55 protein-coding genes and 1 tRNA gene (2 of these 56 running past the window's edge) are annotated in these 57,671 nt (G+C 37.0%); 32 read left to right on the top strand and 24 right to left on the bottom strand.

The features are described 5' to 3' along the window. Together DK865_RS03725 and DK865_RS03720 are read left to right on the top strand one after the other, a co-directional pair. A protein-coding gene (locus DK865_RS03725) for a hypothetical protein (RefSeq protein WP_109391226.1) crosses the window boundary here: on the top strand, positions 1-274 show its 3' portion. It extends 542 nt beyond the left edge of the window; the window shows 274 of its 816 coding nt (coding positions 543-816); its start codon lies beyond the left edge, outside the window; the stop codon is at positions 272-274. 235 nt (positions 275-509) lie between these two features. Next, entirely contained in the window at positions 510-2,084 is a 1,575-nt protein-coding gene (locus tag DK865_RS03720; protein ID WP_109391225.1) for an ATP-binding cassette domain-containing protein, read from the top strand. Between the two features lie 49 nt (positions 2,085-2,133). Here DK865_RS03720 and cutC read toward each other — a convergent pair whose 3' ends face one another. Then, complete coding sequence (gene cutC, locus DK865_RS03715; protein ID WP_036912933.1) at positions 2,134-2,886, bottom strand: copper homeostasis protein CutC; 753 nt, start codon at positions 2,884-2,886, stop codon at positions 2,134-2,136. 154 nt (positions 2,887-3,040) lie between these two features. Further along, the gene (locus tag DK865_RS03710) at positions 3,041-3,595 is read right to left on the bottom strand and encodes a VOC family protein (RefSeq protein WP_109391224.1); all 555 of its coding nucleotides are present in this window, start codon (positions 3,593-3,595) and stop codon (positions 3,041-3,043) included. A gap of 172 nt (positions 3,596-3,767) precedes the next feature. Between DK865_RS03710 and argS the strand changes: the two genes are divergently transcribed. Further along, positions 3,768-5,498: an arginine--tRNA ligase gene (gene argS / locus DK865_RS03705; protein WP_036912930.1), complete on the top strand. Its 1,731-nt coding sequence runs from the start codon at positions 3,768-3,770 to the stop codon at positions 5,496-5,498. Positions 5,499-5,642: 144 nt separating this feature from the next. Here the strand turns inward: argS and DK865_RS03700 are convergent, their stop codons facing one another. The 3 genes from DK865_RS03700 to DK865_RS03690 form a co-directional block, all read right to left on the bottom strand. Then, positions 5,643-5,915 (bottom strand): hypothetical protein, encoded by a 273-nt coding sequence (locus tag DK865_RS03700; protein ID WP_023582064.1) that lies wholly within the window; start codon positions 5,913-5,915, stop codon positions 5,643-5,645. 1,025 nt (positions 5,916-6,940) lie between these two features. After that, complete coding sequence (murJ, locus tag DK865_RS03695; protein WP_109391223.1) at positions 6,941-8,476, bottom strand: murein biosynthesis integral membrane protein MurJ; 1,536 nt, start codon at positions 8,474-8,476, stop codon at positions 6,941-6,943. Positions 8,477-8,618: 142 nt separating this feature from the next. Continuing rightward, positions 8,619-9,215, bottom strand: a complete 597-nt coding sequence (locus DK865_RS03690; protein WP_109391222.1) for a TetR/AcrR family transcriptional regulator — start codon at positions 9,213-9,215, stop codon at positions 8,619-8,621. Positions 9,216-9,319: 104 nt separating this feature from the next. Here DK865_RS03690 and DK865_RS03685 point away from each other — a divergent pair, with 104 nt between their 5' ends. Next, positions 9,320-9,967, top strand: a complete 648-nt coding sequence (locus DK865_RS03685; RefSeq protein ID WP_109391221.1) for a GNAT family N-acetyltransferase — start codon at positions 9,320-9,322, stop codon at positions 9,965-9,967. 91 nt (positions 9,968-10,058) lie between these two features. Here the strand turns inward: DK865_RS03685 and rimJ are convergent, their stop codons facing one another. Further along, positions 10,059-10,640, bottom strand: a complete 582-nt coding sequence (gene rimJ / locus DK865_RS03680) for a ribosomal protein S5-alanine N-acetyltransferase (RefSeq protein ID WP_109391220.1) — start codon at positions 10,638-10,640, stop codon at positions 10,059-10,061. Between the two features lie 197 nt (positions 10,641-10,837). On the opposite strand from rimJ, the gene mdtH reads away from it, so the two are divergent. Both mdtH and DK865_RS03670 read left to right on the top strand, forming a co-directional pair. After that, positions 10,838-12,040, top strand: coding sequence for a multidrug efflux MFS transporter MdtH (gene mdtH / locus DK865_RS03675; protein WP_109391219.1), 1,203 nt, complete (start codon positions 10,838-10,840; stop codon positions 12,038-12,040). A 42-nt stretch (positions 12,041-12,082) separates the two neighbouring features. Beyond that, positions 12,083-12,637 carry a lipoprotein gene (locus DK865_RS03670; protein ID WP_109391218.1) on the top strand — a complete coding sequence of 185 codons (555 nt, stop codon included), beginning with the start codon at positions 12,083-12,085 and terminating at the stop codon, positions 12,635-12,637. A 109-nt stretch (positions 12,638-12,746) separates the two neighbouring features. Here the strand turns inward: DK865_RS03670 and DK865_RS03665 are convergent, their stop codons facing one another. From DK865_RS03665 to ghrA, 4 genes are all read right to left on the bottom strand, one after another. Then, on the bottom strand, positions 12,747-13,319 hold the full coding sequence (locus DK865_RS03665) for a TorD/DmsD family molecular chaperone (protein WP_023582057.1): 573 nt from the start codon (positions 13,317-13,319) through the stop codon (positions 12,747-12,749). A gap of 256 nt (positions 13,320-13,575) precedes the next feature. Next, on the bottom strand, positions 13,576-14,184 hold the full coding sequence (locus tag DK865_RS03660; RefSeq protein WP_023582056.1) for a 2OG-Fe(II) oxygenase: 609 nt from the start codon (positions 14,182-14,184) through the stop codon (positions 13,576-13,578). A 238-nt stretch (positions 14,185-14,422) separates the two neighbouring features. Next, on the bottom strand, positions 14,423-17,332 hold the full coding sequence (locus tag DK865_RS18715; RefSeq protein ID WP_194295175.1) for a hypothetical protein: 2,910 nt from the start codon (positions 17,330-17,332) through the stop codon (positions 14,423-14,425). 197 nt (positions 17,333-17,529) lie between these two features. After that, on the bottom strand, positions 17,530-18,471 hold the full coding sequence (ghrA, locus tag DK865_RS03650) for a glyoxylate/hydroxypyruvate reductase GhrA (protein ID WP_109391217.1): 942 nt from the start codon (positions 18,469-18,471) through the stop codon (positions 17,530-17,532). Positions 18,472-18,787: 316 nt separating this feature from the next. Here ghrA and DK865_RS03645 point away from each other — a divergent pair. Together DK865_RS03645 and dauA are read left to right on the top strand one after the other, a co-directional pair. Continuing rightward, positions 18,788-18,875 (top strand) — tRNA-Ser (locus tag DK865_RS03645). Positions 18,876-19,453: 578 nt separating this feature from the next. After that, entirely contained in the window at positions 19,454-21,154 is a 1,701-nt protein-coding gene (gene dauA, locus DK865_RS03640; protein WP_023582053.1) for a C4-dicarboxylic acid transporter DauA, read from the top strand. 122 nt (positions 21,155-21,276) lie between these two features. Here dauA and DK865_RS03635 read toward each other — a convergent pair whose 3' ends face one another. Genes DK865_RS03635 through hemA form a run of 6 tightly spaced genes read right to left on the bottom strand, consistent with a single transcriptional unit; the run spans position 21,277 to position 27,135 of the window. Further along, entirely contained in the window at positions 21,277-22,200 is a 924-nt protein-coding gene (locus tag DK865_RS03635) for a TIGR01212 family radical SAM protein (protein WP_109391216.1), read from the bottom strand. An 8-nt stretch (positions 22,201-22,208) separates the two neighbouring features. Continuing rightward, the gene (kdsA, locus tag DK865_RS03630) at positions 22,209-23,063 is read right to left on the bottom strand and encodes a 3-deoxy-8-phosphooctulonate synthase (RefSeq protein WP_109391215.1); all 855 of its coding nucleotides are present in this window, start codon (positions 23,061-23,063) and stop codon (positions 22,209-22,211) included. A 57-nt stretch (positions 23,064-23,120) separates the two neighbouring features. After that, the gene (gene sirB1, locus DK865_RS03625) at positions 23,121-23,930 is read right to left on the bottom strand and encodes an invasion regulator SirB1 (RefSeq protein WP_036913468.1); all 810 of its coding nucleotides are present in this window, start codon (positions 23,928-23,930) and stop codon (positions 23,121-23,123) included. Then, complete coding sequence (gene prmC / locus DK865_RS03620) at positions 23,914-24,762, bottom strand: peptide chain release factor N(5)-glutamine methyltransferase (protein ID WP_109391214.1); 849 nt, start codon at positions 24,760-24,762, stop codon at positions 23,914-23,916. The genes sirB1 and prmC overlap by 17 nt, the downstream gene beginning before the upstream one ends. Further along, complete coding sequence (gene prfA, locus DK865_RS03615; protein ID WP_109391213.1) at positions 24,762-25,844, bottom strand: peptide chain release factor 1; 1,083 nt, start codon at positions 25,842-25,844, stop codon at positions 24,762-24,764. The genes prmC and prfA overlap by 1 nt, the downstream gene beginning before the upstream one ends. Before the next feature lie 28 nt (positions 25,845-25,872). After that, positions 25,873-27,135 (bottom strand): glutamyl-tRNA reductase, encoded by a 1,263-nt coding sequence (gene hemA, locus DK865_RS03610; RefSeq protein ID WP_023582047.1) that lies wholly within the window; start codon positions 27,133-27,135, stop codon positions 25,873-25,875. Positions 27,136-27,375: 240 nt separating this feature from the next. On the opposite strand from hemA, the gene lolB reads away from it, so the two are divergent. The 3 genes from lolB (at position 27,376) to prs (ending at position 29,921) form a co-directional block, all read left to right on the top strand. Then, the gene (gene lolB, locus DK865_RS03605) at positions 27,376-28,014 is read left to right on the top strand and encodes a lipoprotein insertase outer membrane protein LolB (RefSeq protein ID WP_023582046.1); all 639 of its coding nucleotides are present in this window, start codon (positions 27,376-27,378) and stop codon (positions 28,012-28,014) included. After that, positions 28,011-28,886, top strand: a complete 876-nt coding sequence (gene ispE / locus DK865_RS03600) for a 4-(cytidine 5'-diphospho)-2-C-methyl-D-erythritol kinase (protein ID WP_109391212.1) — start codon at positions 28,011-28,013, stop codon at positions 28,884-28,886. The genes lolB and ispE overlap by 4 nt, the downstream gene beginning before the upstream one ends. Positions 28,887-28,973: 87 nt before the next feature. After that, the gene (gene prs, locus DK865_RS03595; RefSeq protein WP_036912921.1) at positions 28,974-29,921 is read left to right on the top strand and encodes a ribose-phosphate diphosphokinase; all 948 of its coding nucleotides are present in this window, start codon (positions 28,974-28,976) and stop codon (positions 29,919-29,921) included. A gap of 236 nt (positions 29,922-30,157) precedes the next feature. On the opposite strand, the gene ychH is transcribed toward prs, so the two are convergent. Continuing rightward, the gene (ychH, locus tag DK865_RS03590) at positions 30,158-30,436 is read right to left on the bottom strand and encodes a stress-induced protein YchH (RefSeq protein ID WP_023582044.1); all 279 of its coding nucleotides are present in this window, start codon (positions 30,434-30,436) and stop codon (positions 30,158-30,160) included. Positions 30,437-30,782: 346 nt separating this feature from the next. Between ychH and pth the strand changes: the two genes are divergently transcribed. From pth to DK865_RS03575, 3 genes are all read left to right on the top strand, one after another. Further along, positions 30,783-31,367, top strand: coding sequence for an aminoacyl-tRNA hydrolase (pth, locus tag DK865_RS03585; RefSeq protein WP_036912918.1), 585 nt, complete (start codon positions 30,783-30,785; stop codon positions 31,365-31,367). Positions 31,368-31,555: 188 nt separating this feature from the next. After that, complete coding sequence (ychF, locus tag DK865_RS03580; protein ID WP_023582042.1) at positions 31,556-32,647, top strand: redox-regulated ATPase YchF; 1,092 nt, start codon at positions 31,556-31,558, stop codon at positions 32,645-32,647. Between the two features lie 311 nt (positions 32,648-32,958). Then, a complete protein-coding gene (locus DK865_RS03575) occupies positions 32,959-33,576 on the top strand; it encodes a Fic/DOC family protein (RefSeq protein WP_109391211.1) in 618 nt (205 codons plus the stop codon). Here DK865_RS03575 and DK865_RS18710 read toward each other — a convergent pair. Then, on the bottom strand, positions 33,573-33,737 hold the full coding sequence (locus DK865_RS18710) for a hypothetical protein (protein ID WP_194295174.1): 165 nt from the start codon (positions 33,735-33,737) through the stop codon (positions 33,573-33,575). The two genes, DK865_RS03575 and DK865_RS18710, sit on opposite strands and share 4 nt — an antisense overlap. 221 nt (positions 33,738-33,958) lie before the next feature. Here DK865_RS18710 and DK865_RS03570 point away from each other — a divergent pair, with 221 nt between their 5' ends. Then, positions 33,959-34,732: a nucleotidyltransferase domain-containing protein gene (locus DK865_RS03570; RefSeq protein WP_109391210.1), complete on the top strand. Its 774-nt coding sequence runs from the start codon at positions 33,959-33,961 to the stop codon at positions 34,730-34,732. 394 nt (positions 34,733-35,126) lie between these two features. Here DK865_RS03570 and DK865_RS03565 read toward each other — a convergent pair whose 3' ends face one another. Beyond that, positions 35,127-37,103, bottom strand: a complete 1,977-nt coding sequence (locus tag DK865_RS03565) for a pentapeptide repeat-containing protein (protein ID WP_109391209.1) — start codon at positions 37,101-37,103, stop codon at positions 35,127-35,129. A 393-nt stretch (positions 37,104-37,496) separates the two neighbouring features. Here DK865_RS03565 and DK865_RS03560 point away from each other — a divergent pair, with 393 nt between their 5' ends. The 10 genes from DK865_RS03560 (at position 37,497) to lhgO (ending at position 46,838) form a co-directional block, all read left to right on the top strand. Then, positions 37,497-37,925 (top strand): PPC domain-containing DNA-binding protein, encoded by a 429-nt coding sequence (locus tag DK865_RS03560; RefSeq protein ID WP_023582039.1) that lies wholly within the window; start codon positions 37,497-37,499, stop codon positions 37,923-37,925. Between the two features lie 77 nt (positions 37,926-38,002). Next, complete coding sequence (locus tag DK865_RS03555; RefSeq protein ID WP_023582038.1) at positions 38,003-38,584, top strand: hypothetical protein; 582 nt, start codon at positions 38,003-38,005, stop codon at positions 38,582-38,584. Between the two features lie 2 nt (positions 38,585-38,586). Then, entirely contained in the window at positions 38,587-39,291 is a 705-nt protein-coding gene (locus DK865_RS03550; protein WP_194295173.1) for an energy-coupling factor transporter transmembrane component T, read from the top strand. After that, positions 39,282-40,124: an energy-coupling factor ABC transporter ATP-binding protein gene (locus DK865_RS03545; protein WP_109391208.1), complete on the top strand. Its 843-nt coding sequence runs from the start codon at positions 39,282-39,284 to the stop codon at positions 40,122-40,124. Before DK865_RS03550 ends, DK865_RS03545 begins: the two co-directional genes overlap by 10 nt. Then, positions 40,111-40,932 (top strand): energy-coupling factor ABC transporter ATP-binding protein, encoded by an 822-nt coding sequence (locus DK865_RS03540; RefSeq protein WP_109391207.1) that lies wholly within the window; start codon positions 40,111-40,113, stop codon positions 40,930-40,932. The genes DK865_RS03545 and DK865_RS03540 overlap by 14 nt, the downstream gene beginning before the upstream one ends. Before the next feature lie 57 nt (positions 40,933-40,989). Next, positions 40,990-41,502, top strand: a complete 513-nt coding sequence (locus DK865_RS03535) for a DedA family protein (RefSeq protein WP_109391206.1) — start codon at positions 40,990-40,992, stop codon at positions 41,500-41,502. A gap of 389 nt (positions 41,503-41,891) precedes the next feature. Then, positions 41,892-42,926, top strand: coding sequence for a TAXI family TRAP transporter solute-binding subunit (locus DK865_RS03530; RefSeq protein WP_023582033.1), 1,035 nt, complete (start codon positions 41,892-41,894; stop codon positions 42,924-42,926). 12 nt (positions 42,927-42,938) lie between these two features. Further along, positions 42,939-44,906 carry a TRAP transporter permease gene (locus tag DK865_RS03525; protein WP_023582032.1) on the top strand — a complete coding sequence of 656 codons (1,968 nt, stop codon included), beginning with the start codon at positions 42,939-42,941 and terminating at the stop codon, positions 44,904-44,906. Beyond that, a complete protein-coding gene (locus DK865_RS03520) occupies positions 44,907-45,620 on the top strand; it encodes a FadR/GntR family transcriptional regulator (RefSeq protein WP_023582031.1) in 714 nt (237 codons plus the stop codon). A 15-nt stretch (positions 45,621-45,635) separates the two neighbouring features. Continuing rightward, positions 45,636-46,838: an L-2-hydroxyglutarate oxidase gene (lhgO, locus tag DK865_RS03515; protein WP_109391205.1), complete on the top strand. Its 1,203-nt coding sequence runs from the start codon at positions 45,636-45,638 to the stop codon at positions 46,836-46,838. 63 nt (positions 46,839-46,901) lie between these two features. Here the strand turns inward: lhgO and DK865_RS03510 are convergent, their stop codons facing one another. Next, positions 46,902-47,780 carry a LysR substrate-binding domain-containing protein gene (locus DK865_RS03510; RefSeq protein ID WP_109391236.1) on the bottom strand — a complete coding sequence of 293 codons (879 nt, stop codon included), beginning with the start codon at positions 47,778-47,780 and terminating at the stop codon, positions 46,902-46,904. A gap of 171 nt (positions 47,781-47,951) precedes the next feature. Here DK865_RS03510 and bla point away from each other — a divergent pair, with 171 nt between their 5' ends. Beyond that, the gene (bla, locus tag DK865_RS03505) at positions 47,952-48,851 is read left to right on the top strand and encodes a class A beta-lactamase (RefSeq protein ID WP_109391204.1); all 900 of its coding nucleotides are present in this window, start codon (positions 47,952-47,954) and stop codon (positions 48,849-48,851) included. 148 nt (positions 48,852-48,999) lie between these two features. Here the strand turns inward: bla and DK865_RS03500 are convergent, their stop codons facing one another. Further along, a complete protein-coding gene (locus DK865_RS03500) occupies positions 49,000-49,464 on the bottom strand; it encodes an Lrp/AsnC family transcriptional regulator (RefSeq protein ID WP_023582027.1) in 465 nt (154 codons plus the stop codon). A 161-nt stretch (positions 49,465-49,625) separates the two neighbouring features. Here DK865_RS03500 and DK865_RS03495 point away from each other — a divergent pair, with 161 nt between their 5' ends. Further along, positions 49,626-50,237, top strand: a complete 612-nt coding sequence (locus DK865_RS03495; RefSeq protein WP_023582026.1) for a LysE family translocator — start codon at positions 49,626-49,628, stop codon at positions 50,235-50,237. A 56-nt stretch (positions 50,238-50,293) separates the two neighbouring features. Here DK865_RS03495 and DK865_RS03490 read toward each other — a convergent pair whose 3' ends face one another. After that, the gene (locus DK865_RS03490; RefSeq protein WP_109391203.1) at positions 50,294-50,863 is read right to left on the bottom strand and encodes a HutD/Ves family protein; all 570 of its coding nucleotides are present in this window, start codon (positions 50,861-50,863) and stop codon (positions 50,294-50,296) included. Between the two features lie 114 nt (positions 50,864-50,977). Then, entirely contained in the window at positions 50,978-52,393 is a 1,416-nt protein-coding gene (locus DK865_RS03485) for an aminotransferase-like domain-containing protein (protein WP_023582024.1), read from the bottom strand. A 137-nt stretch (positions 52,394-52,530) separates the two neighbouring features. Here DK865_RS03485 and DK865_RS03480 point away from each other — a divergent pair, with 137 nt between their 5' ends. The 5 genes from DK865_RS03480 (at position 52,531) to DK865_RS03460 (ending at position 57,182) form a co-directional block, all read left to right on the top strand. Beyond that, positions 52,531-53,865, top strand: a complete 1,335-nt coding sequence (locus tag DK865_RS03480) for a cytochrome ubiquinol oxidase subunit I (protein ID WP_023582023.1) — start codon at positions 52,531-52,533, stop codon at positions 53,863-53,865. Then, positions 53,855-54,862, top strand: coding sequence for a cytochrome d ubiquinol oxidase subunit II (gene cydB / locus DK865_RS03475; RefSeq protein ID WP_023582022.1), 1,008 nt, complete (start codon positions 53,855-53,857; stop codon positions 54,860-54,862). Before DK865_RS03480 ends, cydB begins: the two co-directional genes overlap by 11 nt. Continuing rightward, complete coding sequence (locus tag DK865_RS03470; RefSeq protein WP_109391202.1) at positions 54,843-55,004, top strand: DUF2474 domain-containing protein; 162 nt, start codon at positions 54,843-54,845, stop codon at positions 55,002-55,004. Before cydB ends, DK865_RS03470 begins: the two co-directional genes overlap by 20 nt. A 670-nt stretch (positions 55,005-55,674) precedes the next feature. Beyond that, positions 55,675-56,058: a DUF805 domain-containing protein gene (locus DK865_RS03465; protein WP_023582020.1), complete on the top strand. Its 384-nt coding sequence runs from the start codon at positions 55,675-55,677 to the stop codon at positions 56,056-56,058. Positions 56,059-56,330: 272 nt separating this feature from the next. Next, entirely contained in the window at positions 56,331-57,182 is an 852-nt protein-coding gene (locus DK865_RS03460) for a siderophore-interacting protein (protein WP_023582019.1), read from the top strand. Between the two features lie 87 nt (positions 57,183-57,269). Here DK865_RS03460 and DK865_RS03455 read toward each other — a convergent pair whose 3' ends face one another. Next, positions 57,270-57,671, bottom strand: partial view of a fimbrial biogenesis chaperone gene (locus DK865_RS03455; protein WP_036912898.1) — the 3' portion only. The gene runs 291 nt beyond the window's last position; only the last 402 of its 693 coding nucleotides appear in the window; the start codon falls outside the window, past its right edge — the gene reads right to left on this strand; the stop codon is at positions 57,270-57,272.

Raw genomic sequence — 57,671 nt, 5'->3', positions numbered from 1 at the left:
TTTAAATTTTATGCTATGCCTTTTTTCGGTCATGATGTTTAAATTCTTAGTCCCTTATGGTGGATTAACGCCCCAATATTTAAATGAAATTAACTATCTTTATTTAATTCCACAGCACAGCGATTATTTTAATGTTCCACATGTTGGAATGGCTTACGGCACATTATTCTACGGCATTCCTTTAGCTTGCATGACCTATATTAATATATCATCGGTGTATAAACGCATAATATTCAAAATAAAAGCACATAAAATAAGAACCTCATATAAATAACCTTATGCGGTGCTTGTCGTTCATCTTTATTCATGCTTAAATACGCGCGTTATTTCTCCAATTATTTCTCTTTTTAAGAAGGCACGTCTCTACGATGAATTAAATTCTGCCAGAAAATTTTTCAAATACCTTTTGAGGTATTCATTTTCTGTTACTGGCAGACAATAATTTATTTCGTCGCATCTAGAAAAAGATCTCGGCTGTCTGCCACCTATTTCGTTTAGGAGGTATTACTATGACAATAGCCTGTCACTTTTCACAATTGACTATCGAATTTAATCAGCAAAACCTTTTCCCACCATTAACGCGTTCACTGTCTTGTCAGCAAAATGCATTAATTGGTCATAACGGTAAAGGCAAATCGGTACTATTAAGATTATTAGCACAAAAGATATTACCGACCTCAGGTCAAGTTAATTGGAATATGCCTTTCATTCACGTTGATCAGTTAACGCGATTACAAGGAAAAACACTGGCTCAAGCGTTAGATATTCATGAAGTTTATCAAGCATTCCAACGCGTTGATGCGGGTATTGCTTCAATAGAGGATATCGAGCTACTTGATGGCAAATGGCAACTTCCTGTTATGTGGCAAAATATATTAGATTCAGCACAACTTCCTGTCGCATTAGATACTCCGATTGCACATCTCAGCGGTGGAGAGCAAACACGCTTAGCACTTTGCCGTGCTTTTTTATGTGAAAATAGTTTTTTACTCTTAGATGAACCAGATAACCATCTTGATTATCAGGGACAACAATGGCTAATACAACAATTAGCTCAGCACAAAGCTGGCTCTCTTATTGTTAGTCATAATCGAAACTTGCTCTCGTATGCTGATACTATTTTTGAATTAAGTGAGAAAGGTTTATCTGAATATGGTGGAAATTATACTTTATATGAGGCACAAAAAAGTGCAGAAATCGCATCATTGGAGGCCGTAAGTACTCGACTAAATAGCCAAATTAAAAATGAGAAACGCCAGCAACAAGCAACATTACAAAAAGCCGCGAAACGGAAACAACAAGGCGAATCAATTAGACAAAGTGGTTCACAGTGCTTACTTTTGTTAGATATGCAAACAAATCGGGCGGAACAACGACAATCAGCCGTTGCCAAACGGCATCAGCGCGTAATCGATGATATGCAATCTCAAAAACAAGGCATTGATGAGGAAAAAACACATGTTCATCAGCAGAAAATGGTATTGGATTATCAAAGTGATGGTCATCGTTTAAATGTATTTGTTCATGACCTTCAGCTTCCGTATGGCTATCAGCACCCTATTTCATTTTCAGCTTATGGTAATGAGCACTGGCATATTAAAGGTAAAAATGGATGTGGCAAATCAACGTTATTAAAATGTTTAATCGAACAAAGCACCCCACTTGCTGGTGAATTTCGTCTCAACAAAGATTATTGTTATCTTGATCAACATCTTGCTTTACTTGATAAAACATTACCGGTTGCACAAGCACTACACCAATATCAACCCGCGATTTCTGTCGAGCAATGGCGAACGCGTCTCGGAATGTTGAGAATGAGAGGTGATAAATCATTATTACCGCTTGAAAAGCTAAGTGGTGGTGAACAATTAAAAGCAACGTTATTGGCTTTAACACATAGCCCAAAACCACCTGCGGTATTATTGCTTGATGAGCCAGATAATCACCTTGATATCGAATCTAAACAACTATTGGAAAATCTACTCGTTGAATATCAAGGCACATTATTACTGGTTTCGCATGATGAAGCCTTTGTTAAACGCTGTGGCATTACACATACACTGCTATTAGACGAGATGAGATAAAAAACTGCGCCATAAAAGGCGCAGTGCTTAAATAATTTATCCCTATCAATCAGGATGCCAATGGCGCATGAATACTTATAATATCTTTCATTGCTTCAACCGTATCTTCATCCACACAGTAATGCGTAAATTCATCAACCTCACTGTCAGAGCTCATCGTTACACCGGCTTTACGATAAATCATGGTAGAAGGTGCCACTTTTCCAGCTGAACTGTGTATTTCTTTTAGTCCTGCATCTAAGAATTTTTGCATATTACTGAGCCTTACACCTGCTCCCGCCATAATGATAGGACCTTGTGTTTTTTCATTTAACGTTCGTAATAATGGTAAACCTAATTCTGCATTCGCCTGCTGTCCTGACGTTAAAATACGAGAAACACCGACTTGAGTCAGTTGTTCTAGCGCTAATAATGGATTAATACACATATCAAAAGCCCGATGGAAAGTAATGGCTAATGGTCCTGCAAGCGCCATTAAAATTTCCATTTTAGGCAAATCAATATGCCCTTCTTCATTTAAAAGACCAACAACTGCCCCTGAAAATCCCATATCACGGATCAAGCTAATATCATTTTTCATTGCTGAAAAATCAGCTTGTGTATAACAAAAATCACCACCACGCGGGCGAACGATAGGATGAACGGGAATACGAACTAGATCTCTGACTTGTCGTAGCATTCCAAAACTTGGCGTAATACCACCTTCTGTCGGACTCGTGCACAGCTCTATTCTGTCTGCGCCTGCTCGTTCTGCTACCAACGCACATTCAGCGCCAAAACAACAAATCTCCAATGTAGCCATATCATCCCTCTCCATCCTTAATAAAGAAAGTAATCAGAAAATAAATATCATTTCTTAGCGATTACTAACAATAGTTGTCGAATATCGTTATTCATTCAATTCCACCATCAGAATTTTGTGCTGACACAAGCAAACTATTTTCTGAAAGTGTCGTTCAACACTCACTTTCAACGATTTCAAGTAACGAATAAGGATGATACTTCACCGTGACTTTTCCATTAGAAATAGCCACGGTTGGATTAGGTAAACGTTCTTTCTCACCTTTAGGTTCGCTGATTTTTAGGCTGACACCCTCAGGTAATGTTTTGGGCAAAAAAGACATGACTTTATTCACTAGATCAGCGGGTTCTACGGAGATCACTTGCTCAATATGCTCCCAACCTTGATATTCATATCTTTTATTCGTGGGAAAAGGCAATTCAACAATCGAGACAGATTGATTTAAAAGAGTTAATGGTGAGTCTAATTGAAATAGATATATTGGGCGCCCATTGATCACATTATCAGAAATACACTTTCCACATTGACTTAACCCTGTTCGCCACTGCTCCGCCAAGGTTAAATCGTGACAACGTAACGATACATGATCAGTGAGATAAGCGGATAAATCTATCCCTAAACTATTGGCAAATAGCGCCATATTTTCTTCAAACAAAGAAAGCTCGTGAGTTAAATCATTTAATTGAGAAATTGAAGAAAATAACGCCATTTTGAATAACCTTAATGAAAAAACAGAGAAAAAACCTTAAAGATAAGGCCGAGATGGTAGCATGTTCTAGCCGGAATATGTTATAAATTCAAGGTTAATCCTAATTCTTTATAAGAAACCTGTCAGACTTTTGTCGTCAGGTTTTATTTTCTCAATAATTTAAGGTAACCCGGTGAATATTCAGGCTTTTCTTTCAGAAAAAATCAGTGTGGCAATGTGTGCTGCTGGCGCACCCGCTGATAGCGAACCTCTTGTCCGTCAGTCAGCCAAAGTACAATTTGGTGACTATCAGGCAAATGGTGTCATGGGAGCTGCAAAAAAAATGGGGATCCCACCCCGACAACTCGCAGAAAAGATCTTAGAAAAGCTCGATATTACGGATGTTGCAGATAAAGTTGAAATCGCAGGTCCGGGTTTTATCAATATCTTTTTATCTCCACAATGGGTTGCAAAACAAGCTGAAGACGCATTGGCAGATGAACATCTCAACGTAACCCCCGTTGAACCTCAAACTATTGTTATCGACTATTCATCTCCAAACGTTGCAAAACAGATGCACGTCGGTCACTTACGCTCAACCATTATTGGTGATGCCAGTGCACGGACTTTATCTTTCTTAGGTCATAATGTTGTTCGTGCCAATCACCTTGGTGATTGGGGTACGCAATTTGGTATGTTGATTGCGTATTTAGAAAAAAAACAGAATGAAAATGCCGCTGATATGGCGTTATCTGATCTCGAAGAGTTCTATCGTGAAGCGAAAAAACATTATGATGAAGATGAAGTATTCGCAGAGCGTGCCCGTAATTATGTTGTAAAATTACAAAGTGGTGATGAATACTGCCGTACAATGTGGCGTAAATTAGTTGATATCACCATGCAACAAAACCAAGTGACTTATCAACGTCTTAACGTCACATTAACCGAAGATGACATTATGGGTGAAAGTCTTTATAACCCAATGTTGGCAGGTATTGTTGCCGATTTAAAAGCAAAAGGTCTTGCAGTAGAAAGTGAAGGCGCAACCGTTGTTTTCCTTGATGAATATAAAAACAAGGAAGGCGAACCTATGGGTGTTATCGTTCAGAAAAAAGACGGTGGCTACCTATATACAACAACTGATATTGCTTGTGCAAAATACCGTCACGAAACATTACATGCTGATCGTGTGCTTTATTATATCGACTCTCGTCAGCACCAGCATTTAATGCAAGCTTGGACGATTGTTCGTAAAGCAGGCTACATTCCTGATTCAATGTCACTTGAACACCACATGTTCGGTATGATGTTAGGTAAAGATGGTCGTCCGTTTAAAACCCGTTCTGGCGGCACTATTCGTTTAACTGACTTACTTGATGAAGCACAAGAAAGAGCCCGTGCCTTAATCGCTGAAAAAAATCCAGATATGGATAAAGACGAATTAAATAATGTTGCTCGCGTCGTGGGTATTGGTGCTGTTAAATACGCTGACTTATCTAAAAACCGTACAACAGATTACATTTTTGATTGGGATCTGATGTTAAGTTTCGAAGGCAACACAGCGCCTTATATGCAATATGCTTATACTCGTGTTGCTTCAATTTTCAAACGTGCAGACATTGATGAAAATGCGTTAACGCAACCTATCGCATTAACACAATCTCATGAAAGACAGCTCGCATTACGTTTAGTCCAATTTGATGAGACGATTATGCAAGTTTCTCGTGAAGGAACGCCTCATGTCATGTGTGCTTATCTTTACGATCTGGCACAAACTTTCTCAGGCTTTTATGAAAACTGCCCTATCTTATCTGCGGAAGATGAAAACACTCGCCAAAGTCGTTTAAAACTGGCGCGTTTAACCGCGAGAACCTTAAAACAAGGTTTAGATACTTTAGGTATTGAAACAGTAGATAGAATGTAATTCATCTCTATTTTCAAATAGCCGTGATAAAAAAACCGATGGTATTAAACCATCGGTTTTTTATTATTCGTTCGATCTTAATTCAATATAGCTAAAAAACACTTCAAACAATGACTCAATCAAATATCCAATGCTACTTAATCATTAATCTTCGTTAGCTGTTATAACATCCTGACACAATAGTCCTCTAATATCTTTTGCATCAATCCAACCATCAACACTATCTATTGGCTTACTCGGGCTGTATAAGCGGTCATTGACGTCTTTAGCGGTGAAAGCAAGCTTCTCATTAGTTTTGTCGAATACACCGACACAGTTAACTGGAGTGAGTTTTGAGGTATTAATTTTTCCGTCAGCAGTACAACCTGCAAGAAATAACGTCGCTAATGATACAGAAATGATAATAGCTTTTTTCATAGTAGCTCCTTGACACTCTTATTTTTATTTTTACCAAAAATCACAAAGTGATTATTTAGTAGTCTTTAACCTAGAAATATCTAATGATTTATAACTGCTTTGAGTATAACGAAGAAATAGAGAAATATTTGAGTTATTGAGCTATTAATGAAAAAAACAAAGAAATATTGAGAAGGAATAGAAAAGGGAGGGAAAAACAGAAAACAACCGCGGACAAATGAAAGCAATAATTAGTGTACCATACTGAATTTTCAGTAATCTAATTATCTATTAATAATAGATTTAGCATTAATTTCATTATTCACGCGACTTATTGTTTACTGCTTATCCCCAGCAATCGTGTTACCTATTTGAAGCGCAGACAAAATAGATATGATCACTTTCAGTAGTACTGAACGATAACAAGCAAATAACTTTACAGTCACGGTTAATCTACCGGAATAAAGAAATAATAATATGTCTTAAATCAAAAAAATCAAATGTTTTAAAATATACTGCAATATTTTGAAATATTTGTAATATCTCATCATTAAGTAAGAAATATTTAACAGATATGTCAATTTTTAAACCTATACAACACAAGAGAGTTTATCTAAAAAAAGATAATTCGTCAAACCGTAAGTACTTAGAATATAGTGTCTATTTTTTTACTTTATGTAGAATTCCACCATCACTAAACAAATTGTCTAAAGATATTCGATATGATTAATGTTTAAATAAACTTATCAATATTGATTAAAAAATGCATTTCGACACCGAAAAACTGTATAAATCATTTAGAAATTGGAAAAAAAATTTAATAAAAAAAATGGTGAGAAAAAAGATTTTTGCTTTTTATTCCCTTTTTTCTTTTTTTTAAAGTAGCCAAATCCACATAACTAAATGCAAGAAGTGTGATCAATGTGGCATTAAAAATAGTCTAAAAATAGAGAAAGGTTCTAGATAAGGAGAATTGAATTGATAAAAACATTGTTAATGTTGCCCCCCTCGCTTTTTATACAAAAGCGAGGGATCGGTATTATCTGTTATAAAGCACGTAGTGAGAAATGACGAGGTCTAAACCCTAGTGCATACAGTGCAACAAAATAACTGCTTGCTCCGGCGACGACAACTAACAACAAGCGTAAAATACGCATTAACATACTGCCGATATCCCAACTTGGCATGATCCACAACATTCCAACTAATACGCCCCCCATTACAGCAAGCGCAATCGCAAGTTTTAATAAGAACACAGGCCAGCCAGCTAAAGGCTGATAGATGTCTTTCTTACGGATCTGCCAAAACAACATAGAGGCATTAAAACAAGCCGCGATACCAATTGAGAGCGCAAGACCGACATGTTTTAAGCTACCAATAAATGCAAGGTTCATTAATTGTGTGAGGATCAATGTGGCAATCGCAATTTTTACTGGTGTTTTAATATCCTGACGAGAATAAAAGCCTGGCGCTAAGATTTTTATGATAATTAGCCCCATTAACCCAACACAGTAAGCGATTAACGCTTGTTGTGTCATCAATGCATCATGGGCATTAAAATTGCCATACTGGAACAGAGACGCCGTTAACGGCCCAGATAATACCGCCAAACCAATCGTACAAGGCAGTGCTAATAAGAAGCACAGTCTTAATCCCCAATCCATTAATTTTCGATATTCTTCAGTATTGCCACTAGCAAAACTCTTAGATAATGAAGGAAGTAAGATTGTACCTAATGCAACACCTAATACCCCGGTCGGTAATTCCATCAAACGGTCTGCGTAATACATCCAAGAAACCGAACCAGAAACTAAGAAGGAAGCAAAAATAGTATTGATAATTAACGATATTTGACTAACAGAAACCCCTAAAATAGCAGGTCCCATCAGTTTCATTACACGCCAAACACCACTATTTCTAAATGAAATGCGCGGTAAAACAAGCATACCAATTTTTTTCAAATGCGGTAATTGATAACCCAGCTGTAATAGTCCCCCAGCAACAACCGCCCACGCCAATGCCATAATAGGCGGATTACAATAAGGTGCGACCACTAAAGCGAAAAAGATCATGCTGACATTGAGTAGTGTTGGTGCAAAAGCGGGTACAGAAAAACGATTCCAAGTATTTAAAATAGAGCCCGTCAATGACGCTAATGAAATAAGAAAGATATAAGGAAAGGTGATCCGCAATAGATCGGTCGTTAATTGAAATTTATCAGGAGAACTACTAAAACCCGGTGCTGTAACATAAATCACCCAAGGTGCAGCAATAATACCAATCACCGTAACCACGGCCAAAATAAGCGTCAGCATACCCGAAACATAAGCAATAAAAGTACGTGTTGCTTCCTCGCCTTGCTGATTTTTATATTCTGCCAAGATAGGAACAAATGCTTGAGAAAATGCCCCTTCCGCAAAAATACGACGTAATAAGTTTGGCAATTTAAAAGCAACAAAAAAGGCATCTGTTGCCATACCTGCGCCAAAGATACGCGCAATAATTGCATCACGAATAAATCCTAGTACCCGTGAAAATAAGGTCATAGAACTCACTGCTGCAAGTGATTTAAGTAAATTCATAAGTCATTCTAATTTTTGTTGAATGGAATAAAAAGAAAGGGACTATACTCCGTCTCTAACATCGAAAAATCAATCTTCAATTCGCTAAGAATAGGCTGACTCTGCCTATCTTCAACTAACCGAAATGATTAAAAATAGCTATTTACGGCTTTGTGAGCATTTTTCTCAACATGACGTCTAACATAACGAAATCCTCATCGCCATTAAATTCAGGATCGATGATATTTCTTCCCATAGAACCATCAGCGATGACTAGCAACCATGTTGCGATTTTCTCTGGCTCAAGTGTTGGGTCTATCTGCCCTTTTTTAATACCGTTTTTTAACATCGCAATCAAACGTTGCTTGTTGTTTCTTTCATTTTCAATAAAAATTTGGTGAATGCTCGCATTACGCGATGCTTCAGCAAAAATCTCAATACTAATACGCGCATATTCGGGATGATTATAGAGCGCTATAATTCCCTTCATTGAATTGATGATTGCTTGAACGCACTCCTCTTCGCCTTCATAGCGACAAAAGATCTCATCAAACAGTTGCGTATCCTCTAATGCAATCGCCTCAATAATCGAATTCTTATTCGGAAAATAATGAAATACATTCCCAGGACTCATACCCGCTTCATGACAGATTTCTGCTGTTGATGTGGAGTGAAAACCTTTTACAGCAAAGCAACGTATTGCAGCATCAATAATATGCTTCTTTTTCGCTTTTTGTTTTTCAGTAACAGTCTTGTTCATAACATTAAAAATCTCTGGACAAAATAAATTAGACTGATTAGTCTATAAATAACTAGACCAAACAGTCTAAACAATTAACCCTATTATTGCAGAGTAACAATATCATGCAATTACTTAATGAACACTATCAGCTTCGTGTTGCAGAACCCGCAGATATTCCTGAAATTACTCAATTATTTGCACAAGCATTTCGCTTTAAATTGAACGCTTTTAATATTGATAGCACTCATCCTAACCAACGTCGGCAATTAGAGGCTGTTTGGAATTCTTTAGCATGTAAAAAAAATAGCCAACAATTTGTTGTCACTGATAATGGAAAGATAATTGCAACATTTTGTTTAGTGATAAAAGAAAACGACTTTATTTCAAATCCCTTTATTAAAACACCGGTCTTAGATTATTGGCGTTTCGGTATCCTTCATTATATTAAGCAAAAGATTTTCTTTTCTTTATTTGATTATGTACCAAATGAAAATGAGGCTTATTTAGCACATATTGCCGTTTTATCATCATATCAAGGATATGGTGTCGCTTACGCGATACTTGAATGGATAACCCAATATAGTAAAGATGTTCTAAAAAAAGCGTATTTATCACTGTATGTCGATACTCATCATGAAGGTGCGCTTTATTTGTATCAAAAGAATGGGTTTTATATTGATAAAGAAGAATCATCATGTTTAACACAGTCTATTTTTCATATTCAACATTGGTACTATATGTTGAAAAAAACCGACTTAATCGCCAATTGAATCTCTTTATCATCGTTAAATAGTGACTAAAAGCACCGATATAAAGGTATTTTAAATATAAACCGTGCTTTTCTTCCATGAAAAGCCACTATTAACGTTTAAAATAAGTTCGCGTTGTTAATGCGGTCAGTACGTGATCTCGCCACTCTTGATTAATTTGTAGATAGTTTTTGGCATAGCCTTCACGTTCAAAACCATGTTTCGCTAATAGGTTTCCACTGCGTAAATTATGAGGCATATAATTCGCCATAATACGATGCATTCCTTGCTGTCGTTGCATATAGCGAAGCGTTTCCGTTAAAGCTTCCGACATATAGCCCTGACCTTGCCACTTTTCGCCGACTGAATACCCCAAGAAACAGGCATTAAAAGCCCCACGCATAACATTGCTGTAATTCGCCACACCAATGATTTCATCTTCCTTTTGTGTCAATAGTAGAAAATGAAAAGCACTTTCTTGTCTGTGCAGTTCGTTCATATATTGCAAACGGTGTTCCCAACCAGAGGGTAAATAATGTGTTTTATCTCTTACGGGTTCCCATGGAATTAAAAAACGACGATTTAAGGTATAATAATCGGCCAATCTTTCAGCATCTCTCTCGTATGCTAAACGAATTATCATTCTTTGTGTTTCAAAACGAATTTTAGGAATTCCGCCACGATAACCAAACATTACGATCTCATTATCCTTTGATATAAATAAGCCTAATTCTGAAGCAACTCTTCTTATTCTGCCACTAACATTAATAAAAAAATATCATCTTTAATTTACTAGGAATTATGCACATTTGAAGACAGAATAGTCGAAGAAATAAATTATTTCATTCCCCTCTTATTTTATTTAAATTATTTGCTTATTGATGGTGAGTAATGGCGCTGGTAACACAAGCCCGTACTTTGGGTAAATACTTCCTCCTAATTGACAATATGTTAGTTGTCCTAGGTTTTTTCGTCGTTTTTCCACTCATTTCTATTCGTTTCGTCGAACAATTAGGTTGGGCGGGTGTTATTGTCGGCTTTGCATTAGGTCTTAGACAATTAGTACAACAAGGTCTCGGCATTTTTGGTGGTGCTATTGCTGACCGTTTTGGTGCAAAACCAATGATAATAACAGGCATGTTATTACGCGCTTCAGGTTTTGCTTTAATGGCAATGGCAGATCAACCTTGGATACTTTGGTTATCTTGCATTTTATCTGCATTAGGGGGAACTTTATTTGATCCACCTCGCACAGCGCTAGTGATCAAATTAACCCGTCCTTATGAACGCGGCCGTTTTTACTCTTTATTATTAATGCAAGATAGCGCCGGTGCCGTTATTGGTGCACTCATCGGTAGCTGGTTATTACAGTATGACTTCCATTTAGTGTGCTGGGTCGGTGCGGGTGTTTTTGTTATTGCAGCCCTATTTAATGCTTTGTTATTACCCGCTTACCGCATATCCACAACTCGAACCCCTATTAAAGAAGGGTTAAAACGCGTATTTCTTGATAAACGTTTTGTCAGTTATGTCTTAACACTAACCGGTTATTTTGTATTATCCGTTCAAGTCATGTTGATGTTTCCTATTATCGTCAATGATATTGCCGGTACGCCAACTGCCGTAAAATGGATGTATGCCATTGAAGCCCTACTTTCTTTAACATTGCTTTATCCGATTGCTCGCTGGAGTGAGAAACGTTTCAAATTAGAACAACGTTTAATGGCCGGTTTATTTTTGATGAGTATCAGCATGTTCCCTGTTGGTATGATCCATTCATTACAAAGCATCTTCTTAATTATTGGCCTATTTTATCTTGGTACTATTACAGCAGAACCTGCACGTGAAACATTAAGTGCATCACTTGCCGATCCTCGAGCTCGTGGTAGTTATATGGGCTTTAGCCGATTAGGCTTAGCGTTTGGTGGTGCTATTGGATATACAGGTGGTGGATGGATGTATGATTTAGGCAATCAATTTAATATGCCTGAATTGCCTTGGTTCTTACTAGGAACCGTAGGTTTAATAACACTTTATGCATTACATCGCCAATTTAATCGTAAAAAAATAGAAACAGCCATGCTTACTCCCTAAAGATCAGGTAAACTCTTAGTTATCAATGGTCAAGGAGTGTTTATGAAAGCAATTTTTCTAGCCGCTATATTTGTATTAACAAGCTTAGTCACAGGATGTGATCAGCTCAAACAATTTGATGTGAGTGAAAACCTTATTAATGACTATATCAGTCAAAAAATAAACCTCCAGAAACATATTGGTGAAGATGAAGTTGTATCCGCTGATATCAAATTGAGTAATCTTTCTATTCAAATTGGTCGTACTGAGCCGGGTAAAATTAGTCTTTCTGGTACAACCGACCTAACAATTAATTCATTCTTTGGCAAAACAAGCGCTAAAGTTGAGCTTACCTTATCAGGCCAACCTTCTTATCAAGCTGATAAAGGAGCGATATACATAAAATCAATGGTGATTGATAACTACAAAGTCTCTCCAGAAAAAATGGATGCTGTGGTTGTGGCACTAAAACCCTATTTAGACACAACAATCATGACTTACTTCGATAATCATCCTGTTTATGTTCTTAATCCAGAAAAAAACAGTGCCGAAGCTGCCGCGTTTAAACTCGCTAAAGGAATTGAAGTTAAACCGGGTAAATTTGTAATACAACTCTAATAGTTACGCGAGTTGATTAAAAATATTTATCGTCATTAATGAGAAAGGCAAACCTAATGGTTTGCCTTTTTTATGAATAATTAAATTCTTTTACAAAGAAATATTGATATTACTCTGTTTCTGCCTCATCACTCTCTTCATCATCCGAGAGTTCTTCACGTAATGCTGATAATGCACCACGCGCAATACCGGCTAATGTACGATAGAAGCCACTTGTTGCATGAGCTTCAACCTTACCTAAAAATGTTCCAGCCCAAGGCAGTAGATATTCATCAAATAATTGTATTTGCGCTAATACTTCATCTTCCGCAGAGTTATCTTCAAGCCATGAAGCTGCAAGTAACAAAGCACCAAAACTATCTGTTGCATTATCAGTAACAGGCATCCCCCTTGTGACTAAAAACTGACGAATATCATCTTCTTTGATCTCTTCATAATCATGGGCATAAACAGACACAGATGGCGATTTACCACCAAACAGAGACTGATAATCGGCTTCAACAATAGCTAAATCTTTTACGCTGTTTTTTAATGTATTAAATAGCTCATCTTGCTCTAATGGCCATAACTGACTCAGTTTCCCTTCACCAATCATTTTAATAATGGGTGATAAAATAGGATCTTGGGGCGCACGCTGGAATAATGTGCCTAGAAGTCGGCAAACTATTGAAAATTCATTCATTGTATTTTTATCCTAAAAAGTTTCGCATTATTGTGCTTTTAATGGTAAGAAAATCAACTTTTTTCGTCATTTCTCTTTTATTGTTAATATTAAGCTTACTATCTTTAACCACTTAAAACAGAAAAAGCGCGCTCTTATTATTAAGTCTTATGCTTAATATAAGAAACGCGCCTAATCCCATGCTATTTATCTTCTAAAGCCGTTTTATAATAAAGTATTAAAACAACTTTATGACAACAGCATTTTATTGCATTTATTAACTGGCTATATCAAGAAAATTATCTCTTACACCATTCACACGAAACCACCCAGCAATACTTATTCTCTCTTTATAAGTAGGAAGTACTTCATGAGGGAATTGCTCCGATAGGAAAACGACCAAACGTCCACCTTTAGGCGCGACTGTTGCAAGTTGATTATCGTCTAAATCATAAATAATTAACTCACCACCATCTTCTTTTTTCCAATCTTCATTAAGATACAACACTGTCGTTAATCGTCGAGTCACATTTTCTTTAAATGCATCAAGATGTTTTTTATAAAAAGCACCTTTCTCATAACAGGCAAAATGTGCTTCGTATTCAAAAAGACCTAAATAAAATTCTCGGTTAACAGCACGCTGAATAGATTCCATTTGCATTAAATAATGCTGAACGGGTACCCCCATTTCAGGTTCTAACCAACGTATTTTATCACTTCGAATTGTTGTTTCTGCAAGTCGATTCTCATGACGACCAATACGCGCTTGCTGTGCATCGCCATTAAAACAAGCACGTAATTGTTGAACAGCCTCTGGTGTGAGGAAATCATCCCATACACACCATCCTTTCTCTGCTATTTGCTCAAGAAGTTCTGCTATATTCATTAGGTATACTGTCTGATAAACATGGGAAACTACTTTATATCACCAAGTTAAGCCTAATTACAATTTAATAAATTTATCTTTTTGATAACGTCAGTTAATCAGAGATAAATTTTATAATAATTAAAAATAGCAGACCAAACAAAACTTAACACTAAGTTATCTTTTTAAAAACCGCATTTTCCCAAGGCGGATTTGATAAATAACATCATATTAATAATAAATAAGATGAATGATTTATCTAGTAATAATAATTTGTAGATATTTTATCCACTCGATCTTCACTTTCATTATAAATATAATTAATATTCCCTTTCACTTGAGTATGTATAATCGCTTTTTTATTTCCTAATCGCACAAACCCTGTAGGTAATGTCTTCTTTTTATACGAAAGTTCACTAACAGACATAATATCTGTAGAGGCAATTTGATATTTAACATGGGCAAATTGCTGTTTATATCGAGTATATAAATCATTCAGTTTTTCTTTTATTTTATTTAAATCTACCTGTTCAGAATTTCTACTCTCTTCAACAATATGATTTATTTCATTTTGTAAATCAGAACGAAGTAAGCTCCCTTCTCTACTTAACTGATAATTTGCTATAAAATAAGGCTTAAACTTTTCATTCATATTGTCTTTTTCCTGAGAAGACAATATTTCTTTTCTCTCTTTTAATGAGGATAAAAAATGATTAATGTTATGTTGTCTATTTTCCTTTGTTATTTGAGTCTGAAAAATATCTTCTTTACGTTGAGGTAGAACAGTAGTAAGATTTTTATTACTATCCTCTCTTAGTTTATTAATTGGTTTTTTATCTGATGATAGATTCAAATAGATACTATCTAATTTATCAATCTTATTAGAAAGATGATACTTTTCAGGAAAACTTTCTAATAACGTATTTAGCTTTAATACTCTTTTATAAATTCCCTTTATATTTTTCTTATCTTGCTCCAAATTTTCCACTCTTATTAAATTTTCACTTTTAAAGAGTGTAAAACTTAATAAGCTATTTATTCTTTTTTTTACCATTAATTCGAAATCTTTTACAGACGTTAATGGATACCACTGAATAACATTATCAGAATTCGTTGTAGAAGGCGTAAATTTTAAATCACGATATACATCAATACCAAGCTCTAATAAATTAAGATCAAGCTTTTTGGATTTTTTTGTAACATCTGTTTTACCATGATCGATAAATTTATTAATATTTAAATCTAGTTTTAATAAATTGAAAATAAAGTTTATGCCAATAGCATTTCTGGGTACAGTTAGTTCCATATTGGGATTAACCATAACATCAACATCAAAACTCGCTTCACTTCTTAATTCTGCGCCCAACGAAATACTCATGTCTTGATCAATTTCAAGAGTAGATTTATTGATTAATTCATTTTCATTTTGACTTAATCCTTGATTAATAAATTTGGGGATATCATTAATATCAAGGCTAAATGAGAAATTAGATTTTTTAGTGTAAGAAGCACTTAATAAAGCACTTGCCATGACAGGAGTTACAAAGCCATAGTCAACACATTCTAAACCCCATCTTTTTTCATATCCACCAATACCTGCTGATAGACCAGCAACAAAAAGATTTTTATTATTATTAATAAAAGAAAAAGTGATCTGATTATCTTCACTTTTTGATAATGTAATAGAGTGCGATTTTACGTAAGAAGCTAATAAAAAGGCATTAACCCCTATATTATTGGGGAGTTGAAAAGCATTAATACCAAAGAAAGCTCGAACATCACTATGGTGATTAATGGTAATATTCTCTTTATCTTTTAAATCGTTAACCAATGAATAAATCACCTCTCCTTGTGTTACACCATTTTTTACACCTTTAACAATACGGTTTAACACATCATAGCTTTTCCCTATATTTTCTTTAATACCATATAATGCCATCGGCTTACTGTTATATGCAGTAGTCGAAGAGTTAATAAGCTGCTTTATATTACAAAATAATCCTCTAAATCCAGGATCAACAGCCTTAGCAATATTTTTCAACATTGATCGATATTCTTTCAATGCATATTGCTCTTTAGCTTTATTGATATGTAATCTAGAATTATCAATAAAAGATGAGAAAAACGGGATATTGCGGCTACTAAAATTGCCGACTGTTTGAGTAGAAAATGGTTGTCCTGAATGATAATTTTTATAATTATTCTCACCTATCATTGAGTAAAAAGATAAAGGAGGTTCCTGCTTTAAACGAGTCACTTCATACTGATAATCTTTAATCGCAAAAATATTTAAAGGATCAAGATAATATATTTTTATTTTATTGCCTTTATCCACTACGAGTTGAACTTGATTTAATATTGGTTTAATTGCTAAGATTTTATCTGTATTTTTTAAGGGGATTTTTATTTTATGCTCTTCTACTTCCACCTCATGCTCTTTCATTTGCGAACTATCAACTTGATCACTAGTAGCAATTTTATTAGGTAGTCCTTGTGTATAAAGGGCATTATCTTTAAGTTTAATGGTTAAATCTAATCCTTCACGATTAATTTTTAATATATTATTTTCTTTTAATTCCACAACATTATTAATATTTGATAAATCTTGCTTTAGGTTATCATCAACTATGTATTTTTCATATTCAACAATAAAATTACTATCGAAAGTCTTTGATGAGGTATCATTTAAACTATATTCTTCTTCTACTCTATTAAATTTAATTTTGTAGAGATCACGACTATTATCTATAGGATTAAATCTATTTCCAATCAAAAAACCTTTATGATCAACATAAATCTCTTTAAACTTCATATTATTACTATTTTGAGATTCTATATTAAAAAGATTATACTTAAATCCTCCTTTAATATGTTTTTGATATAACCCCGTAAATAAGTCATGTGTTTTACCTTTAATTAAGATCAAAGAACCATCATCTGATAATGTGATCCCCATATTATTAAGCAAAGGGGTATTAGTTGATCCTAAATATACATAGTTATTAGCATTATTTAGGCTAAATTGTTTTTCTTTCTTTTGTTTATCATTATTTTTATGATATGTTTTATTACTATTAGCTACTCCTTCTACTCGATTTTTCCCTTTTTTTCCATTAAAAGTACCCATCGGTATTAGTTTACTGGAAACCATCTCTATTTTATTAGTCATGTACGCCTCATTATCTTCAAATCATGAGGTAATAATTAATAAGATAATCTGCAAACGATATCTTTTTACAACCGGATTTTTATGACATTATATAAAAATTAGAGAAAGTATTTTTTTTGAAAGCTGAGACAAAAAAATAGGCAACAAACTAAATTTTGTCGCCCATTATCTAAAATTAAAATATAAATAAAATAGACTTAGTAACCACTCTTCATATCCACCACACCCAAAGGTGCTTCTCCTTTTTCAATTCGCTGAATATTTTCAACAATCGTATCCATGGCAATATTCGGAATGGTAAAAGCAGCAATATGTGGGGTAATAGAAACTCGAGGATGTGTCCAGAATGGGTGCATTCCCGCTAAAGGCTCTTGAGCAAAAACATCCAGTGTTGCATCCGCAATATGACCTTGATCGATAGCTTCTAATAGATCTTGATCAACTAAATGCGCCCCACGTGCCAAATTAATTAAATAGGAAGAAGGTTTAAGTTGCTCAAAGAGTGAGAAATTTAAAATGCCGTGAGTTTCTGGCGTATAAGGTAATAAGTTAATCAGTAAATTACACTCTTGAAGGAAATCACTGAGTTGTTCTTTACCATAAAAACTTTCAACATCTTTAATTTGTTTTTCACTGCGACTCCAGCAACGAACGTTAAAACCCAGTTCAGCAAGTTTAGTCGCAACACTACCGCCTAAAGCGCCAGCACCTAAAACACCAATAACAAAGTTATCATAAGAATGCGAAGGAAGTTGCTTCCATAAACGTTGTGATTGTTGGCGTTTATAATCATCCATACGGCGAAAGTAATACATCACTTTAGCAATGGCATATTCTTGCATTTGAAGCCCCATGCCGGTGTCTTCTAAACGCATAACAGGAACACCTGTTGGTAATGTACCTGGCTTTTGCTGTTCTTGTTTTAAAATAGCATCAACACCCGCTCCTAACGCAAAAATACCTTTAAGATGGTTACGACTCGCGAGCATTTCATAAGGAGGAAGCCAAACTAGCGCATAATCGGCAGGTTCGTTATCACCGGGTTCCCAAATGCGTATATTGGCATCAGGCAAACGTGCCTTCATACCGTTTATCCATGTATCTGCGTCAAAAAAAGGATGATAATAAATAATATTCATTTTGCCTTCCTCCAGCATTTTTATCATAGGGTGCGAGGGTTGCGTTCTTATTTCAAGTCTCTTTGTATAAGTTGTTAATAAAAATGTTGAGAATGTTAACCAGTTAACGAAAATCTCCATTCTTTTTTCAATATACCAATCGATACGTGTATTGATTTACTTCATAATTTGTCTAGCATTTGTGCATATTGTTTTTTATTTGACTGCTTGAAACAAAAGTTAAAGGAAAAATGCATTTAGCTGTTGACGCTTATGCTCCTTTTCCATATAGTAGCGCCCCGTTGAGAGATGTTAAGTACATATCCAACGACAGTACGGTGAGATGTCCGAGAGGCTGAAGGAGCACGCCTGGAAAGTGTGTATACGGCAACGTATCGAGGGTTCGAATCCCTCTCTCACCGCCATATTCTAAGATAGAGCCTAGTTTTTTAGCTAGGCTCTATTTTTTTTGCTCAAAAAACATCCACTTTTAGCCTTGTTTCCCTTCACTGCATTGTTTATATCCATCACTCTTCTTTTTTTGATAGCATTATTGTTAGTATACAACACCTTTTTATTTTATTTTTTACTTAATCGTTTTATTTAATAAATTCTTATCACTTAATTATCGCTGATAATTGATTTTAATGAGTCAAAAAAACTTATGTAATTGTTATTTATGCCTATAAGATTTTTATGACGTAAAAAGTTTTTTATTACTCTATCTATAAACGACATTTATTCTAAAATAAAACGCTTTTTATAATTTTAAAATAAATTTAAACTTTATTTTCAAGCAAGCAACAGAATAAATACAACAAGATACATTACATTATCTATTTAGGTTAACTTATTAGTTTAATTGATTTTATTTTTACTAAGCTTTAAGATATGCATTAATAATTTGATGTATCACATTATTATCAGCGAATAAAAGCGATATCCTCTCTTTTCCTTATCGCCGTTATTCGGCATCTGACTTCTTATTTTGGTTTGATCCTAAATGAAAACTCATAAAGTTAACAGGGTTCGTCCCTTTAGTGCATTTATTGATGCATGTGTAAAAGAGCCTTACTCTTTTGCGCGTTTATTAAAAGATATTATTGCAGGGATCACCGTGGGTATTATCGCGATACCTTTAGCCATGGCTTTGGCTATTGGTAGCGGTGTTCCTCCGCAATACGGTCTTTATACCGCAGCTATTGCCGGTATCGTTATTGCTGTATCTGGTGGCTCTCGATACAGCGTTTCAGGCCCTACAGCCGCATTTGTTGTGATCCTTTATCCTGTATCACAACAGTTTGGTTTGAGTGGCTTATTAATTGCTACGCTTATGTCTGGCGTGATCTTAGTGGTTATGGGATTAGCGCGCTTTGGTAAGCTTATTGAGTATATTCCTGTTTCCGTCACTCTTGGATTTACATCAGGGATTGCTATTACCATCGCCACAATGCAAGTAAAAGATTTTTTTGGTCTTGAATTAGCACATGTCCCAGAAACCTATATTGATAAAGTTATCGCCCTAGGCTCTGCATTACCGACTATTCATATTGGCGATACACTTATTGGTCTGACAACCCTGTTTGTTTTAATTTATTGGCCTAAGCTGAATTTACGTTTACCTGGGCACTTACCCGCTTTAATCGCAGGTACTGCGGTAATGGGTATTGTGAATATGTTCGGTCATGACGTTGCAACAATTGGCTCTCAATTTAGCTATATGCTTCCTAATGGTACAACAGGACAAGGTATTCCACCTATTTTGCCTCAATTTGTTTTACCTTGGAATTTACCAAGCTCAGGTACATCACTTGAATTAAATTGGAGTACCGTTTCCGCTTTATTACCCGCTGCCTTTTCAATGGCGATGTTAGGTGCGATTGAATCGTTATTATGTGCGGTTGTACTTGATGGCATGACTGGCAAAAAACATCACTCTAATGGTGAACTCGTGGGACAAGGGGTTGGTAATATCGTCGCACCTTTCTTTGGTGGTATTACAGCGACTGCAGCCATTGCGCGTTCAGCGGCTAACGTACGCGCCGGTGCAACATCGCCCGTTTCTGCTATTGTTCACTCATTGTTAGTGTTACTCACTTTACTTGTATTAGCCCCTTTTCTTTCTTATTTACCGTTAGCCGCAATGTCAGCACTGCTGTTAATTGTTGCATGGAATATGAGCGAAGCACGTAAAGTTATTGATCTTATTCGACACGCCCCTAAAGACGATATTATTGTCTTAGTATTATGCTTATCGCTAACTGTTCTCTTTGATATGGTTATTGCAATTACTATCGGCATTGTGTTGGCTTCACTGTTATTTATGCGTCGTATTGCTAATATGACCAAAATAACAGAATCCCCTTATACTGATGATGATAAGCAGTTATTAGTTGTGCGTATTAATGGTCCATTATTCTTTGCTGCCGCTGAACGTATTTTTAATGAATTACGTGAGCGTAGCAAAGGTTATAAAACCGTTATTATGCAGTGGGATGCTGTCCCTGTATTAGATGCGGGGGGATTACATGCGTTCCAGCATTTCGTTACTGATGTTAAAGACGATACTCATGTCATTGTGTGTGATATTCCTTTCCAACCCTTAAAAACGTTGGCAAGAGCAAAAGTTACGCCCGTTGAAGGTACACTGAATTTCTATCCTTCATTGCAAAAGGCATTAGATGATCTGGAATTAATTCAGTAATTATTTAGATTTTTCAGATAAAAAATTAACGCCTTTAATTAATATTAAAAAATTAAAGGCGTTTTTAGTTATGAATAATTATAATATTTGATTTGATAAATTACTTATTTCAACATTTATTCTTAATAAGGAATAAATGCTTGACCTATTTCACTTCCTTGCACACCTTTTTTTAATAAATCTTGATAAAGTGCATTCATACCCAACCAGTGATTTTCACACCATTCAGGGGCAAGTAGGGTCGGTTTTCTCGCGCTGGCACAAACGCGGTGATAAATAATTTCAGAAGGAGTATGGCGGATCATCTCACCCGCGGTATATACATATTGCTCTTGTGTCAATGCATTAACACGTCCTGCTTTCCAAGCTTTAGCTATCGTACTGCCTTCCACAATATGCAACGGATGCAATTTAAGCCCATCAGTACCCGTTTCTACAACACGATCCAATGTTTGCATATTAAGCAGATGATTTTCTCGTGGCAGTCCAATGATAAGATGCGTACACACCTTTAAACCACGACGGCGAGCTTCACGTGCAGTGGCTTGGTAGCATTGAAAATCATGTCCGCGGTTAATCTGTTTTAATGTTTTATCGTGAGCAGTTTGTAAACCGAGTTCTAGCCATACTTCATAGCCTTTATCATGATACCCCTGCAATAAATCTAATACGCTAACGGGGACACAATCTGGTCGAGTTCCCACACATAACCCAACCATATCCGCTTGTAATAATGCGGTTTCATATAAAGTACGTAAGTATTCTACTTCGGCATAAGTACTGGTATAAGCTTGAAAATAAGCAAGATAGCGATGTGCACGGTTAATATTTTTAGCTTGTAATGCAATTTGTTCTTCAATCGAATGATATTGCGTTTGCTCATCAGCAAAAGAAGAGACATTACAAAAAGTGCAGCCACCCCGTCCTAATGTGCCATCTCGATTAGGACAGTTGAAACCGCCATGAAGGGTGATTTTATGGATTTTTTCGTGATAACGGCGCTGAAGATCAGCGCCGAACATATTAACAACCGTATGCAGTTGCATAACACATTTTATTTACTGGTATCTAACTCTGGGAAACTTTTTACCACTTCATCAATCGCTTTAATTTGAGCTAAGAAAGGCTCTAATTTTGCAAGTGGCAACGCTGATGGACCATCACAGAGTGCATTATCTGGATCTGGATGAGCTTCAAGAAATAACCCAGCAAGACCAACAGCCATACCTGCACGAGCTAATTCTGCAACTTGTGCACGGCGTCCACCTGATGCTGCACCAAACGGATCGCGGCATTGTAGTGAGTGCGTAACGTCAAAAATAACGGGCGCGCCTTGAGAAGCTTGCATCATGACATGGAAACCTAACATATCAACGACTAAGTTATCATAACCAAAGTTACTGCCGCGATCACATAGAATAACTTGGTCATTACCGCCTTCTTTAAATTTATCGACGATATTGCCCATTTGACCTGGGCTTACAAACTGCGGTTTTTTCACGTTAATCACAGCACCTGTTTTTGCCATCGCTTCAACAAGGTCGGTTTGACGCGCTAAAAATGCAGGTAATTGGATAACATCAACAACTTCTGATACAGGTTGAGCTTGCGCGGCTTCATGAACGTCAGTAATAATTTTAACGCCAAAAGTTTCTTTTAATTCTTGGAAAATTTTCATCCCTTCTTCTAAGCCAGGACCACGGTAAGAGTGGATTGAAGAACGGTTTGCTTTATCAAAAGACGCTTTGAAGACATAAGGAATATTCAGTTTTTGAGTTACAGTGACGTAATGCTCACAAATACGCATGGCTAAATCGCGCGATTCTAATACATTCATGCCACCAAAAAGCACAAATGGCAGGTCATTTGCTACCTTGATATCACCAATATTCACCACTTTATGTTGCATATTTATCCCTATACTGTTTGTAATGTACTGTGTTAATTAAGTACGTTTCTTAAATTTTTAGTGTAGAACAATAGGATTTTGTTCTATCGAATGAATTTGGATTTTGATCATCTCTGAAATAGGATCTTCAGGGCATTGCTCAACAAAATAGTTTAAGTCAGAAATCGCCACATGGTTACACTCTAACTGAGCAAAAATAAGCCCACGATCACGTATTTCGTAAGGATCTTCAGGATCAAACATTAAGACTGTTTCACTGGCTTTTAATGCTTGCTCCATATTTTTTTCTTCCATTAAAGAAACTTTCAATGTATCCAAAAGCTTACGAATAATAGAACTGTATTCTGATTCTTCTAAATCTGCCTCTAATAATACAGAGGAGCTGCCTACATTCCCTTTTAACCAAACTTCTAAAGTATGTTGCGATAGATATTCACCATTTATTGGATTTAAAAATAGCGGTTGTTCATTAGGAATATCTATTCTAATAATAAGTTGTGTAGGGAAGATGACGGGCACTAACGGTAAATTTAACGCTTGTGCAATATAAATAAGAATCGACCCCAATGAAACAGGAGAACCGACATGAGTCGCTAATACTTTATCTAACCATAAAGTATCAGAAAGGCAATATTTGCCACTTGCACCACTGAAGTGCCACTGCTTATAAAACAGTTTTAGCAATGCTTCAATCTGCTCTTTGGTATTTCCTTGTTGGGGAATTTCAGCTTCTGCTTGTTCAACTAACTGCGCCAGTTGGTAACCAACAGAAGTGGTTGGAAAATCAGGTCGAATTGCCTGAGAGATAAGGATCATGCCCTTAACTAAAGGGGCTTTATTAAATTCGTAATCAGCTATGGTTTCTATCATAATTCCAACGACCTACTGTCACTCGCTCATTACCGCCATAATCACGGAAAGTTTCCACACAGCAGTAACCCTTATCAATAAAAATATTGCGTACACCTTCACCTTGCTGCCAGCCGTGTTCCAGTAATACCCAGCCATTATCAGTCAAAAACTGACGAGCAGTTTCAATGATAATTTCGATATCAGCAAAACCATTTTTACCAGCAACTAATGCGGTTAAAGGTTCAAAACGAACATCCCCCTGATGAATATGCTCATCATTTTCATCTATGTAAGGAGGATTACTGATTATCATACCAAATTGATACCCAGAGAGTGAACTAAACCAACAACTTTCCATAAATTCGGTGTTGTTTAATGCTAAGTTGGTCGCATTCTCTTGCGCTAATGCCACTGCTTCAGCTTGAAAATCTACACCAATGATATGGCAATCAGGGCGTTCAGATGCCATTGCTAACGCAATAGCGCCTGTACCTGTTCCTAAATCAAGAATACGGGTTGGCTCTGGTGACAGTTTTTCTAATGCTTTTTCAACAAGGCATTCTGTATCTGGACGAGGAATTAATGTTGCTGGTGAGACTTTTAAAGGTAGTGACCAAAACTCTCTTTCACCCACTAAATAGGCAATAGGTTCGCCTTTAATACGTCGAGTAAGTAATTGCGATAATTGCGCTAACTCGTCTGACGAAAGTACCGTTTCATTAAAGGCAATTAAATAAGTGCGAGTACGTTGTGTTACGTACCCAAGTAGAATTTCAGCATCTCTTTTAGGGCTGTCACTTTCAATTAATTGCAAGGCTGCTTCACGCAGCCATTGTTCATAATTCATTAATTTGACTCAGAAAGTGCAGAAAGCTGATCCGCTTGATATTCAGTCACGATAGGCTGAATTAATGGTTCTAATTTCCCTTCCATCACTTCATCTAAGCGATAAAATGTGAGGTTGATACGGTGATCAGTGACACGACCTTGCGGGAAATTATACGTTCTAATTCGGTCAGAACGGTCACCAGAGCCCAATAAGTTACGACGTTCAGATGCTTCTGCCTCTTGGCGTTTTTGCATTTCAGCTGCACGAATACGTGCACCTAATACAGACATCGCTTTTGCCTTATTTTTGTGCTGTGAACGTTCATCCTGACATTCCACCACAATTCCAGTTGGAATATGCGTAATACGGATGGCAGAATCGGTGGTATTAACGTGCTGACCACCTGCCCCTGAAGAACGGAAGGTATCTATGCGTAAATCACTTGGGCTGATTTCAGGTAATTCAGCTTCAGGCACTTCAGCTAATACTGCAACGGTACACGCAGAAGTATGAATACGACCTTGAGATTCCGTTTCTGGAACACGTTGAACACGATGACCACCTGATTCAAATTTCAAGACACCATAAGCACCATCACCGATCACTTTTGCGATAACTTCTTTGTAGCCACCATGCTCACCTTCGTTAGCATTCATAACTTCAATACGCCAGCGACGTGATTCTGCATAACGGCTATACATACGGAATAAATCACCCGCAAATAATGCCGCTTCATCGCCCCCTGTCCCTGCACGAATTTCAAGGAAACAGTTAAATTCATCATCAGGATCTTTAGGCAGTAACAACACTTGTAACTGCTGTTCTAAATCATCATTTAATGATTGCGCTTCTTTTAATTCTTCTTGTGCCATCTCTTTCATTTCAGGATCATCAAGCATCATTTCTGCTGCTTCGATGTCGTCTTGCACTTTTCGCCATTGGCTAAAACAAGCCGTGACGTCAGTTAATTGAGAGTATTCTTTTGAAAGCGCACGAAAACGCTCCTGAGAGGCAATAACATCGGCTTCTGACAGAAGTGCCTGAATTTCTTCATAACGCTCTTGTAGAGCTTCCAACTTAGCGACAATAGAAGGCTTCATTCGTAGATTAAGATCCTGTTAGACAAAGTTAATTATGGGTAATACCCAAACTTTCACGTAATAGATTCAGGCGTTCAATATCACCATCACTGGCAGCCTGTTGAAGAGATTTAGTTGGTGTGTGAATAAGGCGATTCATCAATTGATGAGAGAGTTGTTGGATAACTTTTTCCGCATCCGCTCCGTTTTGTATCAATGTGATGGCTTTTTCTGTCATTTCTGCACGTAACATTTCGGCGCTGTCTCGATATTCTCGAATTGCACCCACAGCACCTTGTGCCCGTAGCCAATCCATAAATTGCCCACTCTCTTGTTGGACAATATGTTCTGCTTGAATTGCAGCAGCTTGGCGTTGTTCACGGTTATGTTGAATAATGGCTTCTAAATCATCAACGCTATAAAGATAAACGTTATTCAATTTTTCAACATCTTGTTCGATATCACGAGGAACGGCAATATCCACCAGCAACATTGGCTGATTACGGCGTTTTTTCAGCGCCCTTTCAACCATGCCTTTACCAATGATGGGTAATGGGCTTGCAGTAGAACTAATGACAATATCAGCTTGTGCAAGACATTCATCAATCTCTGACAATGTAATCACTTCGGCATCAACTTCATTAGCTAAACGCTGAGCACGCTCTTTTGTTCGATTAGCAATAATGATTTTTTTGACTTGATGTTCACGCAAATGACGAGCGACTAACTCGATTGTCTCGCCTGCCCCCACTAACAAAATAGTCAAAGATGATAACGATTCAAAGATTTGACGCGCTAGCGTACACGCTGCAAAAGCGACAGAAACTGCATTGGCACCGATTTGTGTCTCTGTTCTCACTCTTTTCGCAACTGAAAAAGATTTCTGAAATAAACGTTCCAGTTCTGAAGAGAGCGAGTGATAGCTTTGAGAATCGGCAAAGGCTTTTTTGACTTGCCCTAAAATTTGAGGTTCACCTAATACTAGAGAATCTAAGCCACTTGCCACTCTCATTAAATGAGAGACAGCTTGATTATCTTGATGCCAATAAACACTGCTTTTCAGTTCATTTGGTTCTATTTGGTGATATTGACATAACCAGCGAATAAGCTGTTCATGGCTATTTTCTTTGTCTTCCATACTCAGATAGAGCTCAGTACGGTTACAAGTAGACAGCACAACACCGCCTCTGACAGCGGGTTGCTGTAAGAGGTTATTTAAGGCATCACCCATAGTATCGGGAGAAAAGGAAACTTTCTCACGTAACGCAACGGGGGCTGTTTTATGATTAATACCTAATGCTAATAACGTCATATCAACTATATCGAGTTATGAATAAATACCGCCTCGCGACTTGACTTAGTGTAAACCTAAAACAGCGCATTTAGTATAGACTCTTCATTCCCGCCATTCTACTTGATGAACAGATTCAATAAAAGAGCTTACTTGAGTGATAGGAGATTTCTATACACAATTTAACGAAATATCGTTATATCATAAGGTTTATGATACTCTTTTTTTCAACTAATAACGAATTAAAGGAATGTCTCAGCTATGCGTTCACGCTTTTTTTCAACCAAACAACTCCTGCGCCTTATCCCGCTAACGGCGTTGTTGCTGAGTGCCTGTAATCTAAATCAGATAAAAACTCAAGGTTCAGCATCTGATAACGATGTGCAATGGCAAGCGCGCCAACAAGCATTAAAAAAGATTTCACAATATGAAACCCGAGGCGCTTTTGCTTATATCGAAGATACAAGCAAAACCTATGCCCGATTCTATTGGCAAGACAGCGCCGATGAACGTTATCGCTTATTACTTACCAATCCTTTAGGTACAACCGAACTCGATTTAAATGTCATGCCAGGCGTAATTGAAGTTACTGATAATAATGGTAAAAAATATTATAGTGATAACCCAACAGAAATGATCTACCAACTGACGGGTATGGTTATTCCACTCAAAAATCTACGTGCTTGGCTTATTGGTTTACCCGGTGATGCAACTGATTTCGAGTTAGATGCTAATCATTTATTAAAATCCGTCACATTGCCCGCCCCTGAAGGTGATTGGGTTGTGACTTACCAAGCTTATGATTCAAGTACCACCCCTAACCTGCCACAGCGCCTTGAATTGAAACAGGGTGAACGCACTATCAAACTAAAAATGGATAACTGGGATATACAGCAATGACACTAAGTTGGCCCTCTCCTGCCAAATTAAATCTTTTTCTCTACATCACGGGGAAACGCCCTGATGGCTACCACAATTTGCAAACGTTATTTCAGTTTTTAGATTATGGTGACACATTAACCATTACACCTCGTGATGACACCCAGTTAACTATCTTAACGCCGATTGATGGTGTAGAAGATAAAGATAATCTAATTATTAAAGCCGCTAAATTGCTGCGTGATTATTGTCAACAACATAATATCCCTTTGCAGTATCATGGTGCAGATATCAGTGTTGATAAAAAATTGCCTATGGGAGGTGGCTTAGGTGGAGGTTCATCTAACGCCGCAACAACATTAATTGCACTTAATTACCATTGGCAAGCGGGATTAAGCGACGAAATCTTAGCCGAATTAGGCGTTAGTTTAGGCGCAGATGTTCCCGTTTTTGTAAAAGGTCATGCTGCGTTCGCCGAAGGCGTTGGTGAAATTTTGACCCCAGCAGAACCAAAAGAGCAATGGTATTTGGTCGCACATCCCGGAATTTCCATACCAACACCGACAATCTTCACAGATCCAGAATTAAAACGTAATTCTCCTATTCGCTCTCTTGGCGCATTATTAAAGGCTCCGTTCGAGAATGACTGTGAAATGATCGCAAGAAAACGTTTTCGTGAGGTTGAATATCTGCTTTCGTGGCTGTTAGAATATGCACCGTCACGCTTAACTGGGACAGGTGCCTGTGTGTTCGGCGAGTTCGACTCACAAGTTGCCGCTAGTGAAGTGTTAATTAACGCCCCTGAGTGGGTGCATGGGTTTGTAGCGCAAGGCGTCAACATTTCCCCTCTGCATTTATTCCGCTCAAGGATACCTGTGTTATTGCACCCGTAAGATGATGTTTACAAACCCTATGTTCATAAACACATTCTTTACAGGTCAACAATATCTCTCTCTGGACGCAAGCCTGAGGTTTTTCTCGTGCCCGATATGAAGCTTTTTGCTGGTAACGCAACCCCGGAACTGGCTCAACGTGTTGCCAACCGACTCTACACTAGCCTAGGAGACGCGGCTGTAGGTCGTTTTAGCGACGGTGAAGTCAGTGTGCAAATCAACGAAAACGTACGTGGTGGTGATGTATTTATCATTCAATCAACCTGTGCACCTACTAATGATAACTTAATGGAATTAGTGGTCATGGTTGACGCATTACGTCGAGCTTCCGCTGGTCGTATCACTGCTGTTATTCCTTACTTTGGTTATGCCCGTCAGGATCGCCGTGTTCGTTCAGCTCGTGTTCCTATTACGGCAAAAGTTGTTGCGGATTTCTTATCTAGTGTAGGCGTAGACCGTGTTTTAACCTGTGACTTACACGCAGAACAAATCCAAGGGTTCTTTGATGTACCGGTTGACAATGTCTTCGGCAGCCCAATTCTTTTAGAAGATATGCTTCAAAAAGATTTGGACAACCCTATTGTTGTTTCTCCAGATATTGGCGGTGTTGTTCGCGCTCGTGCTATCGCTAAACTTCTGAATGACACTGATATGGCTATCATTGATAAACGTCGCCCTCGTGCTAACGTTTCTCAAGTTATGCATATTATTGGTGATGTTGCTAACCGCGACTGTATCCTTGTTGACGATATGATCGACACAGGTGGTACATTGTGTAAAGCAGCTGAAGCACTGAAAGAACGTGGTGCAAAACGTGTATTTGCTTACGCGACCCACCCAATCTTCTCTGGTAATGCTGTTGAGAACATCAAAAGCTCTGTTATTGATGAAGTGGTTGTCTGCGATACAATTCCGTTATCAGCAGAAATCAAAGCATTAAATAAAGTCCGCTCATTGACCCTTTCTGGCATGTTGGCTGAAGCAATTCGCCGTATTAGTAATGAAGAGTCAATCTCTGCGATGTTTGAACATTAATTTGTTATAACATTCATTGCAATTTGAGATAACTAAACCCGCTATAACATTTGTTATAGCGGGTTTTTTGTCGTTTTTTCTAGATTAAGAATTTTAGGCAATAAAAAACCCGTTATCATTAAACGGGTCTATAGATGTGTATGACAAAATATAATGACAACGATTACTCACTTAACATCAGCTTCTAACTTCATTATTATTTTTATCTATGCTGATATTAATTTGTGATAACAACATTATGGATAACGGTGATTGTCACGACGACGATAACGCTCATCATGGTTACGTAACCACCAATATCTTTCTGCGATTGTTTCTCTACCACCGATACGGGCACCGGCTAACCAAACCAGAGCACCGACGAAGATCCCCATTAAAGAGATATCTGATAAAAACTCAGGCAATCCTAATGGGAAAATATGAGTAAGAAGTGTATAACCAAGACTACCGAGCATAACAATCATCCCCGTAGCCATACATAAATTACCAACTGCAAATGCATGTTTATATTTCATGTTGCACCTCCAAGCGCGTCGTCAGACGATTCAACAACAAAATACATCAAATATAACCTTTTATTCTTTGCAGTTATTATAGCCATAAATACTAAGAAGTTATTGTCGAGGGGATCACATCGCTCCGAAATTTATTGACAATTCTTAACAAAAAATGTGTTTTCCCCTTTCAAAAGAAGAAAATAACGCCAACTTTGCCAGTTTCGCTCTTTTTGTTAAATCAAAAAGTGGCTATTTCCTCCCGTTATCATTTCAAAAAACATTCTATGTAATCTATTTTGTGCTTCTGAGCTTAGACAGGTAAACTATGTCCTTTCTTTTAAGACGATAACAGTGAAAGGCTATTGTGAGTAAAATTAAACTTATCGTCGGGTTAGCAAACCCCGGTGCAGATTATGCCCAGACTCGTCATAATGCGGGTGCTTGGTATGTTGATTTATTGGCTCAACGTCATCAACAATCTCTAAAAGAAGAGAGTAAATTCTTTGGTTACACTGCGCGTATTAATTTGAATGGTAATGATGTTCGATTATTAGTGCCAACCACTTTTATGAACCTTAGCGGTAAAGCAGTTCAAGCAATGGCGAACTTCTATCGTATTGAGCTTGATGAAATTTTGGTTGCACATGATGAACTCGATTTGCCTCCAGGCGTTGTCAAAATGAAATTAGGCGGTGGCAATGGCGGGCATAACGGATTAAAAGATATTCAAAGTAAGTTTGCTAATAATCCGAACTTTTATCGTTTACGCATTGGTATTGGTCATCCAGGTGATAAAAATAAAGTGGTTGGTTTTGTATTAGGTAAACCACCAATGAGTGAGCAAAAATTAATTGACGACGCTATTGATGAAGCTCTTTCATGCACAGACATTTTAATGCGTGATGGCTATGAAAAAGCGATAAACAGATTGCATAGCTTTAAAGCCTAATGATTAATATTGGTTTTAATAAGCCATAATTACTTGATGGGTGAAGTCTCTTTTCGCCCTCTTTTGCGCAATTAATCCCTGACGATTTAATCAAACAGGGATTTGTTCTATAATAGCGCCAAATTTTTTTAACAGCACACAACAGGAATCCTCCCTCCTGTTGTTTTTATGTGACAAGGTGAACGTTTATGGGATTTAAATGTGGTATCGTCGGTCTGCCTAACGTAGGGAAATCAACACTGTTTAATGCCTTAACTAAGGCAGGTATTGAGGCAGCCAACTTCCCATTCTGTACTATTGAGCCAAACACAGGTGTTGTTCCAATGCCTGATCCTCGCTTAGATAAACTAGCTGAAATTGTTAAACCACAGCGTATTTTGCCAACAACAATGGAATTTGTTGATATTGCGGGTTTAGTAAAAGGTGCATCTAAAGGTGAAGGTTTAGGTAACCAATTCCTAACAAATATTCGTGAAACTGAAGCGATTGGCCATGTGGTTCGTTGTTTTGAAAATGACAATATCATTCACGTTGCAGGTAAAGTTGATCCTGCTGAAGATATCGAAACTATCAATACTGAATTAGCCCTTTCTGACTTAGATACCTGTGAACGTGCAATGCACCGTAATCAGAAAAAAGCCAAAGGTGGCGATAAAATTGCTAAAGCGGAAATGGAAGTGTTAGAAAAATGCTTACCGCATTTAGAAAACGCCGGTATGTTACGTGCCTTAGATTTAACTGAAGAAGAAAAAGCGACTATTCGTTATTTAAGCTTCTTAACGTTAAAACCAACAATGTATATTGCAAACGTTAATGAAGATGGTTTTGAAAACAATCCTTATCTTGAAACTGTTCGCAAAATTGCAGAAGCGGAAGGCTCTGTGGTTGTTCCTGTTTGTGCCGCGATTGAAGCAGATATTGCCGAATTAGAAGATGCGGAACGTGAAGAGTTTATGCAAGACTTAGGTATCGAAGAGCCTGGCTTAAACCGTGTTATTCGCGCGGGTTACGCACTACTGAACTTACAAACCTACTTCACTGCTGGCGTTAAAGAAGTTCGTGCATGGACAATCCCTGTGGGTGCAACAGCACCACAAGCTGCGGGTAAAATCCACACTGACTTTGAGAAAGGCTTTATCCGTGCTCAAACTATCGCTTATAACGATTTTATCACTTACGGTGGTGAACAAGGCGCTAAAGAAGCAGGTAAAATGCGTGCAGAAGGTAAAGAGTATATTGTTCAAGACGGCGATGTCATGAACTTCTTATTTAATGTGTAAACTTATACTCTAGTCTCATACTGTTTCACAAAGTATCATTTTATAAAAAAATAGCATAAAATTCATTGCATTAACTGGGTTTTATGCTTTTTTTATGTCTCATTCAGTTTCATAAAAGCCTATAATTTAACCCATTCTTAATTAATCCTTTGATTTATGGATGGTTATTATTTTATTGAACCTAGCCACCGCTTATACTCTAAATAATTCGAAGTGCAGCTAGGCGACAAGTAAATGAGTCGCTAGAGCATACATAAGTATGTGACTAGTGCAGTCAACAACGCTGCAACTTGAAGTATGACGAGTATAAAATGAATAGATATGATGTATCTAATAGCGAAGGAAAATTTGCTGATGGTTCCGATGAAGAGGTACTGGCTAACAAGCTAGAGCTTTCAAACGTTGATGATATCAATGATGCTGAGCTTGTCCTGTTAGAAAAACTGTATCAAGTCATTTTTGAAGAACAATTTCCAACAGAGCAAATTACCGCATCACTTATCCAGCGCTGGCACCAGCAATGGTTAGGGAATGTTTACGAGTGGGCAGGTCAATTACGCACAGTAAATATTAGCAAGGGTGGCTTTATGTTTGCCTCTGCGGGTCGTGTTGCAAAGTTACTTGCTCAATTTGAAAGAGAGTTTCTAGCGAAGTACACGCCTTGCACCAATATGAGCCGAGAACAAGTCATAGAGGCTATTGCCACGGTGCATGTGGAGTTAATTCTGATACATCCGTTTAGGGAAGGAAATGGGCGATTATCGCGCTTACTCGCTGATGTGATGGCAGTACAAGCTGGTTTTCCGTCGTTAGACTATGAAAGTTGGACTCAACACCCCGAGCAGTACATTGCAGCCATCCACGCAGGGCTAAACCTTAACTATGAACCTATGAAATATTGGGTTAATGAAGCCTTAAAAGAGAACTAGATCGCCAGTTTCAAATACCCAAACTTCTCACGCTTCACTTTCATCTCTTCTTCAAGCCGACGGGACTCCTGCCCTGTTTCAATCGCCGTAGAGGTTGCTACCGAACGAATGAGCTGGGTGCGAGTTGGTCTTGTTGCTTGAATTAATTCATTCTTTTTCATGGTAATCTCACTTCAAACGGGCGATAGTGTATTTTATCATCGTTAGTTTATATGGCAACATAGATCACTTTTCTAGTTAAAAATTTTACAGCACAACGTTATTTCATTTCCGTCTGCTCTGAGCGAGGAGCGGACATTGCGATATGATAGTTTGGATGCTAGAATTTCATGCTCAAAATGCCTGTTATCAAGAAAAATAACATTAGCAAACAGGAAAATAGATGGCCACCGATCATAACAATTTTATATCCCAGCCCAATCATGTGGAAATTCAACCTGCATTCTCACGTATAATTGAATGTGTTGTGACTAATCTAACTCATTGCTTTCCTAACCTTATACACAGTATATACGTATACGGAAGTGTAGCTGAAGGCAGAGCAGAGGAAGGTAAGTCTGATTTGGATATGACAGTCATTTTCAAACATGAACTCGATCGGGCTACTAAAGAACAATTTGCAACGGTTCAGTCTGTTCTTGAAAAAAATAATCCAGTTATCAGCAAAATTGATTTTGATTGTGGTCTGCTGGGACAGGTTCTCGATCCAAATAATGTTCTCAGTTGGGGATACTGGATTAAGCATCACTGTCACTGCGTTTATGGCGAGGATTTGGGTCATCACTTTCAAGCTTTCAAACCTTCAAAAGCTATTGCAGTAGCTGTGAATGGTGACTTTATGCAGGTTTTGGACAAACTAGTAATTCAGATAAAAACATCTTCTAACGAAAACAAAAAGTTACAGCTTCAGCGCTCGGCTGCGCGAAAACTTATCAGAGCAACCAACATCCTTCGTAGTGAACAAGATAATGACTGGCCTGACTCTCTCCATGAGTACCGTGCCAAATTTAATTCACGATATCCTGCACTAGTGGAAGATATGGACTACCTGTTGGAAATTAGCATTAAACCCCAAAGTGGCATAACAGACTTCGAAAAACGGGTTATGGCATTTGCCCGCTGGCTTAGCTCCGAATTTAATAGCCAAAAAGCCTAACCAGATGCTCTTGTTAATCTCTTAAATAACCAACCTCCGCTTCTGGCACCAAACTGCCTGTCAGATTATGTTATACTCTATGCAATAGATTAGTGTTTTATACTGATGTAGTTTTACTTTGATAATCTTATACGTACTATTTTATCAGACACCTTGTTCTAAATGAGTACACCGTTGAGTACAAAAATAAATAACTTAAAGTTAAATCATTATAAATCAAACCGATACACCATAAATTTAGGTTTAATGTGTAAATACCTTATTACTGACAAAAAACAACGTATTCGCGTCGTTTTTTTATTTAGAAATCAATCAAATAATACATTAATTTAACTTATTCCTCGCCAACAATGTGTTTTTAACTAAACAATAATTATTTTTATTTCTAAGTAAATCATCGCCAATGCGGAGGCATAATAACATTATAAATATTATTAAAGTTTTCTTTTACATAAGAACTCATTTTTGAAGAAAGAATATCAGTACATGTAAATGCATTATTTTTCCCTAACAATCTGCTTTCCCAGTCATTAAAATAATCATTCATTAGATCTGCATTTAATTCATTTGCTTTTTTTAGTAACGCATAAGCGTACATTCTTAATATTTGAGGTGAATCACTTTCTGTGCCAAATACAACACTCGATGAGTATTTAACAAATAGCGTTGCGAGACTTAATAAATATTTGGATTTTTCTTCATTATTTAATGACTCAATGTCAAAGCCTTGACAAAGTGCTTGATAATGTTCTTCTTTCAACGAGGTATATTTAATATTATCATTTGAAAAAACTAAGAAGTTATTAAATATGTCAGCCAATTTTTGTTGATTCTCAATACTCACTAATTTTTGTTTAGGCTCAATAAAATTACCTATAAAAGCAGAATAAAATTGATTATAGAAATTATCTAAGTTTAATATTGGCAATATTTTACGATACATAATCTTATTGATACTTTCATTATAATTTATTTTAAACACATTAAAATCTTCATTAAATAAATTATTATAGTCAATTTCTCCTATAGCTTTATTTTCACCATTAACATAGAGAAAAAAATTAGTCCAACTCACATCATGTTCTGTATCATTCGGAAATAACATATTCGCTAAATTCTCATGACTAATTATAATAACTTTATTGTCATTGCGAACAATAAAATTATTCTTATTAAGAAGAATATAATTGTTATAATCTTTTTCACTCCAATCTACTTTATGATTTCCATTACCAAAATCTTCTTTTTCAACAAAAGGTTTAACTTCATCTAGATTAAGATATTTTTCATATAATACTCTGGCTTTTTCTTGAATGCTTTTATTATCATGGTAAAGAGATAACGCCATTAACTCAATAAATTCATTATTACGTTCTATCATAAAGTGCTTATCTTCATACCGACTATCATCAAATAAAGAAATCACATCCAAACAAAAATCCAATTTATTTTTAAGTAATTCATTAGAGAATATTTTCTCATGATGTTTTGTATTATCATTTATTTTATTTAAAAATATCTTTTTTGTGAAATTCCTAATTTTGTTATTTTCAAGATAAAAATCTTTTGAAAAAATATTATTTAACATTGAATCAAAAGGTAACTTATTGAACTCATCATCACGCAATGAAAGTAACTTATCGATTATCTGATTCATAAGTGATATTTTTATATTGTAGTATTTATCATCTATAGAATTAATCGTCGTAAATACTGAATATTCTCTATAAAGATTATCTAAACTAGATTCATTAAGGTGAAAGTGAAAATTAAAACTTATCTCAGCGCCATCAAGTTTTGCATTTGAATAATCAGCATTATTTGCCTTAACTTTAGCGCCAGTCAAATTACTATTTATAAATAGTAAGTTATTTAGATGCGCTACGGTCAAATCAACATTTGAGAGGTTAGAGCCTGAAAAATTAACATCGATAGGTTCGTCTGTACTACTCATAACGTACGAAGAATCAAAATTAGCCGTTCTAAGATCTTTATTTTTAAAATCAATACCAATTAAATTTCTATACCTATAATCTTTATTTTCAAAATTATTTGCGAGCAACCATGCTTTGCTGTTTTTTATATCCTCTGTATTTTTTTCATTGCGTTCGAATTCATATCCACCTATATGATTATTTTTAACCTCCTTTAATTTCGCAAATAAAAAATTATATTTATTTAATTTTTTCATTTCAAGATAATGACCATTAGAATTTTTTTCTAATTTTAATTGTGCATTTGTTGATTTTATTCTTAATATTTTTTCTGCAAAATGTATATTTCTTAAGGAGGGATTGCGCTTCGCTAAATCAACAGCGGCGACAGAACTTCTCATGACATACGCTTTAAGATATAAAGATACATTATTCATAATTAACACCAATATATAATCGATTAAGAGTGATAAAAACCCAAAAAATATTTATATAAGCTCCTTTTATTGATTATTAAGCAATCTAATCATTTAGCTACCGCATCTAAACAAGAGTGTTAAAACATTAAGGATAAGTATTTTTAATTATTCTTATTTTCCTCTCTATATCTCCTCATAAGCGAATCTTTTACTATAAAAAATTTATTTGTCACCAAAGCATTATTATCTATTCCCTCTTGCGATTTTTCTATTAATAATACACTGCAATTATTTTATACTTTACAGATGTAAGCTAAAACTAAGCTTTATCTTATCGGGTTTGCTACCTTTAACATCTAAAATAACGCTAACCTACTCAATGTAGTACAATAAATCATCAGGATAACCATCATGTTTCAACCTCAATCACTCTCCTCTACTACGCGTTTTTTTGCTGTTAGATTATTACCTGGTGAAGACGTGATTGCGGTACTACGTCAGTTTATTCAGCAAAATAACTTACAATCCGCTTTTATTGCTGGTTGTGTGGGAAGCCTAACAGATGTGGTATTACGCTTTGCAGGACGCGAAGATAATCGCTATCTTACAGGTAAATTTGAAATCGTTTCACTCATTGGCACATTAGATGAACAAGGTGAACATTTGCATTTAGCAATTTCAGATGAAAATGGATTCATGTGTGGTGGACATATGATGCCAGGTTGTACAGTGCGCACGACGCTAGAGCTCGTTATTGGTGAGTTAGAGCAAGTGACTTTTAGCCGTCAGCCTTGTGAACACTCTGGTTATGAGGAGTTGGTCATCACACCGCGTAAATAACCTTGTTATAGAAAGAACGTTATTAGCGCAAAATAATAAAGCCAATAGTCACTATCCTTTGTAAAGGTTTTTAAACTATGTCTACAATTCCTCAAATCTCGAGCCGTACTCTTGTGCTCATTGTTGTTTCTATTGCAATAAATATGATCGGGGGGCAAATCACCTCAATGGTCAAACTTCCTATCTTTTTAGACTCTATCGGAACGCTTATTTGTGCCTTATTAGGTGGTCCGTGGGTTGCATTATTTACCGGATTATTAACCAACCTATTATGGGGATTAATTAGTGGTCCAATGGCTGCGGCATTTGCACCTGTGGCAATGATGATAGGATTGAGTGCAGGTTTATTAGCGCGTGCCGGTGGCTTTCGTTCATTAATCCGTGTTATTGGCTCAGGCATCATTATTACTTTAGCGTTAATGATTGTTGCGGTTCCAATTCGGACTTATTTATTTGGTGGTGCAACCGGAAGTGGTGCGGATTTTTTTGTCGCTTATTTTCATGCCGTTGGTGAGGGGCTGATTGAGTCTGTTGCAATTACTGTATTAGGTGCAAATCTCGCCGATAAAATATTATCAGCGATTATTGCTTGGTTATTAGTGCGTCAATTACCACAAAAAACACAACGCAACTTCCCTGCAATGGCTAAGGTTCGCTAATAATGCATCCTTTCACCTCATTGGCATTATGGCTTTGGCTAAGTGCTAGTGTACTTTTTTTATCTTTAAGCTTACCACTGCTGATTATCAGCAGTGGGACTTTTATTAGCGTATTACTTTGGAGAGCCTCTCGCTGGCGTTGGCGCTTTATTGCATGGTTGATGATCCCCATGGCGATAGGCTTATGGTTAGTTCATAGCGGTTGGCTTACTTATTGGTTAACTGGTGGTATTTTAGATACCAGTCAACAAACCATGGCAATAACGCTATGGTTAAGATTATTAACAATAATAAGCGGTGCTCAGTTGTGGTTACAATATACTTCAACCGAACAATTTATTAGGGCATTATTTGCTAGTCGTCTACCGATGAGCCTTTCCTATTTATTCGCTGGCCCTTTGTTACTTGTAGAACAATTACACCAACAATTACACAATATAAGAGAAGCACAATTAGCACGAGGTGTACCTCTTGATGGTTCATTCTGGCAACGTCTAATTACATTGCCTGCCATTATCCTGCCGCTAATCAGTCATGTATTAAGTGATCTGACTATTCGTAGTGCTGCATTAGATATGCGAGGATTTCGTATTATTGCAAAACGTACCACGCTTTCTCCTCCTGCCGATACACCACTACAAGCGCTATTTCGCTATTTTATTTTACTGCTTATCTTTGTTGAAGGAGCTATTTGGCTATGGTACTAAATCTTCAGCAATTTAGTTTTACTCCTAAAGACGACGAACACCCAATCATTGGTCCAATTGATCTGCAATTAAAGCAGGGAGAATGGCTTGTTGTTTTGGGAGGAAATGGAAGTGGAAAAAGTCTTCTTGCTCAATTACTCGCAGGTTGGTTCCCCGATTTATTAACAGGCGCAGTGCAAGGCTTGGGAATTGTACAAAATATTGCTCTGGATAAAAGTCGATTAGTGTCACTCGCCCCCGGAAGACAACTCGTTCAACAATCTCCTCAATTACAACTTTCAGGTTGTGCTTTTACAGTAGAACAAGAGATTGCTTTTGGTCCTGAAAATTTGGGATTAAGTGATAATGAAATTCGATTTCGTGTAAAAGAAGCAATGAAATTAACACAATGTGACCACCTTCGTTTTCGCCACCCTTCAACACTTTCAGGCGGAGAAGCTCAGCGTGTTGTGATTGCAAGCGCCCTTGCCATGCACCCTAAATTATTATTGCTTGATGAAGCATTTAGTCGTTTAACACCTAATGCAACACACCAATTACAGCAGTGCATTAAACAGTACGCACAAGAGCACAAATGCAGTGTGATTATTTTTGAACGTAACTTATTGCCAGCAATAACACTGAGTGAACAATTTTTATTATTAGAAGCCGGAAAAACCAAGGCAACAGGCGCCTTAAAGGATATATTTCCTTTTTTATTTACAACAATTAATGCACCTGACGCTTGGCTCGCTTTAAATTGGTTAATTGAAAATCATCATTGGAATAAAAATATTGTCAATAACGATAAAGCGTTACTTAAGGCTTTTAAGGAATTTTATGTTACAGCTTGATAAAGTGACTTATCGTTGGAGTGAAGATGTTCCCCCTTGTATTTCTCAATTATCTTTAACGTTAAATCAAGGTGAGTGGATAACACTTGTTGGTGATAATGGTGCGGGTAAATCAACCTTATTACGTTTAATTGCCGGATTGTTAACACCTAATGAAGGTGAGATAAAACTCAATAATCAGTTATTATCTCAAATGAAAGCAGAGCAACGTGCTCAATATATTGGCGTATTATTCCAAGAGCCTGAACGACAAATATTTCATAATACCGTAGAAAAAGAAGTCTCTTTTGGTCTAAAACAACGTAAGTATTCTAAAGAAGAGATTAAAAAACGCTTAGATGAAACATTAAGACTTTGCAATTTAAGTAATGTCGCGGATGTTCATCCTTTAGATTTACATGCAGGTCAACGCAGAATGGTTGCTGTCGCAAGTTTGAGTATTCTATCACCTCAAATATTACTGCTTGATGAACCGACTCGCGATTTCGATGCACATTGGCTAGCTTGTTTTGAGAACTGGCTTCAGGTACAAAAAACATTAGGCACATCTGTTCTTGCTATTAGCCATGATCTTGATTTTACGGCACGTCATTTTCAGCGGGTTATTCATTTATCTTCAGGAAAGTTAATTGCTGATGGCGCCCCTGAAAACGTATTAATGAGCTCAACGCTGCAATCCCTTTCTGATATACCTGCGCCTACACTATACTCATTAAGCCAAAAATTAAAATTACCGATTAAAAACTCTCCCATTGAATGGGCGACAATGTTAATTGAAATGAATAAGAAGCGTAAAATTAACTCATAATAATCTTAAGGTTTATCCTTATAATTGTATTTATTATGCGTGGTTGGAGATAATACAATGGAAATTATTCACACCCTATTAGACTCATTGGGCAATTTATCTCCTATTACCCTTTTTCTTTCCATTACATTAATCACAGCAGGAAAATCGACTATTGGTATTTCTTCATTCTTACCTCCCGCCTCTTTAATGCTGATCTTTATTTTTGGTGCTTGCTTACCTCTTTATTCTCCTATCTTTCTTTGGTTAGCAACCAGTTGTGGCGCACTACTAGGTTCAATAATTAGCTATGAATTAGGCCGTTCTATTTATCGATTTCCCCGACTTAAAACATGGGTTAAACGTTATCAGTCAAAAATTAATCGCGTTCAACAACTATTGAAAAATAAAACCCACTATATTTTATTTATTTCTCGATTTCTTGCCGTGTTTCGTTATTTAACGCCTTTTAGTGCTGGTTTATTAAGACTACCGACATACCCTATTTACATCACCAGTGCTATTTCTGCATTAATTTGGTCAGCAATGTTTGTGCTGATTGCGACAGGCGTACTTTCCATTGCGCTATAAGATCTGCAATTACCCCTAAACCTTACTTATTTTCTTAACACTAAAATGGTCTATTTTTCCCTTTCTTTATGGGATTATTTAACGATTTTCTGAGTCCTTCTATTTTTTCATTTTATTTTTTAATATCGATAAATTGATTATTTTTTAGCTTATTTTATCGTTTCTCTAACACGTTATTGATATTTTCTTTTGCGTTTTATGACTATCACCATAATTATGATTAAAAATTACATAATTACTATGTTGATCACAAATTGTTATTTTATTGTTTTAATTTCATTACCTCACTTCACAATTCCTTAACGTCCCTTATTTCTATAAAAGTTGTCATGTTGTATACAAGTTGATGTGAAACATTCACCTGCGTTTTTATGTACAGGAACAACATCATGAGAATAAGAAAAACAAAGCTTGCCATCGGTATTGTTGCTGTTATTGCTGTTGTCTCATTAGCAGTAATCGGCAAAAAAGAGAATGCGAATAAACAATTTCTCTCTGTAGCAACCGCCTCAACAGGAGGAACGTATTATCCGATGGGAGTGGGTTTAGCAAACGTATGGAGTACACATCTTAAGGATAGAGGTGTTCAAGTGACAGGCCAATCTTCTGCGGGCTCAATAGAAAACATCTATTTAATGCAGAAAAATGAAGCTCAACTTTCAATACTACAAAGCCTTTTAGCCGTAGAGGCTTATGAAGGGGTTCGTAATTTTGAAGGCAAACCAGAAAAAGATCTGCGTTCAATTTCGATGTTATGGCCGAATGTTGAACACTTTGTTTTAATGGATAACAAAGTAAAAACAGGCACATTAGACGATATTCGCGCGACGAGCTTTTCTGTCGGTCCTCAAGCCAGCGGTACTGAACAATCCACGATTATTATTCTTCAAGGCGTGAATTTAACTAAAAAAGATATCACACCTGAATACCTTGGATATGGCGATACCGTTTCTGCCATGCGAGATGGTCGCCTTGATGGTGGTGCATTACCTGCTGGGGTGCCCGCTTCTGCGGTAACTGATATGTACGCAAGTGGTGTCAGTGCAAAATTACTCGAGGTCACAGATAAGCAACTTGATGATATCAATCATGTGGCGAATTCATGGTTTCGTTTTGAAATCCCCGCCAATACCTACCCTCGTCAAACGGAAAAGGTCAATACGATTGCTCAACCTAATATCTTAATGACCACAACCAGCATTGATAATGATCTGGTTTATGAGTTGACAAAAACCATGTTTGAGAACCTTCCTGAGGTTCATCAAGTGCATAGTGCAGCCAAGTACATCACCACAGAAAATGCATTAAAAGGGGTTTCTGTGCCATTACATTTAGGGGCTTACCGCTATTACAAAGAGATCGGGTTAGAGATCCCTGATTACCTTATTCCACCAGAAGCTCAAACGCAGACTAATAATAAATAACAGGAGTGAGTTATGACTAACAATGACCACCTAACTCCGGTAGAGCCACCTGCATTAGATAAAGAAGCAAGCTCCGGCAATCGCCAACTTGCAGGTATTTACCTGAAAATTACCACGACTCTTGCAATATTAATTTCGCTTTACGCGATTTATTCCAACGCATTATCAAATACCCAAGAATTTTACCGTAATACTATTTTTCTTAGCGGTATTTTAATTTTAGGCTTTATTTTGTTTCCATTCTCTAAGCGTTTTTCAACGCCTAAATTTAATGGATGGGACTATCTTTTTATTGCTTTAACATTAATCAGTTATGGCTATTTTTTCTTTAATTACGTTGATCTTCACGTTGTAAGAAAAAGTATTCCAAATACTACCGATTATGTCATGGCTATATTAGGCATTATTGTACTGTTTGAAGCCGCAAGAAGAACCACTGGGTATTTCATTCCAGGGCTTGCTACTTTCGCCATTATCTATGCTTTATTTGGTCAGTATTTTATGGGGATTTTCGGTCATGCAGGGTTCTCTGTAGAAAGATTGTTATACCGTTTATTTATGACCAGTGAAGGTATTTTTGGGATCACCCTTTCAACCGCATCAACGGCAATTGTTGTCTTTATTCTTTTTGGTTCGTTCTTAAGTGTGAGTGGTGCAACCGCACTGTTTAATGACTTAGCACTGGCTCTTGCGGGGCGTCGCCGTGGCGGTCCGGCTCAAGTCGCGGTTATTTCATCTGCATTAACCGGTTCATTAAGTGGAAGTGCTGTCGCTAACGTTGCAACAACGGGGACTTTTACCATTCCTTTAATGAAAAGCATTGGATTAACACCTCGCTTTGCTGGTGCCGTAGAAGCAACAGCATCAACGGGCGGAATGATAATGCCACCGATTATGGGTGCTGCCGCATTTATTATGGCGGGCTTTTTAGGCATTTCTTATACCACAATTGTTATTGCCGCGATTATTCCAGCGTTGTTGTATTACGCCGCTTTAATTATGGCAATTGATATTGAAGCCAAAAAACAAGGATTAAAAGGTTTAAGTAAAGAGAATATCCCGCAAGTGAAAGCGGTATTAAAAGCGCGTGGTTTATTATTACTGCCTTTAGTGATTGTTATTGGTACCTTATTAGTAGGGAAAACACCTATTTATGCAGGTTTCTTAGGTATTCTGACCATTATTGTTGCAAGTTGGATAACACCCGATAAATCCGTCCGTATGACATTAACCAAAGTCGCTGATGCCTTAGCTGAAGCGGCTCGAGGCTCTGTTCAAGTCACTGTCGCTTGTGCTGCCATTGGTGTCATTATCTGTGTTGTTACGATGACGGGTATTGGTGCAACATTGGCCTTTAATATTGTCTCAATGACAGATAATACATTATGGATGATCTTATTAGTCGTTATGCTGGTGTGTATTGTATTAAGTATGGGTTTACCTTCAACGGCGTTATATATTGTTGTAGCCGTTACAGTGTCACCTATCTTAATTAAAGCGGGTGTAATGCCTTTAGCTGCTCACTTCTTTGTTTTTTGGTTCGGTGCTTTATCCAATATTACCCCACCAGTAGCATTAGCAAGTTATACCGCTGCCAGTATTGCAAGAGCGGACCCAATGCAAACATCATGGGATGCGGTTCGTTTAGCACTTCCCGGTTTTATTATTCCGTTTATTTTAGTCTATAACCCTGCTTTACTGATGCAAGGCGATAATTTAGGTGTACTTTCTATTGGATTAATGATTATTAGTGCATTAATCGGAATTTATGCACTCAGTATCGCGACAGCAAACTTCTGGATGATTAAAACAACGTGGTTTGAGCGCATTGCATTTACAGTAGCGGCAATTCTAATGATTAAACCGGGCTTATATACCGACCTTTTAGGTGTCGCCTTGATCCTATTAACCGGTGCATTCCATTTATTACGGTCTAAAAAACAGTTAACTAATATGGGACATGCATCTGGAGAAAACTAGATGATACAAAAGATCTCACGCCAAAAAGCGTCGCATCAAATTCTTGAGCAGATAAAGCAAAATATTAGTAACGGAACTTACCCTATTGGTGAAAAGTTACCCTCTGAAAATGTACTTGCTGACGCCTTTGGCGTCAGTCGAGTCCCTATCAGAGAAGCATTAGGTGTCTTAGAAGCGAGTGGAATTATTACCTCTCGTCAAGGTGGTGGGCGACGTGTTATTGACCATTCCATCTTGAGTAAATATGAACCATTAGTAATGGAAATTGCTTGCCCTGAAGAGATAGGTTCACTGCTTGAAATGCGTGAGGTCATTGAACATGAAGCGGCAGCTATTGCCGCTTTACGTCGAACACCAGAAGAATTACGCGCTATTGAAAATGCTCACGATGCCTTTGTTTTAGCAACAAGACAAAACAAAAATATTGGTCATGAAGAAGATTATCAATTTCATCGATCGATTATGGTCGCTTCCCATAATCCTTTTTTTGTTCGGATTTTAGATAACATGCATGAACTTTATCTTGGGGTATTAATGTATTCATTAAGCCAAAATAAAGGTCGAGAAATGGAAACAGAACGTGTTATTGCAGAACATGAAGCAATTGTTGAATCAATACGCCAGCAAGATCACGATGAAACAAGCCATAGAATGCGTCTTCATTTAACCAATGTACGTGGCAAATTAAAGCGTTTACAACAAAAAATCAGTTAACTCACTATTTGTAAAATGGATAATATTATGACTTATGACGTTATTATCATCGGTGCAGGATTAGTCGGATTAGGCGTTGCCAGTGCATTACAAGAAAGCCAACCTGAACTTAAATTACTGGTGATTGATAAAGAATCAGGCCCTGCTGTTCACCAGAGTGGGCATAACAGTAATGTTGTTCATTCAGGTATTTATTACACACCAGGAAGCCTTAAAGCAAGGTTAGCAAAACAAGGCAATATAACGACATATGCATTTTGCCAACAGCATAATCTCTATTATGATCGTTGTGGCAAAGTTATTGTTGCTACCAATGAAAAAGAGTTAAAAGCGTTAGAAAATATCTATCAACGTGGCATCGAAAACGGGCTTGAAGTGATCAAAATGACTGAAGCTGAGCTTAAAGTCAGAGAACCTTATGTCAATGGTATTGCTGCTCTATTAGTGCCTGATGCAGGTATTGTGAATTACCCTGAAATTGCAGCGAAACATGTTGAAATTATTCAATCACGTGGCGGTAAATTTGTGTTTGGACAAGCGGTTACAGCCATTAATGAAACCGATGACACTGTCACTGTCACAACATCCAATAATCAATTTACAGGCAAATGGTTGATTAATTGTGCCGGCTTATTTAGTGATCGTATTGCTAAAATGGCAGGTTATGACACTGGCATGAAAATAGTCCCATTTCGTGGTGAATATTTTATGCTTAATGCTAATAAAAACTACTTAGTAAACCACCTTATCTACCCTGTTCCTAATCCTGACTTTCCCTTCTTAGGCGTACACTTTACACGTATGTATAACGGACATCGTGATGTTGGTCCTAATGCAGTATTAGCGTTTAAACGTGAAGGCTATAAAAAAAGCGATATTAACTTAAAAGATCTTGCTGAAGTGCTCACTTATAAAGGCTTTTGGAAAATTGCTGGAAATTATTTAGGTGAAGGAATGGCAGAGCTTCGCCGCTCATATTCACGTAAATTATTTACTGCCAATGCACAAAAACTCATTCCTGATTTACGTGAAGCAGATATTCATCCCGGTCCTGCGGGTGTTCGAGCCCAAGCATTAACTCGTGAAGGGAAATTAGTGGACGATTTCCATTTTGTAAAAGGAAAACGCTCACTGCATGTTTGTAATGCTCCATCACCTGCGGCAACGGCATCGATTGAAATAGGCAGAGAAATAGTAAAAGAACATTTTTCTTTGTAATTGAAAGAAGATACTGCGAGTAAAAATAATAAATAGCACTGAAATTCATCAGTGCTATTTATATCACTCACAACATTCTTTTAGTGCTTCACTCATTAACCACTGCTGAAATATTTCCATTGATGCTGTCATTGGCTTTGACTTTAAATATGTTAGCCAATATTTTCCTAATTCAACTTCTATTTTAAAGGGTTGTATTAACTGACCATTCTTAATTTCTCTTGAAAACATTTTTACGGGTGCTAATGCAACGCCCCCTTCATAAATTGCACTTTCAATCATTAAACGTGAAGAGTCAAAAATAGACCCCGTTATTTTTATTGGCGATATTCCTGCTTTTTCAAACCATTGTAACCACTCATCTTCTCGATATGAGCGATATAAGTTTTCATTTATTAAATCTGTCGGATGTTGTAAACGCTTCGCGGTATCTGATGAACATAACACCGTTAATGGCGCAGAAAATAGCGCTTTATTATGTGTCAATGGCCATAGCCCCTCACCAAATCGAATAGCAAAATCCAATCCTTCAGTCGCTAAATTAACCACATTATTATTGGTTCTTAAATTTACTTCTATTCTTGGATAGAGTTGCCTGAATTTCGCCAATCGGGGTAATAACCATCCCACCGCAAATGTACCGACAGCCGCAATGGAAACCACATCTCGATATTCACCACGTTCAAATTGCTTAAATACACGCTCAATATCACTAAAAGCCGTTGTTAATACAGAAAATAAGATCTGCGCGTCATCCGTCATTTCTAAGCCACGAGGCAACCGCTTAAAAAGAATAACGCCAAGTCGATCTTCTAACATCCTCACTTGTTGGCTAACAGCCCCTTGCGTGACATACAGCTCTAATGCCGCTTTGGTAAAATTAAGATGTCTTGCTGATGCTTCAAATGCACGTAATGCATTTAAGGGGAGATGAGTTCGCATAGTACGCTTAGCCATTAGATTTTCTATAAGCTAAGGTGATTTATTATCGATTGTCAATAAATCAATTAAATAGGATATTGCACCGTATAAATAAACGGCGCTATATCTACTCAATAACTGTCTATTTATATTGATATTTTCTTCATTAAATTAAGATGAGCAACAATAACTATGTTTAAAAAAAAATTTCGCCATACAGTGGCGATCGCAGTTTCATTAATATCTCTATTGGCATCTCCAATACTATTAGCTAACACCAACAACACGATTGAAGAGCAATTAAGTACACTTGAAAAATATGGTAAAGGTCGTTTAGGCGTTGCTTTAATCAACACGGAAGATAACTCACAAATAACATACCGTGGTGAAGAACGCTTTGCTATGGCAAGTACAAGTAAGGTTATGGCCGTTGCCACTGTTTTAAAAGAGAGTGAAAAACAAGCGGGATTATTAGATAAGAATATTACGATTAAAAAATCTGATTTAGTTGTTTACAGCCCTATTACAGAAAAACATTTAGTAACAGGAATGTCATTGGCTCAATTAAGTGCTGCTACATTGCAATATAGTGATAATACAGCAATGAATAAAATATTAGATTATTTAGGCGGCCCAGCCAAAGTCACTCAATTTGCACGTTCAATCAATGATGTGACTTATCGCCTAGATCGTAAAGAGCCTGAATTAAATACCGCACTTCATGGTGATCCCCGTGATACGACTTCTCCAATTGCCATGGCTAAAAGCCTTCAAGCATTGACATTAGGTGACGCACTAGGTCTATCTCAACGTCAACAACTTGTTACTTGGTTACAAGGTAATACAACAGGTGATCACAGTATTAAAGCAGGTTTACCAAAACACTGGATTGTTGGCGATAAAACCGGCAGTGGTGATTATGGTACAACTAACGATATCGCCGTTATTTGGCCAGAAAACCATGCACCATTAATTTTAGTCGTCTATTTTACACAGCAAGAAAAAGATGCAAAATACCGTAAAGATATTATTGCTAAAGCGGCTGAAATTGTCACAAAACCATTTATCACATCACCCCAAAAAGAGTCATAACACGCTATTGTAAACATCAATAACAATAAAAAAGCTGAGTACAATTTTGTTTGTCTCAGCTTTTTTGCTTTATTTTTTATTATATCTTTCGTCTAACTTTGCTATGCAATGTGTATCAGTCATCTCAAATAAGATAGTTGTTATCATATTAAAGTGGTAAAGCAAAACTCACTTTTACCGTTTCCATTGGTACTTCTGTTTTTATACTTTGGATACTTGGAATTTGCGTTAAATAATCAGCATGAAAGCGACGATACGTTGCTAAATCTTTCGTCACAATTCGAATAAGAGCATCGCATTCACCCGCCATTAAATGGCACTCAACCACTTCAGGTAGCACCTTAATAGCTTTTACAAATTCTTCAATAGTTTCAGCATCTTGTGCTCTAAACCAAATCCTTGCGAATAAAGATAATCCTGCATCAACCTTACTACCATCTAATACAGCAACATAGCGAGTGATCACGCCAGACTCTTCAAGTAAGCGCACGCGACGAAGACAAGGAGAAGGTGAGAGTCCAACCTCTTTTGCCAGCTCAATGTTCTGGATTTTGCCATCACGTTGGAGCACCTGCAAAATATGTTTATCTATCTTATCTAATTTTATTGACATCAAAGATTAACCTTAATTCTATTTGTGGAATTTTATTGCCAATTAATTCTTTTTGTTAGCAACAAAGCAACCCGATTTTTTCGAAAACATCATATAATCTTTCCGCTAAATTTCACAGCAAAAACGATATTTCTCTTAAACTCTCTTTATCAGGTGAAAAGATGGAATTTAACACTTTATTATTATTTGCACTGACGGTTCTACCGCTGATATGTACACCTGGACCAGATATTCTTTTTATCTCATCCCAAGGACTATCAGGGGGGATGAAATCTGCATGGATTGCCAACGCTGGTGTTATATCAGGCTATTTAACCCATGCATTACTGAGCGCATTAGGGCTTGCCGCCTTAGTATCCGCATCCCCCATGTTATTTCATTTACTCAAATGGGTTGGTGTGTTCTATATCAGCTATCTTGCAGCCAGAATGTTGATATCCGCCTGCCAAAAAGGTCAATTAGCCCTTGATGCGTCAAAAACCTCTCACTTATTTCGTAAAGGTTTTTTAACCAGTTTTCTAAATCCTAAAGGACTCTTAGTTTATCTCGCTATTTTACCAAACTTTATTGATAATCATAATGATATCGCAACACAATCATTGCTGTTATCTGGGATATTTATCACGACTTGCTTAATTATTTATGGTCTACTCGGCACCTTTTTTGCTTATATTGGTTTAAAAGGTGGTTTAAGTGAGAAACGTCGCCGTTGTAATGATGGTATTGCGGGTGGATTACTTACTTTTGCTGCACTTAATCTGGCTTTAAATTAGCCTTAATCCTAAGCACTATTTATTATTCTAGTCAGAATTTGACCACAAGAATGTTTCTATTTAAGTGGTCGAATATCTGCCCATAATAATTGGCAATGCGTGGTTAACGGTCTTAACTCACCTTCTCGAATATCAGGTAACCACCAAGCCCCCTGTCCTTTTGATAAACTCTGGCAAGTTGCGCCGATTAAAGCCCATTCACCTTGAGTGACATAAATTAACCCCGCATGAGCACTCGGTAAAATAAGTGGTTGGGTTACTAAGGTCGTCTCTGCTTTCCAGCATGTCCGACGCACCATAATATTTAGACACTTTACGCCACCTTTAATCAGCTCAGATTTAACATGGATATCACCTGAAAAATCAAAAGGCTGATAAGAGTCTGTAACGGAATGACTAAGAAAACCGGGGCTATTTAAATTAATACCATTACCTTCTAATAGCACCATTTGCCGCTCGATGTCAGGAAACTGTCCTAATGAGCTATTCTCTTCAATGGAGGTGATACACGCTCGCCATGAAAAATCATTATTAACGGGCCAACACACAATTTCTTGCGTTGTGCCTTTTTGATTATTCCATGGTATTAGCGGTAACTCTTGTTGATCAAAACAACGTAGCTTCATTGTATCCTCCTGCAATATCTGGCTATCAGTCTGATAATGAGGTTAAGGATTAATCATTGGAGATTACCGCCAATAAATCAATAGCTAACTTTTAAAACTGTGCGCTGACGTCAGCTATTTACGTCGTAATTTTCTGCACCCTTCACCAATAATTTCCATTCCTTTTTCAGTACGACTATTCCATTGAAAAGAAGAATTTAAACGAAATGCATGATTAAATTGAGAACTGGTGGAAAACATGGAACCCGGCGCAATACTGACACCTCTTTCTAATGCGAAGTGATAGAGTTTATTTGCATCAAATGATGATTCAAACTCTAACCAGAGAAAATATCCGCCTGATGGAATATTCACTTTTACATCTTCTGGTAAATGCGCTTGTATCGCTTGCAACATACGATAACGCCGTTGTTCTAGCAGTAATCTTAATCGGCGAAGATGTGTATCGTAGCCACCTTGTGACAAATAATCAGCAATAGCTTGTTGTGTTGGCATGCTCGCAGACACAGTACTCATCATTTGCAACTGCTGGATTTTTGTTGCGTGTTTTCCGGCTGCAACCCAACCCACACGAAATCCTGGCGCAAGGCATTTAGAAAAAGAAGCACAATGCAAAACGCTATTTGTTTTATCAAAACCTTTTACTGGCATAGGTGCTTTCTGATTGTTATAGAGTTCACCATACACATCATCTTCGATTAGCGTTATCTGTTTCCTCACTAATATATCCACCAGCCTTATTTTATTTTCATCCGGCATTGTTCCACCTAATGGATTTTGACAATGACTCATCAACCAACAGGCTTTAATATCGTATTGCTCAACCACTTTTTCGAGTTCGTCTAAACAAATCCCTGTTACTGGATCTGTTTTAATAGCAATCGCTTTTAAGCGTAAACGCTCAATGGCTTGTAATGCACCATAAAATGCAGGTGATTCAATTACAACCCAATCACCCGGTTCAGTAACCGCTTGTAAACTAAAACTGAGGGACTCCATTGCCCCCGCAGTAATCACAATTTCATCTGGAGAGACATGAATTCCTTGTAATGCATAGCGTTGCGCAATGTTACGGCGTAACTTTTCATTTCCTGGTGGTAGATTGATCACTGAACTTTGGGGCGCTAAATGCCTTGCCGCAGAAGCCAATGCGCTACTTAATTTAGGTTGAATAAATAAGCTGGGATCGGGGAAAGCGGAACCAAAAGGAATAATTTCAGGATCTTTACACGCTTGAAGTACGTTAAAAATAGAGGTGCTTATTTCAACATTTTCACTCATGTGTAGCCCTTTACTGGCTGTCACTTGCCCAAAACGATTATTACGATGTGCAACGTAATAACCGGATTGTGGTCGCGCTGTTATCCATCCTTGACTTTCTAATAACTGATACGATTGTAAAACCGTCATTAAACTTAAACCTGATTGTTTCACCGTATCCCGCAATGAAGGTAAACGGTCGCCAGATTGCCAGATATTATCTTCAATTTGTTGGCGTATTTGCGCTGCAAGCTGTTCATATCGAGTCATATAAAACTGTTTACCTCAAAACTGTTATAGTCATTTTTAAACTTATTGTCACTATTATAGCTTACTGTCATATGGTCTACTAATCCACACGATTTACCTGCAATTTATATTTTTATATCAATAAAACGAGGTTTTTTATGCTTGGGTTAAGTGCCTTTGATTTGGCGCGTATCCAGTTTGCGTTCACAGTTTCTTTTCATATTATCTTCCCTGCAATTACTATTGGACTGGCTAGCTTTTTGGCCGTATTGGAAGGATTATGGTTAAAAACTCGCAATAAGGATTATTTAGCGCTATTCCATTTTTGGTCAAAAATATTCGCGGTTAACTTTGCGATGGGCGTTGTCTCGGGTTTGGTCATGGCCTATCAATTTGGAACCAACTGGAGCTTTTTCTCTGATTTTGCGGGCTCAATTACCGGCCCTCTACTCACTTATGAAGTACTTACCGCTTTCTTCTTAGAAGCCGGTTTTTTAGGTGTGATGCTATTTGGTTGGAATAAAGTAGGTGAAAAACTTCACTTTTTCGCAACCTGTATGGTGGCATTAGGTACATTAATGTCTACGTTTTGGATCTTGGCATCAAATAGTTGGATGCAAACACCACAAGGGTTTGAAATTATAAATAACCAAGTCGTTCCCGTAGATTGGATTGCCGTGATTTTTAACCCATCGTTCCCTTATCGCCTTGCTCATATGGGAGTTGCTGCGTTCCTTGCTTCTGCCTTCTTTATCGCAGCCTCTGCTTCATGGCATCTGCTCAAAGGGCATAAAACATCAGCCATGAAAAAGATGCTTTCAATGTCTTTATGGATGATTTTAATTTTAGCCCCTATTCAAGCACTCATTGGCGATGTCCATGGTTTAAACACCTTAAAACATCAACCCGCTAAAATTGCCGCTATTGAAGGGCACTGGAAAAATGAACCAGGAGAAGCAACACCGTTAATTCTCTTTGGTGTACCTGATATGGATGCCGAAGAAACGAAATATAAGATAGAAATTCCTTATCTTGGCAGCATGATCTTAACCCATAGCCTAGAAAAACAAGTTCCAGCATTAAAAGAATTTCCTAAAGAAGACCGACCTAACTCACTTATCGTTTTCTGGTCTTTCCGTCTGATGGTTGGTCTTGGCATGTTAATGATTTTAGTCGGTGTTTGGGGAACTTGGTTGCGCTATAAAAAGAAACTTTATGAATCTAAAGCTTTCTTACGTTTAACTTTCTTAATGGCGCCTTCGGGTCTTATCGCTATTCTTGCTGGTTGGTTTACAACAGAAGTAGGACGTCAACCTTGGGTTGTTTATGGCATACAGCGAACACGAGATGCCGTATCTGCACATGGCGAAATGCATATGAGTATAAGTCTGCTGATCTTTTTCGTTGTTTATGGCTCTGTATTCGGTGTTGGATATGCCTATATGTTAAAACTCATCCGTAAAGGTACACCGGAGGTTCATCATGGGAATTGATTTACCAGTCATTTGGTTCGTCATTATCGTATTTAGTACGTTAATGTATATTGTAATGGATGGTTTCGATCTGGGTATCGGTATGCTTTATCCATTGATTAAAAGCGACCAAGATCGTGACTTAATGATGAATACCGTTGCTCCCGTATGGGATGGTAACGAAACATGGTTAGTCCTAGGAGGAGCCGCTTTATTCGGTGCCTTTCCATTAGCTTACGCAGTTATTCTGGATGCTTTGGCAATGCCGTTAACATTAATGCTTGTCGCATTAATTTTCCGGGGTGTCGCTTTTGAATTTCGTTTTAAAGCCGATGACAATCACAAAGGCTTTTGGGATAAATCATTTATCTTTGGTTCTATCCTAGCCACCTTTATGCAAGGTGTTGTCGTGGGCAGCGTTGTTCAAGGGTTACCCGTTATTAATCGTGCCTTTGCAGGTAGTTATTTTGACTGGTTATCCCCTTTTGCACTCTTTTGTGGATTTGGATTAGTTATCGCCTATTCATTATTAGGATGTGGCTGGCTGATTATGAAAACCGAAGGTCATTTACAGCAGAGTTTATATAAAGTGGCGAAACCTCTTACACTTATTATGCTTGCAGTCATTGCAGCTGTCAGTGCATGGACGCCCTTAGCACAACCTGCCATTGCTGAACGTTGGTTCACATTACCAAATCTGTTCTTCTTTTTACCTGTTCCTCTTTTAGTGTTGTACAGCACTTGGTTGATTTTACGCTCAGTGAAAACACAAGGTCATTACCTTCCTTTCTTTGGTGCCTTGGCATTAATCTTCTTAGGGTTTGCAGGATTAGGGATCAGTATTTGGCCTAATATTATTCCACCAGCAATTAGTTTTGTAGAGGCCTCTGCACCACCAGAAAGCCAAGGATTTATGCTAGTTGGAGCACTGTTTATTATTCCAATTATTCTCGTTTATACATTCTGGAGTTATTACGTTTTCAGAGGAAAAACAAATTATGAAGAAGGTTATCACTGATCCACAAATAAAAAATAAGCCCTCATTATTAAAAAAATGGGGATGGTTGATGACTATTTGGTTTTGTAGTGTTTTAGCCTTATTCGCTGTTTCTTCCCTCTTCCGTTTTTTAATGACGTTAGCTGGAATGAAAGTTAAGTAAAGGCAATGTATATACAGCAATATAATTAATTAGCACCCAATACGGTAAGCAAGAAGAGAAGTAAAGAAAGGGCGGAAGTTATCTTCCGCCCTTTTATCTATATTTAAGCGAGTAGATTGCCGTTTAATGTCATTTAAACTTAACTTATTCTTATTAGATACGCTTTAAACAGCAAATTTTATATAAATTTTTTTGTTATAAAAGAAAATGCAAAAGCAAATATTTTCATTTTTCCATAATTAACTAAATTTAAATCAAACTTCTTGATAAAACCACTTTAAACACATCATTTTTGATTAACATTAAGAGATAAAATCTTTTTTATGTATTTATTACGATAAATAAAGATATAAACAATCCTATCTAAAGTCATCTTCTCTAGAAAATAAGACGGAATGAATGTTGAATTAAGTTTCCAAAGTAATTATGATATCGCCGCCTAGAGGGTTTATATCTGTATTATTCTCTATAAAGACACGCTAAATGTGTCATTTAGATGTGCCCATCTGATTAATTCGAGAATTCAATCCATCCCTATTAAAAAAAGGGTGGATAATGGATGGTGTCTATTAAAAATAGATATTTTGCTAATTTAGATTTATCTTAATTGCTAAGAAAGATCACTTAAACTAGGCTTACGTATTGTTGCTACTAAATTAAGGATGAAGTTATGAATTGGTATTTGGAAGTCATTAAAAATAATTACGCTAACTTTTCAGGTCGTGCTCGCCGAAAAGAATATTGGATGTTTACTCTAGTAAATACCATTATTATTACTGTTCTATATGCTATTTTAATTTCATCAGTAGATATGTATACCGGTGAAATGAGTACACTAGGTTCAATTGCAGGGATTATTATTGGTATTTATTCTTTAGCGATTATCGTGCCTAGCCTTGCAGTGACTATTCGTCGTTTCCACGATCAAGATAAATCAGGTTGGATGTTCTTACTTGCATTTATTCCTGCTGTTGGTGGATTGATTGTTTTTGTCTTTATGTGCCTTGAAGGTACTAAAGGTGACAACAGATTCGGCCCAGATCCTAAAGCTTAATCTATTGCTGAATGACTCTGACAATACAGTGAGTGCACCTACATTAAGTTTACTCACTGTATTAATTGATTTTCCCACCTTGATCCCGCCCCTCTAAAACCCTTCTTTTTTACACTTATCGTATTGATTCTTAAGTTTTTTATTATTAATTCGACCCTGATCACACTATATAAGTAAAAAATACACATTCCTTTACTAAATCAACGCCAAAGCTGATAATGACTATCATTATTAATTGAAAATGATAATATCTACGTAGATAAAACAATTAAATGAGTCAGGTAAAAAACGTGAGTACCCCAGAAAAAAATATTTATAAACCCGCTCCTCCTCGCCTAGTTCAAGTAAAACGTATTACTGATGTTACATCAGGAATGCGTTGTATCACCTTTACCAGTGATGATCTAGATAATTACCCAGCGAATACTGCGGGGGCACATTTAAAAATATTCTTACCTTTACAAGGCCAAGTTAAACCAACCGTACCGGGCTTTTCTGAAAAAGGTCCTAAATGGCCTGAAGGTGAACCAAGATCGATTGTACGTACTTATAGTGTTCGTGCTATTCGTCCTGAACAAAAAGAGTTAGATATTGAATTTGCGATACATGACGATGCAGGTCCTGCTATTCATTTTGCGCTAAATGCTAAGCAAGGCGACTATATTGGCATCACTAATCCGGGTGGCCCCGATCCTTTATTAGCCCCCGCGTCACATTACTATATGGCTGCCGACCCAAGTTCATTACCGGCTTTAATGGCTTTAATTGAAACCATGTCGCCTAATGTTCAAGGAAAAGTCGTTATACGCGTAGAAGATGAAACGCACCGCCAAGAAATTAAACATCCGAGTGGCTTAGAGATAATTTGGTTAATGGGTTCTGTTGAAGAACAAACTCAAAACTTAATTAATGAATTTATGTCATGGGAATTACCGGCTGAAGATGTGGCTTTTTGGATTGCAGGTGAAGACAAGATCATTCGTGCATTAAGACGTCACATTCGCCGTGATAACGGTTACGATCGTAGCTTGATTTATGCGATTCCTTATTGGCGTTTTGGTTATGACGAAGAAGGTTATCATGCTGAACGTCACCATGTTATGGATAACGAAGACGTAAGCTAAGTGATAATTTAAAAACTCAGCGTTGGCTGCACAGGCTACATATTAACTCCCTCAATAATATGTAGCCTTTTTATTATACAAATATAGTTAATGTATATTCTTTTTCTCTTGCTGATAATTTCCATCATCATCTATATAGATAACCGTAATTATTGAGTTCATATCGGCTTGCTTTTGAAATTGAATGTGTTGTTTTGTAAAAGGAGCAACCATCATGGCATTTGTTAACAGATCTTCTTTATCATCAAAATAAATCTTCGAAATTGTAAAATAATAAGCTGTAGGATTATGTATTTCTAAATATTCTCCATTATGTGTTATCTCGATTTGTTTAAAAACATCCTCAGTGGTTAACTTAAGTTGTGCTGGACGATAAAAAAGTTTAATCCGAGTTTGCAGTGCTAATTGCAACGTACTGAGGTTTTCTTTATTTTCTGGTTTAGGTGCGATATCTAATACATTTAAATAAAAAACTGATTCTCTATCTTT

Origin of the sequence: Proteus cibi, assembly GCF_003144405.1 — a bacterium.
Lineage (GTDB): Bacteria > Pseudomonadota > Gammaproteobacteria > Enterobacterales > Enterobacteriaceae > Proteus > Proteus cibi.
The sequence above is the reverse complement of the archived record's forward strand: the minus strand, read 5'-3'. Positions and strand labels throughout refer to the sequence as shown.

Coding starts and splice junctions, on each gene's coding strand:
- ychH (WP_023582044.1), bottom strand. CDS start 30,436: ATGAAATATAAACATGCATTTGCAGTTGGTAATTTATGTATGGCTACG.
- kdsA (WP_109391215.1), bottom strand. CDS start 23,063: ATGCAACATAAAGTGGTGAATATTGGTGATATCAAGGTAGCAAATGAC.
- DK865_RS03485 (WP_023582024.1), bottom strand. CDS start 52,393: ATGACTCGATATGAACAGCTTGCAGCGCAAATACGCCAACAAATTGAA.
- prmC (WP_109391214.1), bottom strand. CDS start 24,762: ATGAATTATGAACAATGGCTGCGTGAAGCAGCCTTGCAATTAATTGAA.
- bla (WP_109391204.1), top strand. CDS start 47,952: ATGTTTAAAAAAAAATTTCGCCATACAGTGGCGATCGCAGTTTCATTA.
- DK865_RS03490 (WP_109391203.1), bottom strand. CDS start 50,863: ATGAAGCTACGTTGTTTTGATCAACAAGAGTTACCGCTAATACCATGG.
- dauA (WP_023582053.1), top strand. CDS start 19,454: ATGAAAACTCATAAAGTTAACAGGGTTCGTCCCTTTAGTGCATTTATT.
- DK865_RS03720 (WP_109391225.1), top strand. CDS start 510: ATGACAATAGCCTGTCACTTTTCACAATTGACTATCGAATTTAATCAG.
- lhgO (WP_109391205.1), top strand. CDS start 45,636: ATGGATAATATTATGACTTATGACGTTATTATCATCGGTGCAGGATTA.
- DK865_RS03690 (WP_109391222.1), bottom strand. CDS start 9,215: ATGAACAAGACTGTTACTGAAAAACAAAAAGCGAAAAAGAAGCATATT.
- DK865_RS03500 (WP_023582027.1), bottom strand. CDS start 49,464: ATGTCAATAAAATTAGATAAGATAGATAAACATATTTTGCAGGTGCTC.
- DK865_RS03460 (WP_023582019.1), top strand. CDS start 56,331: ATGAGTCAGGTAAAAAACGTGAGTACCCCAGAAAAAAATATTTATAAA.
- prfA (WP_109391213.1), bottom strand. CDS start 25,844: ATGAAGCCTTCTATTGTCGCTAAGTTGGAAGCTCTACAAGAGCGTTAT.
- DK865_RS03555 (WP_023582038.1), top strand. CDS start 38,003: ATGTCTACAATTCCTCAAATCTCGAGCCGTACTCTTGTGCTCATTGTT.
- DK865_RS03560 (WP_023582039.1), top strand. CDS start 37,497: ATGTTTCAACCTCAATCACTCTCCTCTACTACGCGTTTTTTTGCTGTT.
- DK865_RS03700 (WP_023582064.1), bottom strand. CDS start 5,915: ATGAAAAAAGCTATTATCATTTCTGTATCATTAGCGACGTTATTTCTT.
- DK865_RS03480 (WP_023582023.1), top strand. CDS start 52,531: ATGCTTGGGTTAAGTGCCTTTGATTTGGCGCGTATCCAGTTTGCGTTC.
- ychF (WP_023582042.1), top strand. CDS start 31,556: ATGGGATTTAAATGTGGTATCGTCGGTCTGCCTAACGTAGGGAAATCA.
- lolB (WP_023582046.1), top strand. CDS start 27,376: ATGCGTTCACGCTTTTTTTCAACCAAACAACTCCTGCGCCTTATCCCG.
- DK865_RS03710 (WP_109391224.1), bottom strand. CDS start 3,595: ATGGCGTTATTTTCTTCAATTTCTCAATTAAATGATTTAACTCACGAG.
- DK865_RS03525 (WP_023582032.1), top strand. CDS start 42,939: ATGACTAACAATGACCACCTAACTCCGGTAGAGCCACCTGCATTAGAT.
- DK865_RS03465 (WP_023582020.1), top strand. CDS start 55,675: ATGAATTGGTATTTGGAAGTCATTAAAAATAATTACGCTAACTTTTCA.
- DK865_RS03550 (WP_194295173.1), top strand. CDS start 38,587: ATGCATCCTTTCACCTCATTGGCATTATGGCTTTGGCTAAGTGCTAGT.
- DK865_RS03535 (WP_109391206.1), top strand. CDS start 40,990: ATGGAAATTATTCACACCCTATTAGACTCATTGGGCAATTTATCTCCT.
- DK865_RS03565 (WP_109391209.1), bottom strand. CDS start 37,103: ATGAATAATGTATCTTTATATCTTAAAGCGTATGTCATGAGAAGTTCT.
- murJ (WP_109391223.1), bottom strand. CDS start 8,476: ATGAATTTACTTAAATCACTTGCAGCAGTGAGTTCTATGACCTTATTT.
- DK865_RS03665 (WP_023582057.1), bottom strand. CDS start 13,319: ATGAATGAATTTTCAATAGTTTGCCGACTTCTAGGCACATTATTCCAG.
- DK865_RS03685 (WP_109391221.1), top strand. CDS start 9,320: ATGCAATTACTTAATGAACACTATCAGCTTCGTGTTGCAGAACCCGCA.
- DK865_RS18715 (WP_194295175.1), bottom strand. CDS start 17,332: ATGACTAATAAAATAGAGATGGTTTCCAGTAAACTAATACCGATGGGT.
- ispE (WP_109391212.1), top strand. CDS start 28,011: ATGACACTAAGTTGGCCCTCTCCTGCCAAATTAAATCTTTTTCTCTAC.
- cutC (WP_036912933.1), bottom strand. CDS start 2,886: ATGGCTACATTGGAGATTTGTTGTTTTGGCGCTGAATGTGCGTTGGTA.
- rimJ (WP_109391220.1), bottom strand. CDS start 10,640: ATGTTTGGTTATCGTGGCGGAATTCCTAAAATTCGTTTTGAAACACAA.
- DK865_RS03545 (WP_109391208.1), top strand. CDS start 39,282: ATGGTACTAAATCTTCAGCAATTTAGTTTTACTCCTAAAGACGACGAA.
- DK865_RS03510 (WP_109391236.1), bottom strand. CDS start 47,780: ATGCGAACTCATCTCCCCTTAAATGCATTACGTGCATTTGAAGCATCA.
- DK865_RS18710 (WP_194295174.1), bottom strand. CDS start 33,737: ATGAAAAAGAATGAATTAATTCAAGCAACAAGACCAACTCGCACCCAG.
- DK865_RS03530 (WP_023582033.1), top strand. CDS start 41,892: ATGAGAATAAGAAAAACAAAGCTTGCCATCGGTATTGTTGCTGTTATT.
- DK865_RS03520 (WP_023582031.1), top strand. CDS start 44,907: ATGATACAAAAGATCTCACGCCAAAAAGCGTCGCATCAAATTCTTGAG.
- DK865_RS03540 (WP_109391207.1), top strand. CDS start 40,111: ATGTTACAGCTTGATAAAGTGACTTATCGTTGGAGTGAAGATGTTCCC.
- DK865_RS03470 (WP_109391202.1), top strand. CDS start 54,843: ATGAAGAAGGTTATCACTGATCCACAAATAAAAAATAAGCCCTCATTA.
- DK865_RS03575 (WP_109391211.1), top strand. CDS start 32,959: ATGAATAGATATGATGTATCTAATAGCGAAGGAAAATTTGCTGATGGT.
- cydB (WP_023582022.1), top strand. CDS start 53,855: ATGGGAATTGATTTACCAGTCATTTGGTTCGTCATTATCGTATTTAGT.
- mdtH (WP_109391219.1), top strand. CDS start 10,838: ATGGCGCTGGTAACACAAGCCCGTACTTTGGGTAAATACTTCCTCCTA.
- DK865_RS03570 (WP_109391210.1), top strand. CDS start 33,959: ATGGCCACCGATCATAACAATTTTATATCCCAGCCCAATCATGTGGAA.
- DK865_RS03670 (WP_109391218.1), top strand. CDS start 12,083: ATGAAAGCAATTTTTCTAGCCGCTATATTTGTATTAACAAGCTTAGTC.
- DK865_RS03660 (WP_023582056.1), bottom strand. CDS start 14,184: ATGAATATAGCAGAACTTCTTGAGCAAATAGCAGAGAAAGGATGGTGT.
- ghrA (WP_109391217.1), bottom strand. CDS start 18,471: ATGAATATTATTTATTATCATCCTTTTTTTGACGCAGATACATGGATA.
- DK865_RS03635 (WP_109391216.1), bottom strand. CDS start 22,200: ATGCAACTGCATACGGTTGTTAATATGTTCGGCGCTGATCTTCAGCGC.
- hemA (WP_023582047.1), bottom strand. CDS start 27,135: ATGACGTTATTAGCATTAGGTATTAATCATAAAACAGCCCCCGTTGCG.
- DK865_RS03495 (WP_023582026.1), top strand. CDS start 49,626: ATGGAATTTAACACTTTATTATTATTTGCACTGACGGTTCTACCGCTG.